Origin of the sequence: Allobosea sp. FBZP-16, assembly GCF_002831785.1 — a bacterium.
In the GTDB taxonomy this organism is placed as follows: domain Bacteria; phylum Pseudomonadota; class Alphaproteobacteria; order Rhizobiales; family Beijerinckiaceae; genus Allobosea; species Allobosea lupini.
The window spans coordinates 1-56621 of the sequence record NZ_LNCQ01000050.1 but is presented as its reverse complement, the minus strand read 5'-3'; the positions used below and the strand labels follow the sequence as shown (position 1 = coordinate 56621).

Genomic DNA, 56621 nt, shown 5'->3' with positions numbered 1-56621 from the left:
ACGACATCCGCCGTGTTGGCGATCACGCCGACTGGCGCGTAGGTCCAGTCGGCCTCGGGGATCGAGAACGGCTTGTTGACGAGTGCCCCGATCATCGTCGCCATCAGATGCACGAGATCGCCGGTCGCGGACATCGCCGCCTGGTTGACGTTGGCGGCGCGCGCGCCGATCCCGACCGGGTTGCCCGCGACAGCGTCCTGCGCCACGCCGCCGGTGACGGTGACGGCCGAGACGGCATTGGTGACGAGGACCGGGGCGGCATCCATCTGGTCGGCCCGTCCGAAGCCGCCGATGGATTCGGTGATGAGCCGCGTGAACTCCATGACGCGGATGAAGTGCACCCGGAAATCGGTACGCGGCAGGACCGCGCCGCCGCAGTTCGTCGTGGCGATATCGGCGCCTGTCGGTGCTGCTCCGATGGGTTCGAGAACGAGCGTGGTCGTTGCGACGTCGCGCACGCGCCACGGTCCGTCGAGCCCGAGATCGGCTCCGGACACGGCGTCGCGCACGCCATGCAGATTGACGTACTGGCCGATCTGCAGTCCGGACCAGGCGGCCGAACCGGTGACCGTCAGCACATTCGTGGTTCGGGCGACCGATTGCGCGACCTGGCCGATGGGGGCTCCGAACACACCGCCATTCACGCGGAAGACGACGCCGCCAATGGATGTCGCGGTCGCCGACGCGCCGATGGGAATCGTGATCGTCGTGGCGTTGGGCACGCTGGCGACGGCGGTCGGGGTCGCCAGATTGGCGAAGTTCACCTGATCGCGGATGCCGTGGACCGTCACGAGATCGGCGACCGTCAGTCCGTGCGGCTGGTCGAAGGTGATGGTCACCGTCGCCGAACCCGCCTTGGCCGCCGAGACGATCCTGCCGACGGGGCGAGACAGAGACCGGTGGTTTTTCGCGCGCAGGCGCAACTTGTAGTCCCGCGCAGGATTGGGAACGACCTGCGAGCGTTTGAACATTGCCGAGATTGCGCCTGCACTGTCGATTGGCGAGCCGCTGAAGGTGACCTTTTCAAGCTGAGGCAGGATCTCGAACAAGGCCGCAGGTGCGAACGCATAAGCGCCTGCTGCCGCGACCAGCTGGGTGGCAGCCGTCGACACCGAAAAGGCGGCCGCGTGATTGCCTGCGATCGTGCCGGAAGGCAGAGCATCGCCTCCCTCGGAGCGAACATAATAGCTCTCGCTCGTCGCTGTCGTCCCCTCGAAGACGAGACTCGATCCATTGCGGGCATAGCCCAATGGATCGGCCTTGATGATCGAGCCGCTGGTGAACGGCCCGACCGTCACCGAGGGGATCGTCCCCTGTGGCCCGGCCGTGGCAGTGAAGCTCGTGGGTGTTGGCGTGGTAGCCACCGTCAGGCAGGAATAGTTCAGGCGACTGTCGGGGACGCCGAAGATCGAGACGCGCTCGCCGATCCTGAGCCCATGCGGCGCGGCGGTCGTGACGTTGAGCGTCGTGGTCGCTTGGGAGATTGAAGCGATGACGACAGGGCTCGCGGGCGTAAGAGGCACTGCGCCCTGCCAATCATCGGTCGAGACGAGTTCGAAGGCGAACTCCTGGCCGTTGATCCGCTGCGATAGTGAAATACCTGCTGCGACGCGTACCGGCATGGTGAAGCGATCGAGCGTTTCGATGATGGTTTCGCTTGCCTCGGAGAGTGGATCCTTGGAGATCACCAGGTAGCTCGCGCCCGCGACATTGCCGTCGACCTGCACGATGTCTCCGGGCGCGATCTGGACGGCGTTCCAGCGCGTGGTCGTGTCGAAGGCCTCGAAGGCGTCGCGAAACTTCGTGGGCGCGCCGAGAATGCTGACCATCGGTGCGACGCGGCCATCCTGGTCCTGCAGGGCAGCGCCGCGCACAAATCCAGCCGTTCCGCCGGGCACGTCAGCGACGCCGCCTGGCGCACTCGGCCAGAGCAGTTCCTTCTTCATGGAAATCTCCTGGATGTTGGGCTTCAGATCACGCGGTCGGCGCGGTGAAGGCGAGCGCGTAGAGGACGATGCGCACGCGGCCTGCAGTGAAGTTGCCGCCGGCCGCCGTCACCCGGATCGGCGTGTTGGCGTAGAAGGCGGTCGGGCCGATCACGCCGATGTTGTTCGAACCGAGCGCGATGCCGAGTGAGCCGCCGAACTGGCTGGTGTTGCCAGCCACACCGACGCCGTAGGAGGTCGCGCCGGTGATGGCCAAGGTCGTGCACGAGGCGACCGCCAGCACGATCATGCGGTCGGCGATCACCGCGGTTGTCGTGTCGACGAAGGCGCCGGTCAGAACGAGTTCTTGCTCAAGCGCCACGAGCCGGATCGCGCCGCCATTGGGCGTGCCGACGATGCGATCGCGCCAGTCACCATCTGCCCAGACGACCGTGAGCCGCTCGTCCTCGACGTGATAGCGCCAGCCAGTCAGCGGCACGTAGAACGCCCAGGCATTGACGTTCCAGTGGGCGATCCGGCCCGTCTGCCCAGCCCATGCGCCGGTCGCGCCGGAAGGCACGATCCAGCGCTCGCCGTTGACGGGCGAGCCGGGCGGGGTTGCCAGGGTCCGGCTGCGCACGCTGCCGTGCACGAGCGCATCGAGCCGGATCAGCGCTTCGTTGTGGGTGACCTCCTTCTGCGCCTGCCCCTGCAGGATGAAGGGAAGCCCAAGGTTCGGTGTGGTCATGACGGCTCCTTCAAGGCGTCGCGGTCAGAGCGCCTTGGTCAGTTTTCGGGATCGGATTGACGGTGTCAGATGATCGGGGTCAGATCGTCGCCAGGGCCGGCGTGCCGCGCCCGATCGCGGTCGAGAGCTGGACGACGCGGACGGTGACGCTCGCCTGCGCCGACCCGAAATCCGCGACCTGCTGGGCGCCGGTGTAGATCGCGGCAGGCGCGGAAGCGGCAAGCGTGCGCAGGACCGTCGCGCCGTTCATCACGTCGACCTCGTAGCGCTCGGTCTCTTCGTTGAGGGGAATGTCCGTGAGGTCGCGCCACCACCCGCCGTAGCGGGTGCGGCGGACCCAGCTGATCGTGAGATCGCCCGCGCCATTGCGCGCGCCCCGCACATGCGCAGGTGACCATGGCTTCAGGGCCTCGCCTCCATTTGCGAAGCTGATCTGTCCGGACTGGTCCCCGGTCGGCCCCTGCGGGACGGGTGCAAACCGCCAGGCGATGGCGAGGCCAATGCTGGAAGCCGAGAAGGTCGGGCGTTCAAGCCGGCCGGGATCGAGCAGCACGAAGCGCGAGCCGATCGGATGTGTCGCGATCCTGTGCTCCGTCCCGAGCCGCCCCCGCAGAAGCCGCGAGAGCCTGTAGCGTCCCGGCCCGATCAGCACCGCGTTGGCGAACTGGATGATCTCGCCATTGATCAGCGCGCCGTTGGCGCCATCGAGGATCCGCGTATCGGGCAGGCTTTCGAGCGAGCCGAAGGCGAGTTGCACCTCGACCGTGTTGCCATTGTCCCAGACATGCGCCGGTCCCGGCGCCAGCGCGGTCACGGTGTCGCCGATCACCGAGGCGACGTCGGCGGCCCCGGAGACCGTGTAGTCGAGCCCGTCCGCCGTGGGCCGGAACAGCGAGACGCCGCGGAACGGCGCGCCGCCGAGCGAGCATGCCGCCATATAGAACGAGGTCGCTTCGCCTGCCTCGGCTTCTGTCAGCAACGGCAGGTCCATGAGTTCGACCCGCGTCGGCGAGGCGGTGTCCGGCACGTTCGGTTGCAGGTCGCCCGATCCGGTCGGGACGGTGACGAACTGCGGCAGGTCGCCATCGGTCGCGACGCCGCGCACCAGCACGAGCCCCGGCTTGCCATAGGTCACGGACGTCACCCGGAAGCGGCGGATCGCGCCATCGACCGGCACTTCGATCACATCGGTCGGATCGATGCGAATGGCCCGGGTCGGCAGCTTGGCCTCGAGCGTGACGCGACCCTGCCAGATCTCCCGGAGCGCGCGCTGGGCGATGGTCTGGGCTTCCTCGACCGAGAGGATCAGCGGCAGCGAGAAGGTGGTCACGCTGCGCGAGGTGCCGAGCTGGCGCCGGCCCGTGACGGTCGAGCTCTGGTAATCGCGCGCCTCGTCGAGATGCACCACGTCGATCGAAATCGGCAGCTCGACATCCTGCGCGCGCTCGATGCGGATGCGCGCCCGGTCGCCGTCGCCTTCCGCCGCGCCGAGATCATTGGCGTCGATGGCGACGATGGTTCCGCCGCCGCGCTTGACGAAGCGCAGCACCCCGCCGCTCTCCACCGCGTCGAAGAAGAACGCGGTCTGCAGGACGGAGATCATCTCGCGCAGCGACTTGCGCTCCGAGACGACATAGCCCGAGACCTCGTCGGTGAGGCTCGTCACATCGATGTCGGCATTGGAAAGCCCGGCGCGAATGCACAGATCGCGCACGATCTCGGAGAGCTGCATGTTGCCGATCTTTCCCTGAACCCAATGGCCGAGGCGGTAATTGTCGCCGTCCTGCCAGACCCGTTTCAGCGACGGGAAGAACGGGTAAGGCCGCGCGTCCCAGCACCAGAGGAAGCGCGGCCCGACCATCCGCCGCCCCTGGCCGTCGAGCGGATTGTTCGCCGGATCGCGCCACCAATCCTCGGTGCCCTTGATCGCGACGCGCTGGACCACGCGGTCAACCGAGCGGTTCGAGTACCAGGGGTAGAAGCTCTCGGCGGATTTCGGATCGACGAAGACGTTCGGGCGGTTCGGCGCGCAATGCACCGACGGGAAGCCGTACTCCGTGAGCCAGATCGGCTTCATGCGCGGCGTCCAGGGGCTCGCCGGTCCCGTCGGCGCCCCTGCGATACGCGGCGTGTGGGCGTTGTCCCACCACCAGCGCAGGTCCTTGAGCGCCCAGAACGGTTCGGTGATCGGCGACTGGACGCGGTTGGCGCCGCGCCCGGGCAGATCCCGATCGGCCTCGCTCGCATAGAAGTAGCTGGTCAGTTCGCCCGAGCCCCAGCCTGCTCCAATCACGGCAGGATCGGTCAGCGAGCGGTCGGTGTCGGTGACGGGGAAGTAGGCGTCGATCCCGACCGCATCGATGTTGCTGTCGGCCCAGAGCGCGTCGAGCGGGAAGTCGACGTTGGCGCCGCCGCGATCATGGTAGCGGTATTCCGACCAATCGGCGGCGTAGGTGACAGAACAGTTTGTGCCAAGTCGGGTCTTGGCTTCCGCCGCGATCTGCCGCCAGAACGGCACGGCCGGATAGGCTCCGCTTCCGTCCCGGATGCGGTTGAGGCCAACCATCTCCGAGCCGACGGCGAAGGCGTCGACGCCGCCGGCCTGCTCGCAGAGCGTCATGCAGTGGCGGATGAAGCGCAGATACCCCGCCGGTCGCGTGAAGAACCCGGCAACATCGGCCGCAGCGCCGGTGATCCTGCCGCGCCAGGGGAATGGCGCCGGATCGGGCGGCGGAATGTCCATCATGATGAAGGGATAGAAGAGGACCTTGTAGCCGCGCGCCTTCAGCTCCTGAACAGCCCGGATCACGGAACCGTCGCTGATCGTACCACCATAGGACAGGGCCGATTGTCCGTTGGGGAGCGTGTAGGAGGTGACGACCGGCCAGACTGATCTTCCGCCGCCCGCGACCGACCAGAGATGCGGCGCGGTCTCGGCCCCGAATGCGCCGGATTGGCCTTGCGCGTACTCGCATCTGGGCACGAGATCGCATGTCGCAACGTCGATCGACGTGCCGAACCAGGCGTAGACGAAGTTGATCCATTCGACGTTCGGCAGTTCGCGCTTCAGATTGTCGACCGAGACGAGGAAGTCCGAGCGCTTCGTGCCGGTGTTGGCGTTGATCGCCGCCTGCGACGTCGCGGAGCCGTGACCGACCTTGCGCACGATGTCCGTGTCGGTGACGAACTCGCCCGAGGCCGGGATCAGGCAGACGCCCTCGACGAGGTGGCGCGCATTGCCGGGATCGTCCGAGCCCCGGTAGATCTCGACCTCGAAGTTCGGAAAACGGTTCCCGAACGGCGTGAGCTTGAAGTCCTCCAGCATGACCGTGACGAGTCCGCGATGGGCGGGCGTCCGGCCAGCGCCTTCCACCGCCGCCACCAGCGGATCAGCCGGCTGGCTCTCCTCGCCATAGCCGACCCGGATCGCGCCGACATGCTCGGGATCGAGCATCGTGTTGTTGACCCAGATCCGGTAGACCGCCGTGACCGGGCCTTCGCAGACGCCGAGCAGGATGTCGGCCGAGTATTCGTAGCGCGTGCGCACCGTGGTTTGGCGGCGACCGCCACGGCTCGCGCCACCCTTGCCGCCACCGCCCGTGGTCTCGGTTTCGGTGATCGCGGTCTCCTTGATGCCGCGCACCCAGATGATGTTGGCTGCGATCCGTCCGCGTCCCCAGACCCTCGGGATCGGCTGGCCATAGGCGGAACCCGAGACCTGCAGATCGGTGACGCGCGCGCCCTCGCTCCTGTTGACGGCCGCGGGGCCGGGGCCGAACAGGTCCTGCTCGATCGCCGCGCCGAGATAGGACCCCAGCATAGCGCCCGCCGCCTGGCCAAGCCCGCCGCCGATGGCGTTGCCCGCCCATGCGCCGGCAACGGTCAGGACGAGTTGCGCCACTATGCAGGCTCCCGAAAAGTGGCCCTTACCGGTTTTCGGATAAGAGCCTGCATCAACTAGGGAATCCAGGCAGCATTCGTTGGCGAAGCCACGAATGTCTGCCTGGATCGGACCTTCAGGCGGTGAGTTCGAACGAGAAGTTCGGCAGGCGGTTGCCGAAGGGCGTGATGGCGAAGCGTTCCAGCACCACATAGGCAAGGCCACGATAGGCGGGCGCGAGGCCCTCGGTCGCCGCGATCAGCGGGTCCGCCGATTGGGTGGCGTCGCCGAGATAGACACGCCGCGCGGCATAGTGCTCGGAGCCGATGGCGTTGCCGTCGGCGAACATCTTGGCCGTACCGGTGATCGGCCCTTCACACAGCGCCACCGCGACATCGCAGAAATAGACGTAGGTGACCGTCGTGGTGGTCTGCCGGCCCCCGCCACCGCCGCCCTTGCCGCCGCCGCCGACCGTCTGAGTCTGGGTCCGCGTCTCCTCGTCGAAGCCGCGCATCCAGATCACGTTGCCGGAGAGCCTGGCCTTGCCATAGACGCGCGGGATCACCGAGCCGTAGCCGGATGACTGCACGCGCAGATCCTGCAGGCGCGGGCCGGTGACGACATTGTTGCGTGCGCCATCGCCGAACAGCTGGCTGTCAACCATGCCGCCAACATAGGCGCCGATCGCCCCGCCAATGGCAGCGCCTAGGCCGGGCAGCAGCAGATTGCCGATCACATTGCCCGCGACGGTCAGGACGATGCGCGCCATCAGGCGATGCCCGGCAGGCGGAAGGCGGCGCGGGTCTTCTCGATCCAGAACCCGGTCAGGTCCTGTTCGACGACCGCGCCGGCCTCGCGGTAGCAATGCAGCAGGCGGTTCTCCTCACTGAGGAACCCGCAGTGATGCGCCGGGCCCTTGCCGACGCCGAACAGCAGGATGTCGCCGGGCAAGGCATCGGCGATGTCGATCTCGGCGGCATGGGCCGCCATCTCGTCGCGCAACCGTTCCTCGGCCCGGTAGAGCGGCCAGGTCGCGGCATAGTTCATCGGCTGGGAGATGGCCCCGATGAACGGCTCGGCCGCGCCGCGCACGAAGCCGATGCAATCGCAGCCCGCGCCCTTCACCGCCGCCTGGTGATGCCAGGGCGTGCCGATCCATGTGCGCGCCTCGGCGATGAGGGCGGCACGCGTGAAGGCGGTCATGCGCGCACCGGATAGGAGAACACCTTGTCGTTCCCCGGAATATGCGGCTCGCCCCTGAAGTTCAGGATGTTGGCGAACTTGGCGTTGCAGGTCTCAGGCGTCTTGTCGCAACCGGCGACGAGCACAATCTGGTCGCCGACCACGATGGGTCGCGGCATCTGCACGAACAGCCGGATGGTCTGGCCGTCATGCAGGAGCACCTCGTTGACCGCGCCCGCATTGGCGCCGGTCGTGAAGGTCGCCTTGCCGAAGGTGAAGAAGCCCGTGGCGCGCGCGGTGACGATCCGCACCGTGTCAGCGGCGATCACCTGTGTCACGGCATAGGTGTCGGTGCGCGGGCCGAGCGCCACGCCGCATTCGCTCGATCCGAGGTCGACGCGGCACAGGCGCGAGTAGAGCTTGCCGGCAGTCTGTGCGAGCTGGTTCGACAAGCCCCGGATCTCGGCGGAGAAGCGCTGATCGGCGCGCTTGATCTCGCCGAGAAACCCCTTGCGCAGCAGGAGCCGCCCCTGGCCAAGGTCTGCCCAGTTGACGATGAAGACCTCGATCCGCGCGCCGTCGAACAGCCCGGCAATCAGGTCCTCGGCCCTGAGCGCCGCATCGTCGAGAAAGCCGTCGACATCGAGATTGTCGACGGAGAGATCGGAGGCAGTCTTGATCGCGGACGGCAGGAAGCCCGTGGACGCCACATAGGTCAGCCCATCGACGACAAGCTCGCGGTCATGGTCGGTGAAGCCGCGAACCCAGCCATCGGCCCGTTCGAGCCGCCAGCAGGTCGCAAGCGTGGTCACCTCTCCGGCGAGATGCGCGGCGAGCGCGGGGGTGGTGGGTTTCATGGGTCAAGCCCTGATCTCGACAATTGGGATCGACTGGACGTTTTGCAGATTGTAGGCGCGGCTGATCACCTGAAGGTGGTCGGTGTCGAAGCGCACGGGCACGTCGAAGCGGAAGGTTGCGACGGGCGTCGCCGCCGGAGCCGCGCCGAAGGTGAGCCGCCCGGTCGCGTGATCGATTGTCGGCGTGACGATGTTGCCGTTGACGCGCACCACCACCGAGCCGACGACGGGCCGGGTGATGGTGCGGATCTCGACGACGGGGCCGGATGGATAACGCTTCACCAGCTGGAACACGGTCGCGCTCACCGCCTGGCATTGCTGGTCTGTGGCTTCGAAGTCGCCCCAATCCCTAAACCGGAAGCCGAAGGCGCGACCCTTGCGGGCGCGGAAGAAGGCGATCACCTCCGCCATCTGCTCGCGGGTGCGGATGCCGGTCGAGATGTCGTAGCGGGCGCGCGAGGCCGACCAGTTCTGGTTGCGCTGCTCGAAGCCCGACGCGACCATCACCACGTCGGTCGAGTATTCTGGGCCACCGGTCGCGCCGCGCGCGATGGCGTCCGGGAAGGACACGTCATGAAAGCTCAAAGGTTGCGCCTCGCTCGTTCAAGCGCCGAGGCCATCTCGGCGGTGATCTGGCCCTGCGCCCGGCGGAACGAGCCCGCATCCGGCGTCGTGATGTTGAACGTCACCATCATCGGCATGGCCTGCTCGCCGCGCTGGTCGTAGGCGGCGGTTTCCTTGCGATTCAGCACGCGCTCGCCGGTCTGCAGGATGGCCGGAACCTCGCCGGGCCGGACGTAGCCGCCGCCATGAAGGCGCGGCGCGCCCGCAAACAGAAGCGCCGGAACGTTGCGCCCCGGCCCACCCGCGCCGACAAGCCCGCCCTCATGGAACAGACCGGCGAAGATCTTGCCGAGTTCACCGAAGATGCCGCCGCCGGTCGCCAGCGTCGGCGCGTTGCCGCCGAACAGGAAGTTCTTGAGCGGGTTCATCACCGCGAGCTTGATCAGCTCGTTCATGATGTCGTTGATCGCCGCCTGCCCGGCATCCGCCCACGATTTCCAGTCGGTCTTGCCCTGCGCCAGCAGCGTTCCGAAGCGGTCGAGCGCGTTGCCGATCGCGCCCTGCAAGGCCCGCTGGGTCGCTTCCTGCCGCTGAAGTTCCGTCGTCAGCTGCTGCACCCGGACTGCGTTCGCGACGATGGCCCGGCCTTCCTCGCTTGCGAGATCGATGCCGCGCCGCCGCAGATCCTGTTCGGCGCGAATGGTCGCCATCACTGTCTCGCGCTGCTGGGCAGACGCGCCGATCAGGCCGATCTGGGTTTCGATCAGGGCGATCTCGGCGCGCTGATCCTGCAACGCGACTTGCGCCTCTGCCTGACGCTCAAGCGCGAACTGGCGGCGGGCGGCGGCAAGCGCGGCCTGTCCCTCGGTTCCCGCCGGATCGATCCCCTGGCGGCGCAACTGCTGCTCGGCGCGGATCATGGCGATCGCTTCCGAGCGGGCCGAGGCTCCCTGCTTCAGGAGCTCGACCTCGCGGGCGAGGCCGGTGTTCTGCTGCTCATAGTCGAAGGCCGCCTCGCGACCCGCCGTCTGCCGCCCCAACTGGTTGAGCCGCCTGATCTGCTCTCGCGAATAACCGGCCTCGGGATCGTTCGGGTCGATGCCGAGCCGCCTGAGCTCCTGCTCGAAACGCAGCTGATCGACGCCCTCGCGGCGCGCGGCCGGGCCGCGCCTGACCAGCGACAGTTCCCGCTCACGCAGCGCGATCTCGTCGCGACGGCGCTCGATGCCCTGAAGCAGGTCCGTCCGGTTCTGCTCACGGTGAAGTTGCTCGTAGGCTTCGCGCGTGCGGTCGATGATGCGGCCGAGCTTCTCCTTGGCTTCGCCCTCGGCCAGCGTCTGCGCCGTGATCAACGGGCGCAGCGCCTGCTCGACCTGCATGATCTGCTGGGCGCGCTGGGACGAGAGCGCGCCCGAGGAAATCGCCTCGTTCAGACGACGCTGGCCATCGATCTGCCGGCCGAGTTCCGACACCTGCCGGGCGGCCTCGACCGCCTGTTCGGCGATCCGTTCCCGCAAGGCCTGCCGGGCGCGGGTTTCCGCGTTGACGCCCTCACGGGCCTGATCGACAAGCCCTTGCCGGCGTGCTTCCGCGCGTGCGGCGGCCTCGGCGCTTTCAAGGTACGCTTCTGCCAGCGAAAGCGTCGCGCGGATCGAGATGTCCGTGGCGGAGGTCTGTTCCACCACCGCCCGCGTCGCCGCATCCACCGAGGGTTGGTAGCGGGCGAGTTCCGTGATGACGCGCCGGTAGGCAGCTTCGACCTCCGCCACATCGGCCAGTTTCGACCGGACCAGCGGATCGGCGAGCGCGGCGCGCAACGCGCCTTCCTGCGTCCGCAGCCGCTCGATTTCGCGTGCGCCGGGATTGGTGTCGCGGGCGATCTCGCCGGCGCGGACCGATTGCTCGTTGGCGCGGGCCTCCACAGCGATCCGCCGGGCGCGTTCCTGCTGGTCGTTGAGCTGCCGTTCGATCTCGGCGATGCGCCGCTCGACCTGAGGCAGCATGAGCGGCACGACATTGCCGCGCACATTCGCCCGCAGGCGCTCCTGCTGCCAGCGCAGCAGATCCAGCTCCTCCGTGGGTGTGCGGCCATCCACCGCCCGATCGACGGCCTTGCCCAGCGCGTCGAAGGCATTTGACGCCGAGCGACCGACGAACTGCCAGGCGCGCCCGAGCGCGTTGACCGCCTGTTCGGCGTCGGCCAGCGAGGGCGCGACCGCGTTCAGGATGACGCGCTGCGCCTCCGCCCGGTTGTTCTGGTCGACCAGCGTGCGGACATAGGCGCGGGTGCGGTCGTCCAGGAAGCGGATGCGGTCGTTGAGTTCGTCCGCGCCGCGCAACGGATCGGCCAGCGCCCGGGCCAGCTCCTCCGCGCCCTGCTTCGTGTCGACGCCGAGCGTGACGCCAAGGTTGCGCGAGACCGCGATGGCGCGGCCCATTTCTTCCGCGCCGATCTTGCCTGTCGCTAAGAACGCGACCTGCATGTCGCGCGCCGACGACACCGAGACCTTGCCGGCATCTGCAGAGGATTGCGCGACCAGTTCAAGCTGGGCGGCGGTTGCGCCGGACGCGCGGCCGACGCCTGCCAGCGCGGTGGCGACCGCTCGCGTCGAGGCGTCATTGGCGAACCACGCCGCCGTGAGCACGCCAACGGAGACGGCGACGCCCGCGATGACGCCGCCGACAACGCCGATGGCGGAGCCGAGCGTCATGATCGTGCCGCGCAAGCCGCCGAAGGCTTGCGTCACCTGTCCGCCCTGCTGCATCAGGATCGTCATCGGCGACATGCCGGTGGACATCGACGCGATCACGTCGTTCACCGTGTACTGAAGCGTCATGACCTGCTGGGTCGTGAGCTTCGAGTTGGCGCCGACGCCCTTAATCGCCTGCGCGGTCTGATCGAACCGCGACTTCGCCAGCGCATTCGCCGCCGCCTGTTCGGCGGTGGTGATCGCGCCACGGCTGGCGAGCACGGCATGCTCGGCGAATTCGGCATTGAGCCGGTCTTGCGCGGCGGCGAGCGGATCAAGTGTAGCCCGCAGCGCCCGGGCGCGGGCCTCGTAGCGTTCGGCTTCCCTCGCGGCCTGTTCGAAGACCTCGGCTGACGCGCGCGCCGAACCCGCCGCCTGTCGGTCGACGCCCAGAACCTGATTGAACCGCCCCTGCGCGGCATCGGCTTGCGCCGCCATGCGGGCCGCTTCCGCCAGACGCTTGAACCGGGCAGTTTCCCGATCGGTCGCGGCTCCCGTCCTCTCAAGCGCCCGATCGACCTGCCCGAAAGCCTGCGTTCCCGCCTGACCGACCTCCTCGAAGGCGCGCTTGACCTCCGCCTTGCCTTCGACGCCGAGGCGGATCGAGACATTGGTGGTGGACATGGGCGGCGTTGCTCAATCGCGATTGGAACGGCTGGCGTCGCGGCCATAGGCGGCAACGATGATCGGCTCGATCTCTGGAAGAATGTCGGCCAGCAGCGGCGAGGACGCGTCCATGGCCTGAGCCAAAGCGAGCACCGCGCCGAAGTCGATGGCGTAGACGCCGCCCATCACGGCGCGAACCTGTCCTGCGCAGCGGCGGATGACCTCCCATGCGAGAAGTCCCTCGGCCGTCACGGGCGCGTGCTCGACATAGGCGCATGCCCCGCACCGCGATGGGCAGGCGGCGCAGTAGCCCTCGCCGCCCTCGAAGTGCCAGCGCGCGAGGGCGATCAGACGTTTTTTTCCTCAAACCTCGTCAGGGCCGGGCCGACATAGAGCCGATCGATGGCGTCGAAGGCGGGCCAGACCTCGAGCAGCTGATTGATGGCGACCGGGTTCGGATCGATCGGCTTGCCGCTGGCATCGCCAATGCCCTCCCACGCCACGATGCCGCTCAGCGTGAGCGAACGCGTGAAGGCTGCGCCGGCCGCGACCGTGGTGCTCCGGTCAAGCGGCGCATCGCCCTCGACCTTCGTGCCGAGCGACTCGGCGGCGGCGGCGCGGGCGACGAGCATGTCGGCGACGGAGATCGGCCGGAACTGGATGCGCACGCCCGGCAGGATGTCGAGCCAGAACGGCTCGCGGGATGGTGTCGAGAGCTTGAGCAAGGGAGCCTCCTGTCGGAACGGGTCAGTAGGACGCGACGTCGTTGGTGAGCACGCAGGTCGCGGCGCGGTTCAGCACCGGATCGATCGCGGCCTGGAATGCGAACGGGGCCTGCACGCCGCCCGGTCCCTGGATCTGGCGGTCGCCTCGCGGCAGGAAGACCCGGTGCGCGGTCCAGATCAGCGATGCGGACGCACCAGCCGCCCAGCGGAACTGAAGCTCGCACGGCAGGCGGTTGGTGGCCTGATCCAGAAGGACGCGGTCCTCGAAGCGGGTGGTGATGTTGCCGGTGAGCGCGATGATGCCCGGATCGGCATCGGCGATGCGCCCATCGCCGCGGATCACCTCGACCGCTTCGAGGTTGTTCGAATAGGTGAGCTCCGCCGAGATGACGTTGCCGAGCGCCACGTTGTTGCGCCGGACCTCGCCCTGGAACTGGCCGAAGCGCTCCAGCACGAACTCCGACAGCGTGCCGGACTGCGCGGTGGCGGCGATGGTCTCGCCTTGCGCCATGATGTTGAGCGAGGCGGTGAGCAGCCCGGACCGCTGCGCCTGGACCTGAAAGCTGTTGATGCGGGCGCCGTAGTTCATCCCGAAGAAGGGCACGTCGGGAAGCTGGACCTCGATCGACATCGAGGGGAGAGCCTGCGCGCCGGAGAACCATGTGTGGCTGTTGGCGCCGCCCGACAGCGTTGCACCCGACAAGGTGGCGCGCGTCGGCGCGTTCGTCGCCAGCGTCCGTGCATTGCCGCCCGGTCCCAGCGCCTTGGCGGTCAGGTTGACGACCGCGCCAACCGCCGCGGCCGCGACGTTCGCGCTCGGATTGATGATCGCGGCAAGCGCGGTGGCGGTCAGCGCCGCCGTGCCGCCGAGATTGAACTGCTGGCCCGTCGCGCCGGAAGCGACGGCGGTATAGACCGTGCCATCGACCGTCACGGTGTCGTTGACCAGAAGGTTCGCGGTCAGCGTGATCGTGGCTGTGGCGGCGTTGGCCGCGACGGTCGTCGGCGCGCCCATCAAGCCGCGCAACCAGACGCCGATGTTGCGGGTATCCACGGGAACGACGAGATCGCCCGTGTTGGTGATCACGTCATAAACCGGCGCCAGCGGCTCGCGGCCGAAGCCGAGAAGCTCGCTTGCGATCAGCCCCTGTTCCTCGCCGATGTTGACCGAGGCGAAGGGCATGCGGCGAAAGCCGGTGCCGGGCGGGGTGCCGTAGGTGCTTTCGAACACGGCGGCGAGAGCCGCGTTCACGCCGCGTGCGCGAGGCATGGGTCGTTCTCCATGTGGTGTGGTGTTGGGGCCTGAGCGGGGCCGGACCGGCGCTGTTCAGTTCCGAAGGTCCGAGCGCAGTCGAAGGGCCGTCGTTCAGTTGAGCGAATCGGCGGTGGCGTAGGTCGCCACGATCACGAAATCGGCGAAGCGGCCGGCCTGACTGCCCGTGGTCTCGATGTCCTCGGAGGTCGGGGCTTCCGCCTCGACCCAGTCGACCAGCCCGCCGAGCCTGCGATTGGCGATGATCGCCGCACCGATCGCGGCAAGCATCTCGTCGAGCACCTGCTCACGCGTGAGCGTGGCGCTCTCGAAAGCGGCGATCTCGACGGTAATGCGATGGGTGTAGAGGTAGGACACCGGCGAGAGCGTGACGTCGGGCTCACCCGGATCGCCATCGCGGATCACGACCAGCCCGCCCGGAGGAATACGCTCTGGCTTGGCGAGATTGCGCTTCACCTCCGCGCCCGGCAGGGCATCGGCGACGAGCGCCTTCACGGCGCCGAGGACGGTTTCGCGTTTCGAGGGCATGAACAAAGAGCTTTCAGGAACGCGGCCAGTGCCGCGCGATCAGGGTTGGCACGCGCGCGGCTTGCCGCTTCGCGATCGCATCGATGTTGAGCCGCTTCCGGAGCGTGACCTGGGGCACGAGCAGGAACACGATTACCGTTGAATGGCCGGTCTTGCGTTTATTCGCTGCCGCCAATCCTCGCGTGTTGAGGCGAGCTGTATCGGCGACCAGCAGCGAAGGGCCGCGCTTGCGATAGACGAAGCGCAGCCGCATGCCGGTGCGCCGCTCCCAGCCGCCGGGGGTGATGCGTGACGCACGCCCGTTCGGTCCTCGCCCGCGCGCCCCGGCGGCGGGTGTCGGGATCGCCAGCCAGAACCCTCGCGCCGAGCGAATGGTGACGCCACGATCGAAGGCGTCGATGAGTTTCGGGGCCTTCGACCAGACGAAGGCTGCGGCCTCGACGCTTTCGCCGACCTCGGGGAACACCTTGCCTCGCCATGTCCGCGAGAGGCGTTCGCCAAGTCCGGAGGCGACAACGTCATCGCGCAAATCCTGCTTAAGGCCGTCGGCGGCATCGCGCATCCCCGACGTAACCGCGCGCTCGATATCCTGCTGCGTGCCCGCCAGCGCCTTGCGCATGTCGGGACGTTCGAGGTTGAAGCGCATGGGATCAGACCTTGACGGCCTCGCAGGTGAGGACGAGCCCCATGGGATCGGATGTGGGCGAGCCGATGATCTTGAAGGTCTCCGTCCCGATCACGACGAGATCGCCCTCATCGATTGCCACAGCTTCGGTCCTGCGCAGGTCGATGAGAACGGTCGCCATCAAGGCGCGGGACGCCCCGAACTCGACCACGGCGTCCGGGCGGCGGCGGACGACGCGGACGGGGACACCCGGGCCGACGCCGCCTGCTTGCCAGAGCGCGGTCTCGCCAACGTTCGGATCGGCGAACAGGATGTCGGTGGCTACGGCGAACGCGTTCACGTCAGAAGCTGCCGTTCAGCCGCACACGGCCAATCGTATCGTTGGCGCCGCCTGCCACCGGTTCGGTCGCAGCGCCGATCAGGGTGTTCGATGCGACCACGGTCGTCGCGAGGCGGGCGGCGTTGTCCCAGTAGATGCGCGCGCCGACGGCCCATGCCTGGGACGGGGCCTTGCGCAGTTCGACGACGCCCTCGGTGAGGGTTTCGACCTCGGCGTTGAGGGCCGCCGATCCGGTCGCGATGCCGAAGATCGCGCCGACCAGCAGTCCATCGCCGGAGGCGACGGCATAGGGGGCGGGAAGCGTGATGGTGTTGCCGGGCTGGATGTAGCCACGCATGGGACTTCTCCGAGAATATCAGGTGTTGAGGAAGAGTTCCGGCGGCGATCAAGCGCCGGGATTGCGGTAGAGGCCGCGCCAGTCGATCGCCTTCGCGCCGAAGTCGAGGCGGCACTTGATCTCGACACCATCAACGTCGAAGCCGTTGCGCGTCTCGATGTAGGCGCCTTGCTGGCCTTCGAGATAGGCGTACTCGATGGTGTCGATCTGGGCGGGGTTCGCGGCGAGATACCAGGCTGTGAGGCTCGCGGCGTCGAGACGAGGCTCGGAGATCGGCGTCAGAGTGCGGATCGAGGACGGGACCACGCTGCCGGTCTGGGCCGGCACCAAGTTCTGCGCCACGAGCTGCTCGGCCGCGAGTTCGAGCGATGCCGGCACGATGAGGTAGGCGGGCCGGACATTGAGGATCGTCTTCTTGTCGAGCCCGGTCTGCCGGGCCATGGCCGCGCGCGCCGCGCCGATCGCGGTGACGCTGAGCGCGGTGGCCGGGTTCGCCAGATTGCCGTGGTTCTGGTGGAACAGCGCGATGGAGTCGCTCATGGCGGCGTTGGCCAGGATGATGCCCCAGACCACATCGCTCTCCAGCGTGGCGATCGCCGTGCCGTACATCGCCGGGATGCGGGTGAAGGCGTCGAGATCGTCGTTGATGAGGACCTGCCGGGTGACCGCGACGACGCGCCCATAGGTCTCGACCCGGTAGCTCTCGCGCCCTTCGGCCAGCGTGCCGCGCTTGAACTCGCCGCCCTCGTTGACCTTCACGAGCTGCGGCGCTTCGCCGAGCTGGACACGGTGCATCGCCTTGAAGTCGGTCGCGAGCACCTGCCGGCAGAAGGGGACATAGGTGCGCGGATAGGCATCATAGGCCTGCCGGAGCGTCTTGCCCGTCACGGCGGCGAGAACCTCGGGAAAATCCGAGGTGGAATGGAGAGCGCGCGTGGCGATCTCGTCGCGCGACATGCCCCGGACATTGACGCCCGAGCTTGAGAGGAACTCACGGGCGTGCTCGACGAGCGTCATGCCGCGATATTCCCGCGCCGGTTCGCTCAAGGGGAAGAGCGTCGGCGAGTAGCGGTGCAGAAGAGCGTTCGACACGGCGTCACGACGGGTGACGCGCTCATCGCGCCCACCGAGCGGGATGCTGACCTGAGGCGAAACCCGCGTCTTCTCGGCGTCGGTCGCAACCTTGTCGAGGATCTCGCTGCGCGCCGCATCGAGCGTGACGCCGCGCTTGACGAGGTCGTCGGCGAAGCTGCGCTCGAGGTGCAGGCGGCCGGCGAGATCGTAGATGGTTCCGACACGCTCGCGCTCCGTGTCGCGCGCACGGGCGGCGATCGCCTCCGCATCGATCACGGGCGTGGTCGGCACGCGATCCTGTGGTTCAGTCGCGGCCTGGCGCGTCTGCGTTTCGGTGTTGTCGGTCACAGCGTCGTCCATGGCTGCTTTCTCCTTGGATGGAGCGTCGGCGCGGTGGACGACGCAGGGGTGAAGAGGTTCGTCGGCACGGAAACCCGCAGCCGGATCAGCGCCGATCGGCACTGCGGAAATCTCGAAGGGCGTCCAATCGACAGCGCGCCACAGCTCGGGCGCGCCCGCCTGCCTGGACACCTCGAAGCGATGGACCTGGTAGCCGATCGAGACCGCCCGGATGTGCCCAGCCTCGACGTCCTTCCAGAGCGGCTCGACCTCGGCCCGGTCGGAGAAGCGGACACGGGCGATGCCGCGTCCGTTCTCGATACGGGCGCTCCCCGGCACGACCGAGCCGATGACGCTGTCGAGCGCGGAGGCGTCGTGCACCTTCAGGAGCGGCGCGCCCGCGTTCAGGCGATCGAGACGGACGGCGCGCGGATCCATCGCCAGTTCTTCGTCGAAGGGATCGCCAAAGAACGGAGTGCGGCGCACGCGGGCACCTGTGGACCAGACGACGTCGATGGTGCGCTCGGCCGCATCGATCGAGGCAGGCAACAGGTCCGCCGCCCGCGTCAGCGGTGGCAGGTCGATGTTTCGGGTCATGGGGCAAAAGCTCAGGTGTCGGGATTGTCGGGTTGGCCGGTGGTGTCAGCCTGCATCACGCCGGTTTTCGTCACGCGCCGCGGATCGCTGTCGAGAATGAGCCCGAGGGCATCGATCTTGGCGTTCATGGCGGCGATCTCGGTGAGCACGGCGTCGGGGTTGTGGCCTTGACGGGCGATGGCCTGCGCCAGCGACATGGTGCCCGAGCGCAACGCCAGGAGATCGGCCATTGCGTCCTTCAGCGGGTCCACGGCTTCGAAACGCGGCGGGGACCATTCGACCGCAATATCCGGCCGAGGCAACTTCCCGGCTGCCCATGCGGCCTGACAGAACCAGACCCACATGGGCTGGCAGAGAACCGGGATGACGATCTGCCATTGGACAGCGTCGATCAGGCGGCGAAACTCCACGAGCCCCGCCCGGATCGATGAATAATTGACCTGACTGAGATCGCCGGTCAGCAACTCGTAGGGCATGCGGAATCCCGCCGCCACGATGTGAAGCTGCGCGCGCAGCCACTCGCCGACACCCGCCGTCGTGGCGGGCTGATTGAAGCGGATGTCCTTGCCGCCGCGTGCATAGGCGATCAGCCCGGGCTCGAACTGCTCGACGCGGTTGCCGTCAGCGTCGACCACGGACGCTGCTATGCCCTGATCCGCCTCGTCGGCGCCAAGCACGATGCCGACGACACAGGCTTCCGTTTTCTTCCGGACGAGCTCGGCCTGCGTCCAGTCATCGAGATCGCGCAGCGCCCGCATCACCGGCGTGCCCCACGGGACGCCTCGGACCTGCGTGCGCTGCTTCTCGTAGAGATGCAGGACCTCGCTCGCCGGGATGGCGAGACTTTCGAGGCGTCGGCGCATGGTGACGACCGCGTCGCCCGGGTGCTGGGCGTGAAGCCAATAGGCGCGGCGTCGGCCCAAGGGGTCGAACTCGATGCCCTGCAGCAGCCGCCCGCCATCGGCGAGGTCGCCGTTGCGGGTGTTGTCCAGCAGATCGGCTTCGATGATCTGGACCTGAAGCGGGACGGCCAGACCATCGCTAAGACGTCGCGGACGGCGGCGGATCAGCACCTCGCCAGCTTCGATCATTTCCCTTACCGCCAGGGTCTGCAGCCCGAAGATGTCGAGTTGCCCGTCGGCGTCGCAGGCGGCGGTCCACTCGGTCCAAAGCCGGTCCACCGTCTCGTCGAGCCTGGCGTCGCCCGTCGCAGCGCGCGGAATGATGCCGCTGCCGACGATGTTGTTGACCAGCACCGAGACAGCCTTCGCCGCATGCGGATTGTTGCGGGTGAGATCGCGCATGCGATCCCGCAACAGGCCGCTGGCGGCGGCGATCTCGGCATCAGCCGATGTTCCCGCCGTTTTCCATCCGTCCGTGCGCCGTCCCTTGGCTGCGCCGTCATAGCCACGGGCATGGCCAGGGATCTTGGCGCTCAGCGCCTCGAAGCTGCGCCGCGCGAGCGCCCGCCTCACGCCTGCCTCGGGTGCGGCCCACGCCACCATCCGGTCGAGGAAGGTGATCTGGCTCACCGGTCGCCTCGTCCGAACCCGGCATAGCCCGCGATGGCGCGCGGCACGCCGGAGGATGCGGTGATCTCGGCCTCGATGGTGCGGATCCGCTTCAGCAGGTCATCCGCCGAGCCATACTCGACTGTCTTGCCGTCATAGCTGACCCGGAGCGTACCGCTGGCATAGGCGCGCTTCAGCGCATCGAGTTCGTCGGTCGTCCAGGCCATGACATATCCTCAGAACCACTTCCCGCGCGGGCCGAGCCAGTCGCTCTGCCGCTTGGTGGATGGCGGGTTTGGACGGGCGAGACGCCCGGCTTCGATGTTCGATTGCGTTTCGTCAGTGTCCGCAGGCTGCGGGCCGACCTGATCTTCGAGGTCTCGCCACTTCTCGTCGGACCAGCGATCGGCTCCGGCGATCCAGACGGCGGCGCGGGCATAGACCCGGCAGTCCAGCGCCTCGTTGCGTTCGCGCACCTTCTGCCATTCGAGCTTCTGGAAGCCGCGCTTGGTGGTGACGGTCACAAGATGCTCGGCCACGAGTTGCTTCACCCATTCGGCGTCAAGGCCCTGGGGCAAGTGCACAAGCCCGGCCGGACCCTGCGCTCCGTCCGCCGCATCCTCGTCGGTCGGCTTCGACAACCGCAGAAAGCGATAGGTCTCGGCCTTGAATGTTGCGACGGCGATCGTCCAGAGCCGCGCGCCGCGGCGGATCTTGCGGCCGCCTTCCGTCGCATCGACAAAGGACGGGCCTGTCACCGGCGCCGTGCGATTGAAGCCTTCGACGCCCTTGATGGGAATGACCTGCGCAAATCCCTGCTGGCGCGCCCATGCATAGACGGCGGGCGCTTCGAACCCTGTGTCGATCGCGAGTTTCGACAGGCTCAGCCGAACGCCATGGGCGTGCGGCCATGTCTGGCCAAGGAGAACCGTCAGAGCCGCCCAAGCCTCGGCGCTGTCCGGGCCGCCGGGGATGACGATGTGGTCCACGAGCCAGCTCGCGAGCCGGCGACCCCAGGCCCAGATCGAGACTTCGATGCGGTCTTTCTGGATGTCTGCGCCCGCCGTGAGGAACAGGCCGCCGCTCGGCACCGTGCCGATGCGCCATGGCTCGCGCCGCTCGTAGAGCCGCTGCCAGTCCGGTGCTTCGCCGGTCTCGATCCAGGTCTCGCCGAGGACGCCGTTCTTGAAGCTGCGCTTGGCTTCGTCGCTGGTCTGCGCAGCGTCCCACATTCGGGCGATGTCAGCCCATGAGAGCCAGCCCACCGGCGAATAGAGCCCCGAGAGATGGTATCCGACCGTTCCCGAATGCGCATTATCGCGCGTCGGTCGCCATTCGCCGGACATCATCAGGGCCGTCTTGTGATGTTCCTCGATCCGGCCCTCACAGGCTTCGCAAGAGTAGTGTGCCGTATGCGGTTGACCCTTCTCCCAGCGCAGACGCTCGAAGCGGAGCCACTGGCGGTGATCGCAATGCGGGCACGCCACGAAGTAGCGTCGCTGGTCGCTCGCCTCGAACTCGCGCTCGATCCGCGACACGCCATGGATCGTCGGCGTCGAGGTGAGAAAGACCTTCGAGCGCCAGGAGAACGTGCGCGTCCGGGCCTCGGCCAAGGCGACAGGATCGCCTTCCTCGTCGGCGGAAGGGGGATAGGCATCGACCTCGTCGAGAAACAGGTAGCGCGCCGGCATCGAGCGCAGGCCGACCGCGCTGTTGGCGCCGGTGATGACCAGAAGCCCCGCCGGGAACTCCTTCGACAGAACCGTGTTGCCGGCGTCGCGCGAGCGCTGCGGCTTGACGCGCTCGCGCAGCACCGGGCTTTCCGCAATGAGCGGATCGATGCGTTGGCGCGAGAAGCGCTTCGCCAGTTCCACCGTCGGCTGGACCGCGAGCATGGGTCCCGGCGCATGGTGGATGACGTAGCCGATCCAGTTGTTGCCGGCCTCGGTCGCGCCGACCTGCGCCGCCTTCATGAAGACGATGCGGCGCGCGGCGTTGCCGGGCGACAGCGCATCCATGATGGCGCGCATGTAGGGTGTGCGATCGGTGCGATACCGCCCGGGCTCGGCCGAAGCGCGGGGGCTCAGGAACCGATGCCGATCCGCCCATTCCGCCACGGTAAGCGTAGGATCGGGCGTGAGCCCATCGCGCCAGGCTTGGACGAGCGCATCGACGCCTTCGAAGGCGAAAAGCTCCTCTGACCGACGGTCCGCGTCAGCGAAAATCTGTGGCGACCTCGGCGAGATCGGCGAGGTGCGCTCGGACATGGGTCTCCAGAACCTTTTGCATCGCGTGCGCTTCGAGGCCGAGTTCCGCTGCCATCAGTGCCGCGATCCGTGCCGGCCAGTTCGCCCATGCATCGCGCTCCTCGCGCGCCAGTCGGAAAACAAGCGCCGTCGCCCGCGCTCGGTCGATGACCTCGCCCTTCATGCGCTGCAGACGCAGACGCCGTTCCTGAGCCTTCAGCACCTCGTTGGCGGTCTTGGCCTGGAGAAACGTGGTCCCGCCGCCAGCCGGCGATGGCGCGATCCCGCTTTCGCGCAGCGTGTCGCCGACTGCGGACAAGGCCGCATCGGGGACGGGCTTCAGCTTGGCCTCGGCTCCATCACGACGCTGCTTCGAGGGGTCGGTCATCGACGCGCGGCGCGCATCGCTGGCCCGCGCATCGATCGAACCATCGGCATGCAGGACGAGCCGTCCCGACATCCTCGCCTTCTGGATCGCGCCCCGCGACAGGCCGACATGGGACGCGTACTGGCGCTCGCTCATGCCCTGCATGTCAGCTCCAAAAACATAATGATTTGATGCACTTATTGCCTTGATAAGCGTCCGGGACAGAGCCTGTATGGGGTCACGAACCAAGGAGACCCCGGATGACCAGCCGCACCAAGAACGCCCAGGCCCTCGACGCTTTCATCGCCCGCAAGGTCGAGATCGACGCCATGCTGGCGCGACTTGTCGCCCTGAGCGACGACCATTTCGACGTTCATCCGGACGAGGTGCATTGGGGCCATGTCGGGACGCTTGCCCACTACGCCGAACTGCTCAAGCGCATCACCGACAGCGCCTTCCGCGAAGGCGAACACGCCGAATGATCCAGTCGACCGTCGCGCCAGCCCCGCGCTTGCGGGGCTTGGCCTCGTAGAAGCCCCGCGATGGTCGCGGCGCTCTCGAACTGGAGGTTCCGATGACACAGCTTTCCGACACCCAAGCCATAATCCTGAGCGCCGCCGCACAGCGGCCCGAGCGCATTGCCCTGCCGCTGCCCGACAGCCTGCGGGGAGGAGCAGCCGCCAAGGTCGTCGGCGCGATGATCGCGAAGGGGCTGATCGAAGAGGTCGAAGCAAACTCACGCCGGGGCGAACCGCTCTGGCGCGAAACCGGTGACGGCCACGGAACGACGCTGGTCGCGACCGATGCTGGCCTTGCCGCTATCGGGATCGAGCCGGATGATGCCGAAACCGCGCCCACGATCACGACCGAAGCGCCGAAGGCGGATCCCACGCCGGACGCTGCTTCCGAAGCCGCGCAATCGACGCGCACGCCACGCGCCGGGACCAAGCAGTCCGCGCTGATCGCCATGCTGCGCGCGCCGGAAGGCGCAACCATCGAGGAAATTACAGCCGCTACCGGCTGGCAGGCCCACACGGTGCGCGGCGCGATTGCCGGAGCACTCAAGAAGAAGTTCGGGCTCGATGTCACATCGGAAAAGGTTGAAGCGCGCGGACGGGTGTACCGGATCGTCTGACTCGAACATTCCAAAGCCGTCGAGGTCAGGCCTCGGCGGCTTCCTTGATCTCCCGGCATACGCGCAGTCCCTCGAATATTCTTCGAAGGCAATAGGATCGGCCGATCGACACTGCGGTGAAGATCGCGCCGATCGTCATATTCTCGGCAAGTGTCGTGTGCAGCCCGAACAGGGGAAAGACGAGCAGCTGTGTGACGACGGCAAGCCCATAGCCTACCGCGACGTTGACGAGAGACTCGGCCAGCGACATGGCGCGCGATTGCTTCATGCGGCCGGGTCCTGAAGATGCGCGGTCTCGCCGAGCCGCTCGGTCCTCACCTGCGAGAAGGTCCGTCCGTCGCCGTCGAGGATCGCCTCGCGTCCGGTGTCGGCCTGCCAGCGCTCGATGGCGACATCGACATAAGCCGGGCTGATCTCCATCGCGAAGACACGGCGGCCATTGGCTTCGCCCGCCATGATCTGCGAACCTGAACCGGAAAACGGCTCGTAGCAAAGCCCGCCCCGCGCCACATGCTGACGCATCGGGATACCGAAGGCATCGAGCGGTTTCGGCGTCGGGTGATCTGGTCGATCGTCCTTGGCGAAACTCGGTAGCGCCCATGTCGAGGGCAGCGTTTCCTCGGCCACCTTCGGCGGGCGCTTGCCCTTGATCCAGCCCATGAAGCAGGGCTCGTGCTTCCAGAGGTAGTGCGACCGGGTCAGAACTCCGCGGTCCTTCACCCAGATGATCTGCTGATGGACGAACGCGCCCGCCTTCTCCCAGCAGGCTTCCAGCATCGCCTGGCGGCGCGAGGCGTGCCAGCAATACCAGGCGGCGTCTTCCGCGATCGCCTCGGCAACGGCCGCCGCGATGAAGCCGTCATATAGCTCCGCGCCCTGGCTGCTGTCATCCCAGGTGACGCCGTAGGATGGCGACCAGTCCTTGTTGCGGGTCGGATGGTTCGAGCCGTCGTAGTCGACGAGATAAGGCGGGTCGGTGGCGAACAGGATCGCCCGCTGGCCATTCATCAGGCGGCGGACATCGGCGGCACTCGTGCTGTCGCCGCAGAGCAGCCGGTGATCGCCCAGCGTCCACAGATCGCCGAGGCGAGATGCCGGATTGCGCGGCGGTTCCGGGATAACGACGGGGGCGACGCCCGTAGCGTCGGATGTCTCGGCGCCCGGTTCCAGCGCGAGCAGCCGGTCGAGCTCGCCATCGGAGAAGCCGATCAGCGAGAGGTCGAATTCATCGGCGACGAGTTCCTGCAGTTCGCCGGAAAGAAGCGCTTCGTCCCAAGCCCCGAGTTCGGTCAGCTTGTTGTCGGCGATGCGATAGGCGCGACGCTGCGCTTCGGTCAGATGGTCGAGCACGATGACCGGCGCTTCGGTGAGGCCGAGCTGCTCAGCCGCCATGATCCGGCCATGGCCAGCAATGACCTCGCCATCGCTCGACACCAGCACCGGGACGGTCCAGCCGAACTCCGCCATGCTGGCGGCGATCTTGGCGACCTGGTCCGAGCCATGGGTCTTGGCGTTGCGCGCATAGGGGCGCAGGCGGTCGAGCGGCCAGGTCTCGATCGCTTCGGGGGCGAAGCTGAGGGTCATGATGTCCGGTGATGGCTGGGCGTGTCGTCGTCGATTGGCCGCTGGATGCCGGATGCCGAGCCGGACTCCGCGAAGGGTCCAGGCATGGCAGGCGTCATAAGGCAAAAATGCTTGTGTTCGTCGGGACTTCCGAGCGGCCATGAAAGGCGCTGGACTCCGGGTGGCTTCCCAAAAAATCCGGCCTGGCGCTAGCGACGTTTCGCGCCGCGCCCCCCCGCATACGATAGGGGCTGGGAAGGAACCAAACTTGCTGGGCAGGTCGGGATAGCGAAGCTCATTGAGCGCGTCTGTCCTGAGGATAGCCCGAAATCTACCCTGAACCGGCATTTCTGTCCGCGCGAAAACTGTCCGGCGGACACTTTGCTCGCCGCTACTCACCGCTGCGCCGCGCCAGCCAGTTCGATCACCTTGCGCTTCGAGTAGCTACGGTTGAGCCGCCGTCCATTAAGCCGGAAAGCGATGACGCACAGCGCGTAGAGCCAATGCTGGTGGGCGGCAGAGCGCTGCAAGCCGACAGTCCAGCAGATCGTCTTCCAGCGCTCGCCGTAGGCACGCATCCAGATGATCTTGCCCTCGACCGGATCCAGCCCGACGGTCCAGCTCAGCGTCTCCTCCATCCTGCTGATGGCCGCAGGCGACGGAAGCACACGCATCGGCTTCGGCTCTTGTGCGACCTTGTCGGCAAAGCCGTGGATGATCTCGGGCCATGTGCTGAAGTATCCCTGCCGCCGGGGTTCAGGCAGGCGCTTGAGCACGAAGGCCGCTTCGGCGAGACGTGCTTCGACAAGGCTTGGCGCCCAGTTGGTCATCGACGCGCCTCCTTGGGCTGATTGCGATCGCCATAGAGCTTCTCGCCGAGTTGCCGGATCAGTTCACGTTCGGGCCAGGTCAGGCGGGCATCGTCGATCGACACCGCAAGGACGCGCTGCTCGCGCCAGCCATCGCGCTTGACGTCTTCAGGGCTGCGGCGTTGGCCGCCATATCCTCGTGGTGACCACCTCACAGCACACCTCCCCGGGTCTCCATCGCCCAGAGCAGGATGGCGATCGCGTCGGCCTCGTTGTCGTCGGTAGGCCGGAAGCCGCGCGCTGTGACGGCGGCGAGCACCGCGTGCTTGTCGGCGTTGCCCTTGCCGGTCGCAAAGCGCTTGATGGTGCCGACCGGAACGCCCTGATAGGCGACCTGCTCACGCTCGCACCACGCGGTCAGTGTTGCCAGGAAACCGCCGTAGAGATGGGCGGCATCCGTGCCAACATGCCGACGGACTTCCTCGAAGTAGATCGCGGCCAGGCCGTCATTGTGGTGGACGAGCGTATCGAGCCAGCGCTGGAAGCGCAGATAGCGCATGCCGCCGCCATCATAGCGGCTGGGTCGGAAGGAGACCGTGCCGCTCTGGACGATGCCGCCAACGAGGCTTGCCCAGCCCGTGGTGGTGCCAAGATCGAGGGCGAGGATGCTGCTGCCCGCAGATGCAGAGCCGATGGATGCAGGTTGGCAGTCGGCGACAAGGACGGGTGATGGATGCATGCTCATGCTGGTTGATCCTGTTCGAGTGTTGTCGGGGATGAGAGATTTGCCGCACGCCACGCACGCGCAGCACCTTGGGGTGGGTTTGGGAGACCCCGCCTGCGGCGGTCTCCCCCACCCCTGAAGGGGGTGGCTTTGCCCCCCTGAACTTGCTGGCCACGCCAAGTCATTGACGTGGAAGAGGAAATTCCAGTTTCGGGAGTTTCGGCCAGCACTCGCTGTCCAATCTGATTGCAGCGCAGCAGATCTGGCTCGCGCGCAGTTGCGAGGGAGCAGTTTGGGCATCGCGCCCAATCTGGTCTCGACGGGGTGGAGCGCAGTTCGGCGCGGGGATGACGGAGCAGTTTCGGAACCGCACCCCATCTGGTTCAATCTGGCCGGAGCGCAGGCCTGCGCGAGGTGCGACGCGAGCGCGATCATGACGGTTCGCCCTCCGGATAGACCCAGAGATGCGGGTTCTCGACCTCGAGCAACGCGCCGGTCTGGGGCGATTTGTAATGGGTCGGCAGGACCGCGATGGTCGCCTGCGAGACCTCGCCGGTTTCGGGATCGACCGCTTCGCCGTCCGTCGGAATGGCCATCGCTTCGACGCACAGAAACCCGAAACGGGACCGGGACGGGCCAAAGCCATAGGGCGCGCCGTCGCGGACGAATTTCACGAAGCCCTTGGTGGCAAGCACGTTCAGGCGATCCCGGATCGTGTCCTTGCCGCCAAGCCCGCCGCGGTTCTCGAACGCCTCCGCGAACTGGTTGATGGTGTAGAGTCGACCGGCCAACGCTTCGTCGAGAAGAATGCCGAGGATGACATCGTGCTTGCGCACTCGCTCGGCATCGAGCCGTTCGCCCAGCGATTTGCGCACCAGCCGCTCGCCCGAACGGTCGACTTCCATCCAGCGTCCGTCGGTCTTGTCGATGATCTTCGGCTCGATGCCCGGGCCGTTGCGCAGCTCGAAATGCAGCATCCGCTCCGGACGTTCTTCGTCCGGCCGGTGCATGATGATGCCGGAGGTATAGAAGCTGCGCAGGCTTCCAGCGCCCGAGAGCGCCATGAACGGATCCTCGGCCAGCTGCTTCTTGGTGATCTTGCGGGTGTGGTGGCAGAGGATCAGACCGGCGTCCGGCGCCACCGAATCCCTGAACACCTCGACACGTTCCTGCAGGAAGAACAGCATCGCCGTGTTGTCGTTCTCGCCGCCGCCGTCTGGACCGCCATCGAAGAGGTTGCGGATCGGGTCGATGCAGAGGATGTCGGGCGCGCCATGGCCGTAATGCGCTCGGGCGGCGGCCACGGCGCGCGAAACACCGCCCGCATCGAGCAGCATTCGGACCTTCGGTGTCGCGACCAGATTGTCGCGGGCGGCGGCGAGCAGCGCCGGGTCGAGCCGGATACCCTGAAGCCGCTCGCGCAGATAGTGGTACTGGATCTCAGCCTGCAGATAGAAGATCCGCAACGGGCGGCACGGCGCGAAGCCGAGGAACGGAATGCCGGCCGCCATGTGCACCAGCAGGCTGATCAAGAAGTCGCTCTTGCCGACTTTGGGCGCGCCGCCAAGGACCAGCATTCCACCTGGCGTCAGCACGCGCGGGCCGATGATGTCGTCCGGCATCGGGCTCCTGTCGTCGAGGAGCGCACCGAGCGTGAAGGTTGGCAATGGCGACATCGGCGAAACCGCCAGCCGCTCCAGTGGCGGACCGTGCCTTTCTTCGTGCAAGCGCCAGAGGCGCTGCGCCTCCGTCGCGAGCCTCTCCAGCGGCCAGCTCGGGCGCAGCATTGCGGCGTTGTACTGGCAGATCGCCTCCCAGGCCTCGTCGCGACCCATGCGCCCCTCATGGGCCAGCCGGATGAAATGGCCGATGGCAGCGCTTGCACCCTGAAAACGCGTCCATGCGTCCTCGCTGCCTTCCCGAACCGGCGTTGTCAGAACATCGGCAATGGACGGCTTCGCTGCGGTTGGTCCCGGTTCTGATCCGACACCGACAAGAGGCGGCATGGCGTCGACCCGTTCCGCGAAATCGCGCAGGTCCACCTCGACATGCGGGTTGTGGCGACGGATGGTGACGAGCCGCTTGAAGCCGCCCTTGTGATAGATGGATCCCGCCAGACGGATCGGCTGGTGCGCCGATCGAAAATGCGTGTCGCCACCAACCTTGACCGCGATGTCGCCGCGCAACCGGCACAGCAGCGCGATATCCTCGGCTTCCGCAGGCTCGGTCAGGCGCCACCAGACATGCAGCTTGTCGAGACCGTCCGGCGTGCGGCCTCCGCTTTCGACGATCAGCGTCGGCTCGCCCAGATGCCGGATCAGGTGGTCGAGTTTGGTCGCGATATCACCGGCGTCGAGATCGACCAGCACCGTTTGCATCTGGCGCACGTCGGCGGACTTGGCCTTGCCGCTCTCGGCCACCGTTCCCGGCACCACATAGAAGGCAGCACCTTCGCGCGCCGCCCAACCTGCGAAAGCGATCGCCTTCTTGAGCAGGTTTGCGTCGGCTTCGATCCAGGCATTGTGCGGGCGACCGTCGATCCCCTGGCCCTTGTCGATGAAGCCCCGCAGCGGCACCCAGCCGTCGCAATAGCCGAAGACGACATCGAGAAAGATGGCGATCTGCTCGGCGTCCGGCTCGACGTCGAACGGATCAACCTGCGGCGTCGCATCGTTGAAGTCGCGCCAGGCATCGAGGGAAACGACGTTGTGATCGCTCATGCCGGCAGCCCCCAGCAGCGCTGGCCCCACGGGCACATCCGGCATTCGTGAAAATCGCGCGTGGTCGCGATCCGGGGCAGCAGTTCGCCCGCGTCCGTCGCCTGCAGGATCCGGACGGCGCGATCACTCATCCGTTGGGCAAGACCGGCATCGAAGGCCACAAGCTCGTGGTGCAGTTCGGCCGTGTCCTTGTTGATGGCAGTGAACAGAGCCGGATTGGAACAGATGCCGGGGACGCTTCCTTCCATGTAGGCCTGGTAGAGGGCGATCTGCGCCGCATAGACCGGCTTGGCGATGACGACGCCTTTGGCGACGGTCTCGCGCCAGTTCCTCGCGTTCATGGTCTTGCATTCCCAGAGCGCGGGAACGGCAAGGCCCAGTTGGCCGGGGGCTGCCGCGATGATCCCGTCGACATGACCGCGAACACGGCCACCGGCGATCGAGAAGCCGAACTGCGCCCCGTCGGGTCGATTGCCCTTGCGGGTGTAGAGATCGAAGCCCGCACCACGGAGCCAGCGGACGGCCAGATCTTCAAGCGCATGCCCGATTTCGAAGATCCGCAGCGTCTGGCCGTCGAAGTCGGAGCCTCCGTCCTTCGGCGCACCGGCGAATTCGAACTGCAACGCGCGCTCGCAAGGCTGCCCGAGCCGCGATCCACCCAGATAGGTCCGGGGCGGCGTCACGGCGCGTGCGGCATCGAGGCTGTCGTCGATCAGCCCGTTGATGCGTTCGGCGATCAGGGAGCGGTGATTGAAGTCGAGCATCAGAATGGGATCTCCGCATCCCCGCGCGTTTCGGCAGAGCCTTGGGCGATGGCGCGCATGGCATCCTGAAATCCGCCGACGGCGACTTCGATCAGGGTTCGAACCTGAGCTTCCGAGAGATCGGCGAGCCGGGTTTGCCAGCCGATCTCCTCCATGATCTCGGCAATCGGCTTCATGCTGGCGCGGATGGCCGCCTTTTCCTGTTCGGTGAGGTCAACCATGGCCCAGCGCTCCCGCGCCAAGCGCGTCCAGAAGCCTTGGCAGGCGATCGAGCAGAACCAGACCGAGGGGCGCGGCTGCCTCGATCGCACCGGGTCGAACCAGCCAAAGCCACGGTTCGGACAGCGGCAAACGGCGCAGAGCGTCCCACGCGGATGCCAGAGGCGCAGACGATCCGAGGATGTCATGTTCATGGGGGCGCTCCATCATGCAGCCCTCCCGATCAGGTCAGCGGGAGCGGCGTCCGCTGCGCCGAAGACGAGCGAGCGAATGGCGTCGCGGTTGAAGCGGAACGCGAGGAGCGCCGATGCCTGGTAGCGCGTGAGCCCGAAATCCTGCCGGTACTCGGGCGGCAGGAACGAGAGCTGCTTGTCAGTCGGCGGCTGGTTCAGCCACCGCCTGGTCTTGTGGGCGCTCTCGTCGCTTTCGTGTTCGTTCAGCCAGTCATCGGCTGCCGCGAGGCAGACCGTGCGCTCGCCTGCCGCCAGCAGATGCGGCCGCTGCTTTTGCACTCCGCCGATGCCGTACCAGCGGCCATTGAGAAAGAAGACTCCGCCCCAGGCATTGAAGCCGCTGGCGATGAGCGCGGCATCGTCGCCGAAAAGATCGCACCACCGGAAACTCGACCGCTTCAGGAGGTCGATCTCCGACATCACGAACTCGCCGAGCGGCGTAGCCTCGCCGGTATATTCCCGTTCCCAATGGTGGCCGCAAAGCGGACACTCGGTTGTGGCGAGCGGCACGACGGCGCCGCATTCGGGGCAGTCCTTCGTCGGCGCCTCGCCAGTGGGCTCGCGACCGTTCAGGTCAACGTCCTGTTCGAGCGATCCGTGAAGCAGCGTCGATGTGCCGAAATCGAGGACGATGCAGTCGGTCTTCAGAACACCGGGATGTTCATCCAGCGAGACCGTGCGCAGTCCGCGGCCGATCATCTGGATCATCGTCGACTTGTAGGAACTCGGCCTCAGGAGGACGACGCAGCTCGTGGGGGGATGATCCCAGCCTTCGGTCAGAACCGCGACGTTGACCACCACGCGAAGATCGCCTGCCGCATAGGCCGCGAGCACGGATTTGCGCTCGGCATCCGGCATTTCGCCATGGATGAGCTCGGCAGGAATTCCCGCGCCATTGAATGCCCGGGCGACATTGCGGGCATGGTCGACGGTGGAGCAGAAAACGACCGTCTGCCGATTTCCGGCCTTTTCCTGCCATTGCCGAATGACGGCATCGGTCACCGGAGTCCGGTTCATGATCGCATCGACTTCGCTCATGTCGAAGTCATCGGCGGTGCGCCGCACCTTGGTGAGCTCATCCTGGACACCGACGTCGATGACGAAGGTGCGCGGCGGCACGAGATGGCCGGAGGCAATCAGTTCGCCGATGCGGATCTGGTCCGCGACATTCGAAAAGACGCCACGAAGGCCGCGCTTGTCGCCCCGGTTGGGCGTTGCAGTGACCCCATAGATCCGGCAGGCGGGATTGCTCTGCAGCGCCTGGTCAATGATCCGGCGATAGCTATCGGCCGCGGCATGATGCGCCTCGTCGATCACCAGAAGATCGAGTGCCGGCATCGCCTCGAGATTGCAGGAGCGCGCCAGCGTCGGAACCATTGCGAAAGTCACTTGTCCTTTCCAGGACTTCTCCCGGGCATCGACGACGGACGTGGAGAGACCGGGAACGACACGGCGGAACTTGTCGCAGTTCTGGTCGGTAAGTTCGTCGCGATGGGCGAGGACACAGGCCTTGGCATCGGGATCGGCGATCATGCGCCCTGCGACAGCCGAGAGCATGATCGTCTTGCCAGCCCCGGTCGGGGCCACGGCGAGCGTGTTTCCGTGTTGCGACAGCGCACTGACGCTTCGCTCGACGAACAGTTTCTGGCGGGGTCGCAGCAACATGGGTAGCGGCCCTCACTGCGCCCAGGAGGGACGGATGCCCGGCTGCGGCATCGAAGCCTGCGCGGATTGCGGCTGCGGAGCCGTCGCCCTTGCCGCTGCGCCCGCCAGCGGCGCGTATTCCTTGTGGTCCGGCGTGACGGCGGCGCGGATCTCGTTCTTCTCCTCGCCGTTGGTGTCGGTCCCGACATCGATGCGGGCCACGAACTCCAGCCCGTCGAGATCGGCGAAGCCGCTGATGCGTCGGGCGGACTGGGCCTGAGGCGAAGAATCCTTGTCGGAAATGCCACGGGCGGAATTCAGCATGCCGCGGATCAGGCTGCGGCCCATATTGGCCCAGTCGGGACCCTTCGGGCTGTAGAGCCCGATCAGCGTGAAGATCTTGCGCCTCGCATAGGGCCCTTCGAGCACGGTGAACTCGCCGGACAGATAGACCGAACCGGTCGTGCCACGCGTCGCGTAGCCTCCGGTCCAGCCCTGAGTCGGGTCGTCGAAGCCGCCCGGGCGGATGGTGAGGCGCACCTTGGCCAGCGTGCCCTTCGGGATGATGTTGCTGTTCTGCTTGGCGTCGTTGAAGTCGTTCCAGGATCCAGACATGGCTGGTTGCTCCTCTTCAGGCGTTTTCGGGATGGGTGATGTCAGTCGTGGGGTTCGCGGCGTCCGGCCGGCTGAACGCCAGGCGCTCGGCGGCGGGCTTCACGGGGCCGCGGATCTTCGTCATCAGCCGACCGAGATGCGGCTCTTCGACGGGCGACAGACGCCCTGACCGGTCCTTGGCGGGAAAGCCCCACGGATTGATCGTGTGGCAGACGAAGGCGCGATAGGGCGTGCCCGCGTCGTCCTTGATCTCCGCCATCGTCAGCACTTCATCGACGATGCCGGGCAGTTCGAGGCCGGTCTTCGAACCATCGATCTGCGGCTGGAAGATGCGCCGGTTGAAGTCGTCCAGCTTCTCGTCAAGGATGCCGACGAACCAGACGTTCTTCGCCCGAGTGTGCTGGAGGTGCGTGAGCCACGCGATCATCTCGCGGCCATGCAGGCCGTAGGCGCCGCGAATGTCGGGCTTGCCGGTCTTTTCGGAGAAGGCGTCGGGCTGGCCCTTGCACCACTGGAAGCACAGACGGCCGGCAACCGTGATCGAGTCGATGAAGACCGTCCGGTAACGATCCATGACGCCGGGATCGCCGAAACGCTCGCTGACCGCCGCGAAATGCGCGGGGCTGTATGCCTGGTCGTCGCGCAGCGCCGGGTTCGGCCCGCCGATGAACACGGCGAAGTCGCGGCATTCGGGCCAGGTGCGCGGACGCACCGTGTCGCCGGGCCATCCTTCGATGGCAAGGTCACCCGCCTCGAGGTCCATGAACAAGGTGGTCTCTGCATCGAGCGTCCAGAGAAGCGAGGTCTTGCCGATGCCGGACTTGCCGAAGATCGTGCCTTTGATGCCGCGAGGTTCCGTGAGCCGCTGGTCGGCGGTGATGATGGGGAGCGCCATGATCAGCGCTCCGTCCTGGCGCGGGCCGCAGCCTCGACGGCATGGTGCGCGCCAAGAGCGCCAGCATCACGCGCGATGTGGCTGAGCTTGCGCAGGGCGTACATCTGATCGATGAGCGCGCTGGACGCTGCCTCCAACCCGCGCAGCGCGAAGGCGATGTCGTCGACCGTCGCCTCGGTGATCGGCTTGGCGTCGGTCTCGCCGCGCTCCGGCGTTGCCGGGATCCGGATCGTCTCAGGCAACGAGGCGAGGCTGTAATGCGCCTTCTTCAGCGCTTCGAGCGCGGAAAGAGGGGCTTCGGGCTTGGATTTGCCGAACGGGAACATGGGTGATCCTTTCAGTCGCGGAGAAGGCGGAAGGTCTGCTTGCCGGTCTTCAGCGTGCGGGCCGGGGTGAAGGCGCGGCGGATCGACTCCGGCCATGCGCCGTAGGCGCGCTCAGAGACGCCGAACGTGATCTCGACATAGTCGGTGGGGTTCTCGCCCTCGGCGCGGATGGTCTCGACGAGCGCGGTGAGCTTCGCCTGATCCCACTCGACCTTCTTGGGCAGATCGGCGACGACCGTCACCGCGCCGTCGGCAAAGCGGACCGTTCCGGTATCCTTCGCCATGGCGATCCGCGCCTGTGACGCGCGCTCGCCGTAGCGGAGCCCGATGGCGCCATCGAGCCAGTCCTTGAGGGTCTTGGCTGCCTTCAGCGCGGCGTCGGCCTCTTCATGGAGGAGCGCCAGCTGCTCGGCGGGCAAGGCCACGATGTCGCCGATCGGCATCTCCCGGAGCGCGTCGAGGGTGATGTGGTTGGGGATCATGCTCAGCGCGCCCCCGCCGCCATCGTGGGGACCGGCTTGATGGCCGTGCTCGCGCGGAGTTGTTCCTTCTCGTAATCCTCGACGTCTTCGAGCCGGTAGACGACCCGCCCGCCAATCTTGATGTAGCGGGGGCCTTCCCCCGACCACCGCCAGCGCTCAAGCGTGCGGTGGCTAATGTTCCAGCGAGCGGCGAGCTCGATCTGGTTCAAGTGCCTGACGGTCATTCTCGTCTCCTGAGGTTCGTGTCGAAAACCTGCGGAGAGGATGGCGGTCAGGCGGGAAGGAGCCGGGGAGGAGAAAGGGAGGAGCCAGCGGAGGAATCGCAATTCCGGGCGCTGAAATGAAAAACCGCCCGAAGGCGGTTCAGCGATCGCTCAGATGGGCATCAGACGTCGATCCAGCATCGACCGCGCTCTTCCTTGATGAATTCGCGCCAGTCGGAGCGCCCCTTGAAGGCTTTGCCAAGTGTCCGGACCTGGTCGCCAGAATTGGCGGCTTCCAATACGGCAGCTGTCAGGCATTCGCGTTCGCCCCGCAGCCATGCCTCGAAGAGGTGACGAATGATGGCGCGCTGCTTCGTGCCGGTGAACGCGTAACTCTTGCCCCTGACCGTGATCGAAGCTCCATCCGCAGCCATCGATACGGGCTGGCCGTCGTCGCGCCCATGCGCCAGGCGCGCGGCGAGAATCTGCGGATCGATCCGGAAGCCATCACTTGCATCGACGACGGATCGAACCGCGATAATTTCGTGCCCGCTGACATAGGTCTTTGGGAGCTTCGCCTCGGCTGTCAGCGATAGCACGATGCGCAATCCCGAAGATGGACGCTGCTGGACCTGCTGAAGAAACAAGGCCCATGTCGCCGGGTCTGAAAGGCGGCGACCGAACCAGACAGGCACACGGGCCGAGCGCCCCGGCAAACGGGCGCCTCCGACTTCCCAGAGCAAACCGGGCAGCAGCTCCAACGGCCGCGAGACCAGCGGGCAGTCGAGTCCATCGAGGAGCTTTGGCAGAAGAGTCTCAAAACTCAGCGCATAGACCGCTTGAGCGTCGGGCGATGCCGTCACCCATCCCGCCTGCGGGCTGAAATAGCCGAAGGAACGACCGTCAGGTGAGCGCGCAAGGGCGACCGGCGTATCCTCATGGTCGGCCAAGGACGTCGCCGCCGCCTCATCGCCCACACGGGTCAGCACGCCGCTCGCCTGAAGCTGCGCGCCGGCTACCGGGTGGTGGTTCGACAAGGCCGCGGAGGTGATGCGCGCATCACGGGTCTGAGCAATCGCGCAGATCAGGGCCAGCGCGTCGTGATCAGAACTTCGGAGAGAGCGCGTCATCGGCGAGGATTCCCCAGCGGCGGAGATACTTCTCGCCGATCAACTGCTCTTCCTCGGTCTGGTCCCTGAGATTGCAGCCATGCGGCATGGTGATTGTCAGCGGAAGCGTCCTGCCGCGCTTTGCGTCACCCTTGGGGTGGAACTTGATGGCCAGCTTGGCCTGCGTGGCAACCCATCCGCCGTCGATCGGATTGCCCGGCCCGAGCCGCTCCTCCGCCATGCTCCAGATGGTGCGGCCCGCCTTGGCCATGCACTCAAGCGTCACGCGCTCGCCGACGGTGTCGAGCGGCATCAGCCGCAGCAGGCGGACATCGACCCGCTCGATGCCGTCTTCGAGGTCGGTCGGAAAATCGAAGGGCGACAGCAGAACTTCAAGATCATAGCGGCGAACCGGCACCTTCTCGTTCTGGAAGTCGACGCCGAGGAGATCACGGGCCAGGAACAGGGCCATCTCGGCGCGGCTCTCCCGGTCGCTTGCCACGACCTCGACCACTCCCGTCGCGGGTTCATAGGTCATTGCGGCTTCGAACACCGGGCGATAGGCACGCCGCACGAGGGAACCGCCGTCATCGAATGCCAGAAGATCGTCCGGTAGGCCTTCCCGGTATACGGTGATCTGAACCAGATCGCAGTCCTCACCCTCGAAGGTCGCGCGCACACGCTCGAAAACATCGACGTGGACGTTCGCCGAGGCAAAGCGGGCACGGAGCGACGCCTTGAATGCGTCGATGGCGATCTGATCGCGGCTGACCGTGCAACCGGCTGCGATGACGAAGCCATCCCAACTGCGACCACGCCGCTTTTCATCCGTGAACCGGACTTCCTCGGCATGACGGAACAGGATCGGCCGGTTCAAAAACATCCAGAGCGATCTGGCGTGACCGTTCGCGATAACGTCGAGAAGGGCACGGTCATCGACCACGCTGTAGAGCGCGGTCTGGCCGGCATCGTCGGCGAGCCCGCTAACCCGCTCTGCGTCGTTCAGGACGCGAGCTTTCGCTTCCTCGTCCATCTCATCGACGGCGCGAAGCGTGACCCGGATGACCTCCGGCTCGGGCGCTGTCCAGTCGACCGCAGTCGGCAACTCGATGCCGATGTGGTTGAAATAGGCCTGCAGCGACGAGGCAGGCATGTTGCGGATGAAACTCGTCACTGATGCCATGTTCGGACCTCCTCAGCCCTTGATGTTGCGCGGGTCGTTCCCGTGCGAATCGGACTGCCCGATGCGGCCGTCCTGGTTGTGGATCTTCAGTTCGGTGCGGGCATTGCTGCTGATTTCCCGCGCCCGCTCGACGGCGTCGGACTTGCGGTCGAAGTGGGCGCTGGCGCGATCTGCACCGCCGCGACGAACGTCCCAGCCGCCACCTGCATTCGGAACAACGTGATGGGTCCCGGACCCTTTACCCTTGGCCATGTCAGCCTCCTGTATTTCGTGGTCACGCGAAATAAAGTTCGTTACTACGAACCTGAGCGCGAGATATAGGAGTTGCGGGTATGGCGTGTCAAGGACTAGGAGTATGGCGAAAACGAACCATGCACAGCGAGGAGGACGATCAGTGCCAACACCCCTAGGGGAACGAGTCCGAGAGCAGCGACGCAAACACGGCCTCACTCTCGAAGCGCTGGCCGAAAAAGTAGGGTCCAGCAAAAGTTACATGTGGGAGATTGAGAACAAGGACGTCGCGCGCCCGTCTGCTGAGAAACTCGCGCAGATAGCCGCCGCACTCGAAACAACGGCCGATTACCTGTTGGAGGGCGACGGCGCCAAAGAAGAAGATGAAGCTACAGATCTTGCTTTCTATCGCAAGTACAAGAAACTGGATGCTCCCGTGAAGGAGCGGTTGCGCAAAATGCTCGATATCTTGGACGACGACTGATGGCCGAGGGGGCGGCGAAGTCACCGAGGAAGGAGGCGATCCGGCTCTCCAAGCTGTTGGAGCTCAGCCTTGGATCCGACCGCTTTCCGGTCGATGTCGCCGCTCTTGCGAAAGAGGTTTCGCGCAACTGTGGGGATCCCATCGACAAGATCATCGGTGATGAGCTGCCAGGATTCGAGGGCATGCTTCGGCCGCACAAAAAACGCCCGGCCTGGCACATCGTCTATTCGACCAGTCCTCAGTATCGTGGGCGAGAGCGCTTCACGGTCGCCCACGAGTTCGGGCATTACATGCTTCATCGCCCGGAACTGTCGCCGGCGGACTATCCGGACGGCGTGCTGAACAGGGCTTGCGGCTTCGAATGCCTGCCCTTGCAATCGAACGAATGGAAGCAGGCGGAGCGGGAGCGCGAGGAGGAAGCTGACACATTCGCTTCCTACCTGCTGATGCCGATCGACGACTATCGCTTGCAGGTCGGCCAAAACGAGATTTCGCGTGAGCTTCTCGCCCATATCACGCGCAGATATGGCGTCTCTTTGCTCGCCGCCGTTCGTAAATGGATCGAGTTCACCGACATGCGCGCCGCGATGGTGGTCGCCTGTGACGGCTACGCGCGGTGGGGGCGAGCGAGCGATGCTGCGCTCAAGACCGGGATCTTCATCCCGTCGGGCATGCCGATCCCCGAGGGCTCCATCGCCGGAATGGGCCCGAGCGGATTGAGCGAACAGGATCGGGCGGCCCAGCTTCCTGAAGGCATCTGGACATTTCGTCGTGGATCCGAGCCGGTGCGTGAACTGACGATCTTCTCTGAGCGTCTCGGTCTGTCAGTGACGCTGCTGATGTTCGAGCGTGCACCACCGAAGCACTGGCCTATCGATGAGCTTGTGCCAGACGCCTACGATCAATTTCTCCGAAGCGGACAGCCGTGAGCGTCCCGCAGACAAACAGTGATTCGGCCCCGCGACCTGGCTTGGCGCACTCACTTGCTTCGATGAGTTCCCGAGTAGATTTCGCGTGCCTTTGAATGTTTGCGCAGAACCATGATAACATATTGAATATGCTTGTTTTATTCTGATTCTTGCCTAGCGTTTCACTCATGCGAAACGCTTTCGATCCCCACTGCGCGGAGACTGGCCCCAACGCCCTGCGCCCCGAACTGATGAGCGATGCCGAGCGGCTCGATGAAGTCGCCGAGATCCTCGCTCGCGGCGTCGTCCGGCTTCGGCAGCGGCGGAAGGGACGACCCACACCTTTATCTCGCGAGTGCGGAGACAGTTCGGTGGACTTCACCGCCGACCGACGCCGTCATGCGGACACGCAACTCGGCGGAGACCGCCCATGAATGATCCCGTGCTGGCGCGCGTCGCCGCCATCAAGACCATGTCCACGCCCGCTTTGAAAGCGATGTGGCGCGATCTGCATGGCACCGAAGCGCCGCCCTACAATCGGCGCTTCCTCGAAAGCCGTCTGGCCTATCGCATCCAGGAGTTGGCCTATGGCGGGCTCAAGCCCGAGACGGTGAAGCGGCTGGATGCGCTCGCGCGCGGCGTCGAGGACACTAATCCCAAGACGCGGAGGATTCGCACCGACCGCAAGCCCATCGCGGGCACGCGCCTCCTGCGCGAGTTCCAGGGCGTCGAGCACATCGTGACGGTCACCATCGAAGGCTACGAGTACCGGGGCCGCCCCTACAAGTCGCTGTCAGCCATCGCGCGGGCCATCACCGGCGTGAAGTGGAATGGCTGGGTGTTCTTCGGCCTGAAGAGCGCGGGGAGCGGCACATGAGGCGAGCGGCTTCCGGCCATCATACGACGACGAAAATCACGCCGAAGGTGCGGTGCGCGATCTACACGCGCAAATCGTCCGAGGAAGGGCTCGACATGGAGTTCAACAGCCTCGACGCCCAGCGCGAGGCCTGCGCCGCCTATATCCTGAGCCAGAAGCCGGAGGGCTGGGTTGCCGTCGCCGACCGCTATGACGACGGCGGGATCTCGGGCGGCACTCTGGAGCGTCCGGCGCTGAAGCGGCTCATCGCCGATATCGAGTTCGGCAAGGTCGATGTGGTCGTCGTCTACAAGATCGACCGGCTGTCCCGCTCGCTGATGGATTTCGCCAAGCTGGTCGAGGTGTTCGAGCGGCGCGGCGTCACTTTCGTCAGCGTCACGCAGTCCTTCAACACGACGACGTCGATGGGGCGGCTGACGCTCAACATCCTCTTGTCCTTCGCCCAGTTCGAGCGGGAGGTCATCGGCGAGCGCATCCGCGACAAGGTCGCGGCCTCGCGCCGGAAGGGCATGTGGATGGGCGGCTACGTGCCGCTCGGCTACCGCGTCGAGAACCGCAAGCTGCTCGTCAACGAGGAAGAAGCGGTTTCCGTCCGCCTGATCTTCGAGCGGTTCGTGAAGCTCGGATCGATCAAACTGCTGATGCGCGAACTGCAAGCGGCCGGAATCCGCAGCAGGCGCGGCTACATGCTCGACAAGGGCGCGCTCTACAAGCTGCTCAACAACCGGGTCTACATTGGCGAGGCCGTCCACAAGGGCGAGGCCTATCCCGGCGAACACGAGGCCATCATCAGCGCCGATCTCTGGCAGCGCGCTCACGCCATCATGGGTGAAAGCCCGCGCACGCGCGCGAACAAGACCCGGCTGTCGGGACCATCCTTGCTGCGCGGCCTGATCTTCTCGCCGAACGGCGACGCGATGTCGCCGAGCCACACGCGCAAGGGCGATCGGCTCTACCGCTACTACGTCACGCAGTCGGTCCTCAAACGCGGACCAGGAACCTGTCCGGTGGGCCGGGTTCCCGCCGCCGAGATCGAGACGGCGGTGATCGAGCAGCTTCGCGGCTTCCTGCGCGCACCGGAATTGATCGTGCGAACATGGATGACCGCGACCCGGCACGACGATCGCATCACCGAGGCCGAGGTGCGCGACGCCTTCGAGCGTCTCGATCCCATGTGGGACGAGCTGTTCCCCGCCGAGCAGGCGCGCATCGTCCAGCTTCTGGTCGAGCGGGTCGACGTCAAGGTCGATGGCATCGCGATCCGCCTCCGCACTGGCGGGCTGACCAAGCTGCTGGGCGAACTCCAGACCTTCACTGACCGAAAGGACGCGGCCTGATGGCGAAGGGCGCTCTCTTCCACGATGCGGGCGCTCTCACCGTCACCGTGCCGATGACCTTCCGGAAGCGCGGCGGGCGCAAGCTCGTCATCGCGCCGAACGGGGCCGATGCGTGGGCGCTGCCCCGCGCCCGCATCGACAACACAATGGTCAAGGCGCTGGCCCGCGCCCACCGCTGGAAAAAGCAGATCGACTCAGGGCGCTTCCAGACCGTCCAGGACCTCGCCGAGGCTGAGCGGATCAACCCGTCCTACATCGCGCGCGTCCTGCGCCTCACGCTGCTCGCCCCGGATATCGTCGAAGCCATTCTCGACGGACGGCAACCAGCCGGATTGCAACTGGACGACCTGCTGGCGCCGTTCCCCATCGAGTGGGCGCGGCAGAGAGAGGCGCTCGTGGACGGCATCGGGGCCGAGCACCAGAGCAGGAAGGAAAGGGAGCCTGCCGATTGATGATTGAACCGGCCTTCTTTGCGTCTATTCTGCGGATCGCTCCTGCCCACAAGAATCGCGATCCGCTCCATGCCGTCACCGCAAGATATTGCCGAAATACTTTACTCCATTCTCCCGGAGGATGGATCAGCCATCGGCAATGCTTCCGCGTTGACGCAAGTGCGTGCGCAAGTGCCAGACCTTTCGGAGGAAGATTACGCGGCGGCGCGGGATGCGCTCGTCGCGTCCGGGCGCGGCGTGAAGGGGCGCGGGCGCGGTGGAGCGATTGCACGGGCCGTCGATGATGACCTCGAAGACGAGGATTCGACGGACGGCGACGAGGACGCCGAGGATGAGGACGAAGACGAATTCGCGCTGGAGGTCGAGGACGAGCCAGCCTCACGGCCGCGCAAGGCGGCCAAGGCCAAGGGCAAGCGCAAGTCGTCCCGCTCGAACGGGCCGGTGCAGGTCGTGAGCTATCGCCACCTCGACAAGCGTACCAACAACCCGGAAGTCGGGATGGTCCATCCCGAGAATGATCCCGATCAGCCCAAGACGACCTACGCCTATGATCCGCACATCGATCCGGCGCTGATGTTCGACACCGCGCGGGCGCGGATCGAGAAGGTGATCGACGACGCGCTTGCCTCGGGCGATGCAGACACGATGAAGGAGGCGCTGCTCGAACTGAAGCGCATGCAGGCACCCTATCTCAATTGGGCAGGCAAGGCCGAACGGACCTCGTTCGAGATCGACACCGTGTCGCTGCATGTGCACGAGCGCGTGGATCCGGCGACCATTCTGGCCAATGCGCGCAAGCGGCTGAAGGGCGAAAAGGCCGGAGAGGTCTGGCGGCAAGCGGATCTGTTCGCTGCGCCGTTCGAGAACCTGCCGCTTCGCCAGGCGGTGGATTTCTACCGGCATGAAAAGGGCTGGTCGAACCGGCTGATCGCTGGCGACAGCCTGCTGGTCATGAACTCACTGCTGCAGAAGGAGTCGATGGCTGGCAAAGTCCAGATGATCTACATCGACCCGCCCTACGGAGTTCGATATGGGTCGAATTTTCAGCCCTTTGTAGGCAAGCGCAAGTTAGCTGATGGGGACAAAGATGAGGATTTGAACCAAGAGCCCGAAATGATCAAAGCATTTCGGGATACTTGGGAACTTGGAATACATTCATATCTCACGTATTTGCGTGACAGGATGATACTCGCGCGCGAGTTGTTGAATGAGAGTGGATCGATCTTTATTCAGATTTCGGATGAAAATGTTCATCTTGTTAGGGGTGTTCTAGACGAAATATTCGGGTCTAAGAATTTTGTTTCACAGATTTCATTTTCAAAGACGGGGAGCGTTTCGGGCAACTATCTCGGAAAAGTGTGCGATCTGATTCTATTTTATGCCAAGGATCAGTCGAAACTGAAATACCGAGTCCTGTATGACAAGAAGGAAACCGATGACGAATACTCTGAGGATCCGTTGAAGTCCGATGGGTATCGTTCCACCACAACTTTCGATCACAATTTCATGGGACGGAAGTGGCCTTGTGGACAAAACGAACATTGGAAGGTCACCGAGGCTGGGCTGCGTCGCGTTGAGAAGGCCAATCGGATCATTGCAAAAAAGACCTCATTGCGCCTCCGAAAGGAAAGTTCGGATTTTGAGTACAAGGTCTTTCATTCGGTTTGGCTAGGTTTCGGTGGCGCGTCGAATATGCGTTACGTCGTTGAAACCAACACAAAAATTCTTGAGCGCTGTATCTTGATGGCCACCGATCCAGGCGATCTGGTGCTCGACCCGACATGTGGCTCGGGTACAAGCGCCTTCGTTGCCGAAAGATGGGGCCGTCGGTGGATCACGTGTGACACGTCTCGCGTTGCTACAACGTTGGCCAAGCAGAGGCTGATGACAGCGAGTTTTGACTATTTTCGTTTGCGCTATCCGCACGAGGGACTGAAGGGCGGTTTCGTCTATCAGACAGTGCCGCACATCATGCTGCAGTCGATCGCCAACAATCCCGACATCGACACGATCTACGAAACGAAACATCCCGCCATCGCCTCGGCGTTGGCGACGCTCAACACCGCTCTGAAGGGACAGAAGCTGCGCCATCGCTCGCCCCAGGGCGGGCGCAAAGGCGAGTGGATCGATTTCTCGGCGTCCGGCAAGAGACACAAGCTGGCCAATGGCGAGGCTTCGCCTGCCGATGCGCTGCTCGAGTGGGAAGTGCCGTTCGATTTGCCGGAAGATTGGCCCCCAGCCGCTGCCGAGCCCTTCAAGGCCTTCCACAGCGCGCGACATGCGATGCAATCGGCGATGGATGCGTCCATCGAGGCCCATGCCGAGCCGGAGACGCTCTACGACAAGCCGGAGAAGGACGAAACGCGCCTGCGCATCACCGGGCCTTTCTCGGTGGAAGCCGTGCCCGCGCCGACCGTGCTCAGCCTCGATGACTCGACGCCGCCGGTTGAGGCTGATGCGTCGGTCGCACGGTCCGGAGAAACCTCGCGGCAGGCGCTCTGGCGCGGCGAGCTTCTGAAGACAGGCATCCGCGGCAAGGGCGGCGCCATGCTCAAGTTCACGGAGCTTGAGGCGATCCCCGGCTGCAAGCATCTCCACGCGTCCGGCTCGCTGGAAACCGGCGAGCGCGCCGTCGTCAGCTTCGGCCCGGAACACGCGGCGCTCGAACAGAAGCAGGTGGAACGCGCCATCGAAGAAGCGCAGACGCTGGTTCCGCGCCCGAAGATCGTCGTGTTCTGCGCCTTCACCTTCGATCCGGAGGCCGCCAAGGACATCGACGAGATGAACTGGCCCGGCGTCATGCTGCTCAAGGCCCAGATGAACACCGACCTCCTCACCGAGGACCTCAAGAAGGCGCGGTCATCGAACCAGAGCTTCTGGCTCATGGGCCAGCCGGATGTCGACCTGCGGCGTGAGGGAGATGAATGGCGCGTCGAGGTCAACGGGTTCGACTATTTCGATCCCCGCTCGGGCGAGCTTGTCTCGGGTGGCAAGTCCAAGATCGCCATGTGGTCGCTCGACACCGACTACGACGGGCGCAGCCTGATGCCGCATCAGGTGTTCTTCCCCATGGCGGGAGCCAAGGATGGCTGGAACCGCCTGCGCAAGACCATCCGGGCCGAACTGGACGAGGACCTGCTGGAGCAGTTCCACGGCACCGTGTCGCTGCCGTTCAAGGCGGGCGAGAACCGGCGCGTCGCCGTCAAGATCGTCGATGACCGAGGGATCGAAAGCCTGAAGATCATGGGCTTGGAGTGAGGGGGATGGAGAAGCCGAAGTCCCTCATCATCAACTCGCCCTTTGTCGCCCCGCATCAGCACTGGATCGAGGGCAAGGGCGGCGTGCTCGAGGTGAAGCCCGAACGCAGGCCGGCGAGCTACGAGGTGTTCGACGCCCGCAACAACACGCGGCGCGTCGAGATGCTCGATAACGTGAACACGATCCGCTCGCGCGTCGATGCGTGGCGCGATGCCGGCTGGCCGGGAGTCACCATCGTGACGCGACGCCTTCTTGAGCATTGGCATGACGAGACGGTGCGCGAATATCCCTTCTATTTCTGTCAGCTCGAAGCGATCGAGACGCTGATCTGGTGGGTCGAAGGCGCTCCGGAGTTCAAGCAGGGCATCGTGGTTCCGGGCGACGGCGGCCCGTGGGAGCGGCTCTGCAACAAGATGGCGACCGGAGCGGGCAAGACCACGGTGATGGCGATGATCATCACGTGGCAGGCCCTGAACGCGCTGACCTATCCGAAACGCAGCAAGGACTTCAGCCGGGCTGTCTTCATCGTCGCGCCGGGCCTGACCGTGAAGGGGCGGCTCCAGGTTCTGATCCCGAGCGAGGGAAGCTACTACGACCAGTTCAATCTCTGCCCGTCCGAGGCCTTTCGCCAGAAACTGAACCAGGCGGAGGTTCTGATCGAGAACTGGCACACGCTGATGCCGGCAGCGCAGCCGAAGCGCTCGGTCGTCAAGAAGGGCGCCGAGTCCGACGAGGCGTTCACCCGCCGTGTTCTCGGGAAGCTGGCGAACCATCGCGATATCATCGTCATCAATGACGAAGCGCACCACGCCTATCGCAAGCCTGCCGAATTGAAGATCAGCAAGAAGGCCGCCGCTGACCAAGGCATCGATCTCGACGAGGCGACGCGGTGGATCGAGGGGCTGGATCGGCTGCACAAGACCCGTCGCATCCAGCGCTGTTTCGATCTCTCGGCGACGCCATTCGCGCCGACCGGCAAGGCCAGCACGGACACGGCGCTGTTCGACTGGATCATTTCCGACTTCGGATTGAACGACGCGATCGAAAGCGGCCTTGTGAAGACACCCCGCGTGGTCGTTCGCGATGACGCGCTGCCCGACGCCAGGACGCTGAGACCCAAGCTCTATCACATCTATCGCGATCGTTCGGTCTCCGAGGATCTGAACCGCAAGGCCGAGCCGCACGAACCGCTGCCGAAGCTGGTGCAGGATGCCTATACGCTGCTCGGCGCGGATTGGCGGAAAGCGCTGGCGGATTGGGCCGGTCACCATTCGCCGCCTGTGATGCTGACGGTTTGCAACCGTACGGAAACCGCCGCCCGCATCGAGCGCTACTTCAATGCTGGCGATGCCCACTGGCCGGAGCTGCGCGCTCCCGAGCGGACGTTGCGGGTGGATTCGAAGGTTCTGGAGAAGGCGGAGATCGGCGAACAGGCTGCATCCGACAAGGGATATGAGGAGCGTCTGAAGGCGATCGTGGATGCGGCCAACATCCCGGCCACGCGAAAAGAGCGTCTGAAGGAGTTGAAGAAGGAAGAGCTGCTCCGCGAGATCGTCGACAATGTCGGCAGGCGGGGCGGCGCTGGCCAGGATCTGCAGAACGTCATCTCCGTCGCGATGCTGTCGGAAGGCTGGGACGCCAAGAACGTCACCCACATCATGGGTCTGCGGGCCTTCACGTCCCAGCTCTTGTGCGAGCAGGTGATCGGCCGCGGCCTGCGCCGTGTCACTTATGACAAGGACGAGAACGGGCTGTTCCGGCCTGAATACGTGAACGTCTTCGGCGTGCCGCTTTCGATCTACGAACCTGGAGAAGGTGGCGAAGCTCCACCTCCGCCGAAGCCTTCGACGCAGATCGATGTCGTGCCGGAACGCGCTGCCCTCGAGCTGCGATGGCCGAACATCCTGCGGATCGAGCAGGTCGTGAAGCCCGTTCTCGTCGTCGACTGGTCCAAGGTGGAGACGCTAACGCTCGATCCTGCGGCGACAGCCATCACGGCGGAGCTGGCCCCGGCACTCGGCGGCGCGACCGACATGAGCAAGGTCACGCAGATCGACCTTGCTGCTCTGCCCGAGGGCTTTCGCCTGCAGCGGCTCATCTTCGTCGCGGCGCGTAAGGCCTTCTCCGCCCTCCACGGCAGTTTCCAGGGAACCGAAGAGTACCTGCTGGCCCAACTCGTACGGCTGGTCGAGGAGTTCCTGGCCTCGAACAAGATCGACATTCCATCTCTGTTCCACAGCGATCCCTTGCGACGCCGGATCCTGATCGCCCTCAACATTGATGGGGTGGTCACGCACCTTCTGCGCTTCGTGACCGAGCAGAACACGACGAAACTCGAACCGGTCTTTGATGAAGAACGCCCCATTAGTTCGACCGCGGACATGAGGGTTTGGTACACTACCAAGCCGAACATCCTGACGCAGAGATCCCACATCAGCCATGTCGTCGGGGACTCGTCGTGGGAAGGTCATGCGGCAAACGTCTTCGAGACGCGCCCCGAGGTGGTTGCCTACGCCAAGAACGACCATCTCGGCTTCCACATCAGCTATTTGTGGCAGGGCTCTCGCCGTCGGTACCTGCCAGACTTCATCGTTCGACTGCACAACGGCCTGAGCCTGGCGTTGGAAATCAAAGGCGAAGACACGGCTCAGAACCGGGCGAAGCGTGCGGCGCTGTCAGAATGGACGGAAGCCGTGAATGGGCATGGAGGATTTGGATTGTGGGCTTGCGATGTAGCGTTCAAGCCTGCCGAGATCATCGACATCGTGCTGAAGCATGCGAACAGGCCGGTTCCGAGCCACACTGCGCCTTGAATGATGAATTGCTGACCGCTTGGTCGAAGGCTACCGACGAGCGGGCTGCTTCTTTGGTGGCGTGATCCGGTCACCCTTTGCGAGAATGTAGTCGGCAATTTTTTGGCCGAGGGGATGTGGCCCCGCCCAGAGCATGTAGTAGATCGGAACTCCTCGCGTATTCCTGACGACGCTCGGCGTCGCGGCGTGGCCAAATAAAGTCTTCAAGCGGCCAACGTAATGGTCCAGGAGCCGCTTCGCGGCATCATCTACCTTGTGGCGCGTCGTGTCGCCAAAGAGGTCGGTCCGCTCTGCATAAACGAGGCTTTCCCAGTCGGTGCCGCCGAAGCAACCGTTCAGCCCAGTGCGCCAGTTCTCTGGAATATCGCCTGAGCGCGTGATCAGTCGGTTGATGGCCATACCGAGCGGAAAATTGATAATGACCTCGAACTTCTTGGTTGCCCCAAGGGCTTCGACGGTTCGCCAATTCAGGTGGGGTCCGTACGGATCGAGGAATGCGACACCTTTCGTGTTCCGCCCCGCTATCCGTGGCACCAGCTTCTGGATCAATTCGTTCGCGTCCCCAACCTGAACACTGATTTTTCGATCCGGATAGTCGGCCTTTAGGCCACCAAGAAGCGCTGCGCGCCCGGCGTCCGCATCAAAGAAGTGGTATTGGGTGAAGGGGTGTTCGAGAGCGAGGGCTCGGTGCGGGGAGCCTTCGATGAACTGCTCTTCGGATCGAATGAACTCGTCGTCCAGAAGACGAAGGTCCTCGTCATCAGCGCCAGCCCAAGCATCGCGGATTCTTGAGCGTCCTGCGCCGGCGAACGCATCAATATAGACCAGTTCGAAGGGCTGCTTCTTCAGCGCGACGGTGTATGCGTGCAAATATGCTTCGAGGCCATCGAGCTTCTGTCGGGCCCAAGGGCCAACTGTGTTCTCAACGTGCGACTTCTTCAATGCTGACGGCACTCCATGCGAAGTGGCTCACGCTGAAATCTGATCGAGGATTGGCTTAGGGACGATCTGCCAGGGAAAGCCGTTCCATTCTTCGCCATCAAGCAGACGCCCGCCCGACTTGGGCCGGGGACCGCCCCATTGCTTGAAGAAGAAGGCTACCTCGTCACGGTCACAGATGTCCCGGATCTGTCTGACCCAGCTCTCGTCCATCGGGCGAGCCCGCGGCCCGCTCTCGCCGCCGACGATGGCCCATGCGATGCCGCCTAGATCGACGTTGCCGATAGGACCGAGCAGGGGCTCGAACGATATGAAGCGCGCATCCGAGTTGATCTGCTTCAGATGCTCGATCCGGCTCGTATGCGCTGCGTCCTCAACCGACACTCCGAGCCAGATATGGCGCGGGACCGATCCGCCGTCATACCGCTTCCGGACATAATTGCGCATCAGTGAGCTGCGCTTGGTCAGCACCTGATAGACATGCCAGTTCGCCTGCTCCATGGCATCGAACACTTTGTCGATGAACGTGCGGTCGATGTCCTTGTGGAACAGGTCGCTCATCGAGTTCACGAAGATCATCCGCGGCTTTTTCCACTGCGCGGGTTGCATCAGCCTTGATGGCCAGAGCGTCAGGTCGAAGCCTTGTTCGTAGGGGTGCCCAGCAACCCCACGCCAACGTTCCGCAAAGCGTTCAGCGTAGCAGTTGTCGCAGCCCGGACCGATCTTGGTGCAGCCCGTCACCGGGTTCCAAGTTGCGTCAGTCCATTCGATTTCCGACGTTTGCGCCACGGGGCTGCCTCGTTATTGGACCTCATCCTATCCGAGGTTCGCCTCAGAACAAAGAACGAACCTGCGGCCTTCGAATAAGAAATTGCTGTTTCGATTCAACAGCCTATTTGGGAGCGATTGAGGTTTCGTTAACCAAAGAAAACTCGAACTCGCGCCCCGACCTGATCGTCTAACCGTATGAAGAAGCGAGGGTTTCTATCCGTATGGTGGTGGCTTTAGTCCACAGGTCGGGAGAGAAACGGGCCATTCGGAGAATGTCGCACGGAGTTCGCGGGCAGCGCAGTGCAGAGGTCGAACCGGCAAAGCCTTTGGAACGTTGCGCATTCTTCTGCCGCACCGTGCGCTGGGAGACGCTTCATTTGAAGGTAATGGCGGAGACGGAGGGATTCGAACCCTCGATACCCTTGTGGGGTATGCTCATTTAGCAAACGAGTGCCTTCAGCCTCTCGGCCACGTCTCCGTTGGAAGGCTCTATGCCCGATCGCGACCCGCTTTGACAAGCCGTCAGGATACGCGATCGACAGTCATGCCGCAGATTGCCGCGATCCGGGCCATTTCAATGCCCACGGGCGCGGTCGATGCCCTCGATCCAGGCCATAGCCTCGTCGAGCGTCGGGAACACGGGCCCCGGCATCCGGGCATCCTCGGCCTCGCTCAGGCCGAAGCGGATGCCGTAGCCGTCGGCCTCGCGCCGAATCGCGATCAGCGACGGCCTGGCGAGAGGCTGCATGGCGGCAATGGTGTCGGCGGCTGTCATGGGCAATTCCCGTTCGGTCGCCGGAGAAAACGGCCCAGCGCCTGAACGGTTCCCGAACGGCGCGTTCAGGGACGCACAGCGCTTCGCTCACTTCCAAATGAAAAGAGGCCCGCGGCACGCCGCAGGCCCCTTCCCTCGCCTCTTGGAGGCGCGTTCGTCAGTCGGCCGCGACGATCTTGCCGGCTTCCCACTTGTACATGGCGAAGCTCGGCGAGCTCAGGTCGCCGGTCTTGCCATAGGTCAGCGTACCGATCGCGGTCTTGACCTCGAGGCCAGCCTTCAGGGCCTTGGCCACCGCATCGGCCTTGGCGTCCTTGCCGGCTTTCTCGATGCCGGCCTTCAGCACCTCGACGGCGGCATAGGCGTTGAGCGTGAAGGCCTCCGGCGGGATGCCCTTTTCCTTCAGCACCGCCACGGCCTCGGCCGAGGCCGGGTTCTTCAGCGCGTCGGTCGCGTTGGTGAAGAGCGTGCCGGCCGCGGTGTCGCCGCCGATCGCCCAGAGCTCGGTGTTGGAGAGCCCCTCACCGCCGATGATCGTTGCCTTGACGCCGGCATCATGCAGCTGGCGGGCGAGCAGGCCGCCCTCGGGATGGTAGCCGCCGAAATAGATCAATTCGGCACCGCCCGACTTCAGCCGGGTGATCACCGCCGCGAGGTCCTTGTCGCCCGGGTTCAGGGTGAGATAGGCGACCTCGGTGATGCCGCCGGCATTGATGCCCTTCTTGAAGGAATCGGCGAGGCCTTTGCCATAGGTGCCCTTGTCGTGAACGATGGCGACCTTCTTGCCCTTCAGGTTCTTCAGCACGTAGGCGGCCGCGACTTCGGCCTGCTGGTCGTCGCGGCCGCAGGTCCGGAAGACGTTGGAAAGGCCGCGATTGGTCAGGGCCGGCGAGGTCGCGGTCGGCGTCACCATCAGCACGCCGCTCTCGGCGAAGACATCCGAGGCGGCCATGGCGACGCCGGAGGTCACCGGGCCGACGACGAAGCGGACCTTGTCGCCGACCAGAAGGTTGGCGGCAGAGACGCCCTGCTTCGGATCGCCGGCATCGTCGGCGAGCTTCAGGACGACCTTCTCGCCGCCGATGCCGCCCTTCTTGTTGATCGCGTCGACGGCAGCCTGGGCACCATTCTTGACCTGATCGCCATAGGCCGCGACCGCACCGGTCAGCGGCGCGAGCAGGCCGATGGTGATGTCGGCGCGCGCCGGGGCGCCAGCGAAAACCGCGGCGGCGAAGGCCGCCCCGATCAGGAACTGGGCTTTGAGCGTCATGTGCGTCTCCTCGTGAATCGTACAATCTTTGCGTGCGACCCGACCCATGGATCGCCTGCCACCTGTATAGGCCAGCGAAAGGCATCGCGGCACTGCGTGGCGCGTTTCTGAGCAGATGCAAAAATGCATGGCAGAGATGGCGAGGCCGCTCAGAGCAGCCAGAGCGCCCGCGCGAGCTGGACAGCGCCCGCTCCGAGCATCAGGCCGCAGGTCGCGCGAGCGACGCGCCCGCCGGCCGGCGCGAGCCGCTCGGCGGTGATCGCAAGCGCGAGAATGGCCATGGCGCGCAGATCCATAACGCCACCGACGAGGAGCAGCGTGGTCAACCCGGCGCAGGAGGCGCAGCAGCTCAGGCCGAGCCGCAGACCCCGCCTTATCGCGGCCGCCGCGCCGGCGCCTTGCCCGGCGACATGCGAGCAATGCGCGAGCATGGCCAGCTTCCAGTGCGACATCTGGAAGAGACCGGCGGCGATCACGACAACCCCCGCAGCCAACGGCACGGCACGAGCCAGAAGCGGCCAGCGCAGCACGGCCTCCAGCAGGAGCGCGCCGCCGGCGAAGATCGCCAGGCCGAGCGCGCTCCAGACGAGGAGATAAGCGCAACCAGTGAGCGCGGCGAACAGATCCGGGCGAGTTGCGCCAACTCGGGCTGCGCTCGCCCGCAACCGCCAGAGCACCGGCGTGAGCGAAGGCAGCATCATCGCCATCGTCATCAGCGCCCACATGCCGAGGAAGGCTGCGGCCGCAGCAAACCAGGAGCCGCCGCAGAGCGGCGTCCAGGCCGTCGACATCGACCAGCCGCCGGCCATCGGCACCTCGCCCATCTGCGCCATGGTGAGACAGATCGTGACTGTCGCGATCGTGCTGGCGATGAACAGGAGGATGCAGATGGCGAGGAAGCTGCGGCCTGCATCGATGACGGAGCCGCCGGACGAGATGTCCGGCGCTCCGCGATCACTCTGCGCCAGAGCGGGATGCGAAAAGGTGGGAACCGGTTTTTCGCTGTGATCCCGCTCTGAACTCTTGGAATCGATCACGTTCACGATTTTGGGTCGGGTCGATCCAAAATCGTCGTGATCTATGGCGCTCAGGCGCAGCATGATTGAGCCGTCGCGGCCGACGAGGCGGCATAGGCGTCGCGATGGCGCCACCAGATACCGCCGGCCTCGTTGCGTCCCTTCGGCGCGCGGTCGAGCCAAGGATACATGCTCCAGATCGCGTCCATGCCGCGGGCATAGCTGGAATAGGTGTGATAGATCGTGCCGCCTTCGCAAATGAAAGCACTCACACCTGGCCGCTCGCGCATGTAAGCGCCGGTATCGGTGCCGGATATCCGGGCGAGCAAAGCTTCGGCCCCTTCCGCACCGGGCTCGCCCTCACGCCAGTCCCGCTCCGGCTCCTTCTGGAAGTTGTAGGTAATCTCGCCCTGACGCTGCTGGTCCTCCGTGAAGGAGGCGCTGAAGTCGAAGTTGAAATCGCCCGTCGCCGAGGAGGCCCAGGGGAAGCTCCAGCCCATGCGCCGCTTGAAGGCGACGAGCTTGTCGAGCGAGGCCAGCGACACGGCGGTCAGCGTCACGTCATGGTTGGCGAGGTGGACGTGAATGCCGTTGAAGCCATCGGCGATCAGCGAGCAGGACGGGCAGCCGGCGGAAAAATCCGGCCCGAACATGAAGTGGTAGATCAGGAGCTGGGAGCGCCCGGCGAAGAGATCGGCGAGGCCGACCTGCCCCGCCTCCGTGGTAAAGCGATAGTCCTTGTCGACCCTGACCCAGGGCAGAGCCTGGCGCTGCAGCGCCACGGCATCGCTCTGCCGCGTCAGCGCCTTCTCGGCTGCGAGCAGGTCGAGTCTCGCCTTGAGCCAGTCCTCGCGGGTTCCGGTGAGATGAGCCGTCATGATGCTTGCTCCTGCCTTCGGTTGACATTCGCCGCCCGCCGTTTCGCGATGCGGCGTCGGAAGCAGGGGTAGGCTCGGGCCGACAGGGAGCGGGAGTGACAAGTTTGGCGGGATTCGAAAGCTGGGCATGGACTCGCTGATCACCGCGGCCGGGCGGGCCCTGGCGGCGGGCGATCCGTTCAGGGCGCTCAACCATGTCGCCCTGCGCGACGATGCGCCGGCGCTGGCGCTGCGCGGCATCGCCATGGCGCAGCTCGGCGACCTCGCCAGGGCGAAGGCATTGCTGAAGCGCGCCGGCCAGGGCTTTGGCGCGAAGGAGCCGGTGGCGCGGGCTCGCTGCATCCTGGCAGAAGCCGAGATCGCCCTGGTCTCGCGCGATCTCGGCTGGCCGGCCAAGGCGCTCGATGCGGCGCGCGCGGTGCTCGAAGCCCATGGCGACCGGCTCAACGCCGCCCATGCCCGCACGATCGAGGTGCGCCGGCTGCTGCTGATCGGCCGGCTCGGCGAGGCCGAGCGCCTGCTTGGCGGCTTCGACGAGAGCCCGCTGCCGCCGGCGCTGGATGCGGCGCGCGCGCTCGCCATCGGCGGCATCGCGCTCAGACGGCTGCAGGCGGAGGCAGCCCGCGCCGCGTTCGCACAGGCGGCAGAGGCAGCCGAACGCGCCCGCATCCCGGCACTGATGGCCGAAGTCGAGGCCGCCGCCCGCGTACTGGCAGCCCCGGCGGCGCGATTGATCCTGCGCGGCACGGAGCGCCCGCTGCTGCTGGGCGAGGTCGCGGCGCTGCTCGCCTCGGGCAGCTTCGTCGTCGATGCCTGCCGCAACGTCGTACGCGAGGCGGGTACGGCCGTGCCGCTGGCCACTCGCCCCGTGCTGTTCGCGCTCGCTCGCGCCCTCGCCGAGGCCTGGCCGGCGGATGTCTCGCGCGAAGATCTGCTGAAACGGGCCTTCCGGGCGAAGGAGGCGGACGAATCGCATCGTGCCCGCCTGCGGGTCGAGATCGGGCGGCTGCGCGCCGAACTGCACGGGATCGCCGAGATCAGCGCGACCCAGCGCGGCTTTGCCCTGAAGCCGCGCCGGGCGGGCGAGGTCGCGGTGCTGGCGCAGCCGCTGGAAGAGGCGCACGCCGACGTGCTCGCCCTTCTCGCCGATGGCGAGGCCTGGTCGAGCTCGGCGCTGGCGCTGGCGCTCGGCACGAGCCAGCGCAACATGCAGCGCGCGCTCGAGACGCTGGCTGGGGCCGGCAAGATCCAGTCCTTCGGCAAGGCGCGGGCGCGGCGCTGGCTGACCCCGCCGGTGCCGGGTTTCCCGACAGCCTTGTTACTCCCTGCCCCGCTGCCAGATCGCTAGACCTCGTCCCGGTCCAACCGAACAGAGGAGATATTCCCATGACCAGGACAGCCAGGATCGTCCGCGAATACGGCCCCTTCCCCGGCATCGAGGCCGTGCACGGCGTCAGCTATGACGGCAGCCAAGTCTGGTTCGCCTCGGGCGACAAGCTCAATGCGCTCGATCCCGACAGCGGCGAGACGACCCGCAGCCTCGACGTCCCCGCCCATGCCGGCACCGCCTTCGACGGCAAGCACCTCTACCAGATCGCCGAGGACCGCATTCAGAAGATCGACCCGGAGAGCGGGCGTGTGCTCTCGACCATTCCGGCACCCGCCGGTGGCGGCGATTCCGGCCTCGCCTGGGCGGAGGGCACGCTCTGGGTCGGGCACTACCGCGAGCGCCAGATCCACCAGATCGATCCGGAAACCGGCAAGGTGCTGCGCACGCTGCAATCCAACCGCTTCGTCACCGGCGTGACCTGGAGCGACGGCGAGCTCTGGCATGCGACCTGGGAGAACGAGGAAAGCGAGATCCGGCGGGTCGACCCCGAGAGCGGCGCGGTGCTCGACGCCATGCGCATGCCGGAGGGCACCTTCGTCGCCGGCATGGAAGCGGGCGGCGACCGCTTCTATTGCGGCGGCGGGAAGAACGGCGTGGTCAGGGCGGTAGCCCGGCGCTGAGTCAGGTCAGCGGACGACGCGCCCGCGCTGTCGCGTTCCGTTCGGCAGGCGGCAAGAGCAGGCCGCGCCGGCCCGAAGTCGACTTGACGCCGCGCAGGCTCGGCGCGACGTCCTGCAATAGGCCGTGACCACACTGCGCAGCGCGGGATCACTCGCCGACCCGTAGCGCGGCATGGTGATCGGATTCTGCGAGCGCGGTGCGCCCCGCGGCGTGCCGCCATAGTCGACCGGCGGGCCGGCGCCGGGGATGCCGCCGGCACCTGGCGCGTGCAGCCTGATGCCGGGTGTGCTGTCGAAGATCGAGGGCGGACCCAAGCCCTGGCGCGGGCCGTCCGGCGTCAGCGGCGCATTGCCCGGCGTGCCGATCTGGGCGTGTGCTGGATGGAAGAGCAGCAATGCCGCCAGCGCCGGCACCAACCATTTCCAATACGTCATCATCTCTCGCCTTCCTTCCGGCAGCTCGCCCGACAGTAATCCCTTCGGATTAGTTCGAGCGACCTAAAGCTTTCACTCGAATAGAATAAAATCAAGTCAATACCACATGCTATTGCTCAACATGCCGGCTTGGCCGTGTTCGAGCGTCTAGAACAAGCCATCCCGAATACATCTCTTTTTTGCACTGGACAGCCATTGGGCTGCCCGGGCGGGAGGCACGTCATGCGGTACCTGCCGAGCAAGATCTTTATTGCGGGACTTCTCGCGACCACGTCGACCTTTGCTTATGCCCAAGGGACGAGCCCATGGCCTGAATACCACGAGGGCTTTGCCGTCAACGGCAACCCGACGCCGCAGCCCCATAGCGGCTGCGAACGCAAGCTCATCAGAGACAATTGGCTTTGGGAATGCGATCCGGCGGCGCGTGGCAACCCGTTCCGCCCGACCGCATCCGCATCCGGCCCAAGCGCGTCGGATGCCGGCGGAGTGCGATATTACAACGCCGTCTCACCAAACGGCCGCAGAACCCGGGCACCGAGCCGGGACTGCGTCGTCGTGCAGTCCGAACGCGACCTGCTGTGGGCCTGCCCGCCGCTTGCCACCGCGTCGATCGGCGCCACCGCCACAGCCCCCCAGGGCACCGCGGCCGGCAATGTCCAATACTACAATCTCCTCGCCGCCAACGGGAGGCGCACGCGCGCACCCGGTCCCGGCTGCACCGTGGTCCAGCAGGGCGGCAACCAATACTGGGCCTGCCCGCCGCTGACGACGGGAGCCTTGTCCTCGGGAGGGCCAAGCGGCTCTGGCGATGCGGGAGGCAACGGCCGTAACGGCAGCGACGGCTTTGGCGGCGGCGCTGGAGGCTCGTCCAATGACGGCTCGGGCGGCGGCTCCGCAAGCAATAATGGCGGCGGTGGCCAGGGTGGCGGCGGTCAAGGTGGCGGCGGCCAGGGCGGCGGTGGTCAAGGCGGCGGTGGTCAGGGTGGCGGCGGTCAGGGCGGCGGCGGCCAGGGTGGCGGCGGCCAGGGCGGCGGTGGTCAGGGTGGCGGCGGTCAGGGCGGCGGCGGCC

At 65.7% G+C, this 56621-nt stretch carries 55 protein-coding genes, 1 tRNA gene and 1 pseudogene (1 of these 57 running past the window's edge); 12 read left to right on the top strand and 45 right to left on the bottom strand.

Annotation, left to right across the window (positions count from 1 at the left end):
* The 20 genes from CXY91_RS25195 to CXY91_RS25105 form a co-directional block, all read right to left on the bottom strand.
* On the bottom strand, positions 1-1946 hold the 5' portion of the coding sequence (locus CXY91_RS25195) for a hypothetical protein (RefSeq protein WP_100964398.1). Its footprint begins 265 nt before the window's first position; only the first 1946 of its 2211 coding nucleotides appear in the window; it begins with the start codon at positions 1944-1946; the stop codon falls past the left edge of the window.
* Positions 1947-1974: 28 nt separating this feature from the next.
* Positions 1975-2673 carry a DUF2793 domain-containing protein gene (locus CXY91_RS25190; protein WP_100964396.1) on the bottom strand — a complete coding sequence of 233 codons (699 nt, stop codon included), beginning with the start codon at positions 2671-2673 and terminating at the stop codon, positions 1975-1977.
* Between the two features lie 79 nt (positions 2674-2752).
* Positions 2753-6574: a baseplate multidomain protein megatron gene (locus CXY91_RS25185; protein ID WP_100964394.1), complete on the bottom strand. Its 3822-nt coding sequence runs from the start codon at positions 6572-6574 to the stop codon at positions 2753-2755.
* Positions 6575-6689: 115 nt separating this feature from the next.
* Positions 6690-7322, bottom strand: coding sequence for a glycine zipper domain-containing protein (locus tag CXY91_RS25180; protein WP_100964393.1), 633 nt, complete (start codon positions 7320-7322; stop codon positions 6690-6692).
* A complete protein-coding gene (locus CXY91_RS25175) occupies positions 7322-7756 on the bottom strand; it encodes an NlpC/P60 family protein (protein WP_100964391.1) in 435 nt (144 codons plus the stop codon). The genes CXY91_RS25180 and CXY91_RS25175 overlap by 1 nt, the downstream gene beginning before the upstream one ends.
* Complete coding sequence (locus tag CXY91_RS25170) at positions 7753-8592, bottom strand: DUF2163 domain-containing protein (RefSeq protein ID WP_100964389.1); 840 nt, start codon at positions 8590-8592, stop codon at positions 7753-7755. The genes CXY91_RS25175 and CXY91_RS25170 overlap by 4 nt, the downstream gene beginning before the upstream one ends.
* Positions 8593-8595: 3 nt before the next feature.
* Complete coding sequence (locus CXY91_RS25165) at positions 8596-9177, bottom strand: DUF2460 domain-containing protein (RefSeq protein WP_100964387.1); 582 nt, start codon at positions 9175-9177, stop codon at positions 8596-8598.
* The gene (locus CXY91_RS25160) at positions 9174-12530 is read right to left on the bottom strand and encodes a phage tail length tape measure family protein (RefSeq protein WP_100964385.1); all 3357 of its coding nucleotides are present in this window, start codon (positions 12528-12530) and stop codon (positions 9174-9176) included. The genes CXY91_RS25165 and CXY91_RS25160 overlap by 4 nt, the downstream gene beginning before the upstream one ends.
* Positions 12531-12542: 12 nt before the next feature.
* Positions 12543-12764, bottom strand: coding sequence for a DUF7697 family protein (locus CXY91_RS30380; RefSeq protein WP_158673578.1), 222 nt, complete (start codon positions 12762-12764; stop codon positions 12543-12545).
* 95 nt (positions 12765-12859) lie between these two features.
* The gene (locus CXY91_RS25155; protein ID WP_100964383.1) at positions 12860-13237 is read right to left on the bottom strand and encodes a hypothetical protein; all 378 of its coding nucleotides are present in this window, start codon (positions 13235-13237) and stop codon (positions 12860-12862) included.
* 22 nt (positions 13238-13259) lie between these two features.
* Entirely contained in the window at positions 13260-14507 is a 1248-nt protein-coding gene (locus CXY91_RS25150) for a phage tail tube protein (protein ID WP_100964381.1), read from the bottom strand.
* 96 nt (positions 14508-14603) lie between these two features.
* The gene (locus tag CXY91_RS25145) at positions 14604-15038 is read right to left on the bottom strand and encodes a hypothetical protein (protein ID WP_100964420.1); all 435 of its coding nucleotides are present in this window, start codon (positions 15036-15038) and stop codon (positions 14604-14606) included.
* Between the two features lie 13 nt (positions 15039-15051).
* Positions 15052-15684, bottom strand: a complete 633-nt coding sequence (locus CXY91_RS25140) for a DUF6441 family protein (protein WP_100964379.1) — start codon at positions 15682-15684, stop codon at positions 15052-15054.
* A 4-nt stretch (positions 15685-15688) separates the two neighbouring features.
* Positions 15689-16003 carry a head-tail joining protein gene (locus CXY91_RS25135; RefSeq protein WP_100964377.1) on the bottom strand — a complete coding sequence of 105 codons (315 nt, stop codon included), beginning with the start codon at positions 16001-16003 and terminating at the stop codon, positions 15689-15691.
* A 1-nt stretch (position 16004) separates the two neighbouring features.
* Positions 16005-16340 (bottom strand): DUF2190 family protein, encoded by a 336-nt coding sequence (locus CXY91_RS25130; protein ID WP_100964375.1) that lies wholly within the window; start codon positions 16338-16340, stop codon positions 16005-16007.
* Positions 16341-16388: 48 nt separating this feature from the next.
* Positions 16389-18350: a prohead protease/major capsid protein fusion protein gene (locus tag CXY91_RS25125; RefSeq protein ID WP_100964373.1), complete on the bottom strand. Its 1962-nt coding sequence runs from the start codon at positions 18348-18350 to the stop codon at positions 16389-16391.
* A gap of 11 nt (positions 18351-18361) precedes the next feature.
* Positions 18362-19882 (bottom strand): phage portal protein, encoded by a 1521-nt coding sequence (locus tag CXY91_RS25120; RefSeq protein ID WP_248307633.1) that lies wholly within the window; start codon positions 19880-19882, stop codon positions 18362-18364.
* Positions 19879-20088, bottom strand: a complete 210-nt coding sequence (locus CXY91_RS25115) for a phage head-tail joining protein (protein WP_100964371.1) — start codon at positions 20086-20088, stop codon at positions 19879-19881. The genes CXY91_RS25120 and CXY91_RS25115 overlap by 4 nt, the downstream gene beginning before the upstream one ends.
* Before the next feature lie 9 nt (positions 20089-20097).
* Complete coding sequence (locus tag CXY91_RS25110; protein WP_100964369.1) at positions 20098-22128, bottom strand: phage terminase large subunit family protein; 2031 nt, start codon at positions 22126-22128, stop codon at positions 20098-20100.
* Positions 22076-22639, bottom strand: a complete 564-nt coding sequence (locus tag CXY91_RS25105; RefSeq protein ID WP_100964367.1) for a hypothetical protein — start codon at positions 22637-22639, stop codon at positions 22076-22078. Before CXY91_RS25105 ends, CXY91_RS25110 begins: the two co-directional genes overlap by 53 nt.
* Positions 22640-22734: 95 nt before the next feature.
* On the opposite strand from CXY91_RS25105, the gene CXY91_RS25100 reads away from it, so the two are divergent.
* Together CXY91_RS25100 and CXY91_RS25095 are read left to right on the top strand one after the other, a co-directional pair.
* The gene (locus tag CXY91_RS25100) at positions 22735-22956 is read left to right on the top strand and encodes a hypothetical protein (RefSeq protein WP_100964365.1); all 222 of its coding nucleotides are present in this window, start codon (positions 22735-22737) and stop codon (positions 22954-22956) included.
* A 92-nt stretch (positions 22957-23048) separates the two neighbouring features.
* Entirely contained in the window at positions 23049-23609 is a 561-nt protein-coding gene (locus CXY91_RS25095) for a DUF3489 domain-containing protein (protein ID WP_100964363.1), read from the top strand.
* Positions 23610-23634: 25 nt separating this feature from the next.
* Here the strand turns inward: CXY91_RS25095 and CXY91_RS25090 are convergent, their stop codons facing one another.
* From CXY91_RS25090 to CXY91_RS25010, 17 genes are all read right to left on the bottom strand, one after another.
* Positions 23635-23877 (bottom strand): DUF7220 family protein, encoded by a 243-nt coding sequence (locus tag CXY91_RS25090; RefSeq protein WP_100964361.1) that lies wholly within the window; start codon positions 23875-23877, stop codon positions 23635-23637.
* A complete protein-coding gene (locus CXY91_RS25085) occupies positions 23874-25193 on the bottom strand; it encodes a site-specific DNA-methyltransferase (protein WP_100964358.1) in 1320 nt (439 codons plus the stop codon). Before CXY91_RS25085 ends, CXY91_RS25090 begins: the two co-directional genes overlap by 4 nt.
* 374 nt (positions 25194-25567) lie before the next feature.
* A complete protein-coding gene (locus CXY91_RS25080) occupies positions 25568-26002 on the bottom strand; it encodes a DUF6362 family protein (protein ID WP_100964357.1) in 435 nt (144 codons plus the stop codon).
* Positions 25999-26196 (bottom strand): hypothetical protein, encoded by a 198-nt coding sequence (locus CXY91_RS25075; protein ID WP_100964355.1) that lies wholly within the window; start codon positions 26194-26196, stop codon positions 25999-26001. Before CXY91_RS25075 ends, CXY91_RS25080 begins: the two co-directional genes overlap by 4 nt.
* The gene (locus tag CXY91_RS25070) at positions 26193-26726 is read right to left on the bottom strand and encodes a crossover junction endodeoxyribonuclease RuvC (protein WP_248307632.1); all 534 of its coding nucleotides are present in this window, start codon (positions 26724-26726) and stop codon (positions 26193-26195) included. The genes CXY91_RS25075 and CXY91_RS25070 overlap by 4 nt, the downstream gene beginning before the upstream one ends.
* Positions 26727-27136: 410 nt before the next feature.
* A complete protein-coding gene (locus tag CXY91_RS25065; RefSeq protein WP_199777563.1) occupies positions 27137-29425 on the bottom strand; it encodes an AAA family ATPase in 2289 nt (762 codons plus the stop codon).
* Entirely contained in the window at positions 29422-30189 is a 768-nt protein-coding gene (locus tag CXY91_RS25060; RefSeq protein WP_100964351.1) for a hypothetical protein, read from the bottom strand. The genes CXY91_RS25065 and CXY91_RS25060 overlap by 4 nt, the downstream gene beginning before the upstream one ends.
* Complete coding sequence (locus tag CXY91_RS30640) at positions 30189-30602, bottom strand: DUF6511 domain-containing protein (protein WP_199777562.1); 414 nt, start codon at positions 30600-30602, stop codon at positions 30189-30191. The genes CXY91_RS25060 and CXY91_RS30640 overlap by 1 nt, the downstream gene beginning before the upstream one ends.
* Before the next feature lie 12 nt (positions 30603-30614).
* Positions 30615-32306 (bottom strand): DEAD/DEAH box helicase, encoded by a 1692-nt coding sequence (locus CXY91_RS25050; protein ID WP_100964349.1) that lies wholly within the window; start codon positions 32304-32306, stop codon positions 30615-30617.
* A 12-nt stretch (positions 32307-32318) separates the two neighbouring features.
* Complete coding sequence (locus tag CXY91_RS25045; RefSeq protein ID WP_100964347.1) at positions 32319-32900, bottom strand: hypothetical protein; 582 nt, start codon at positions 32898-32900, stop codon at positions 32319-32321.
* Between the two features lie 16 nt (positions 32901-32916).
* Positions 32917-33795: an ATP-binding protein gene (locus CXY91_RS25040; protein WP_100964345.1), complete on the bottom strand. Its 879-nt coding sequence runs from the start codon at positions 33793-33795 to the stop codon at positions 32917-32919.
* A gap of 2 nt (positions 33796-33797) precedes the next feature.
* Positions 33798-34121 carry a hypothetical protein gene (locus CXY91_RS25035; RefSeq protein ID WP_100964343.1) on the bottom strand — a complete coding sequence of 108 codons (324 nt, stop codon included), beginning with the start codon at positions 34119-34121 and terminating at the stop codon, positions 33798-33800.
* Between the two features lie 11 nt (positions 34122-34132).
* Complete coding sequence (locus tag CXY91_RS25030) at positions 34133-34564, bottom strand: hypothetical protein (protein ID WP_248307631.1); 432 nt, start codon at positions 34562-34564, stop codon at positions 34133-34135.
* A 41-nt stretch (positions 34565-34605) separates the two neighbouring features.
* Positions 34606-34827: a helix-turn-helix transcriptional regulator gene (locus CXY91_RS25025; RefSeq protein WP_100964339.1), complete on the bottom strand. Its 222-nt coding sequence runs from the start codon at positions 34825-34827 to the stop codon at positions 34606-34608.
* A 161-nt stretch (positions 34828-34988) separates the two neighbouring features.
* Complete coding sequence (locus tag CXY91_RS25020) at positions 34989-35936, bottom strand: hypothetical protein (RefSeq protein WP_100964337.1); 948 nt, start codon at positions 35934-35936, stop codon at positions 34989-34991.
* Entirely contained in the window at positions 35911-37020 is a 1110-nt protein-coding gene (locus CXY91_RS25015; RefSeq protein WP_248307630.1) for a hypothetical protein, read from the bottom strand. Before CXY91_RS25015 ends, CXY91_RS25020 begins: the two co-directional genes overlap by 26 nt.
* A gap of 90 nt (positions 37021-37110) precedes the next feature.
* Positions 37111-37350 (bottom strand): DUF2188 domain-containing protein, encoded by a 240-nt coding sequence (locus tag CXY91_RS25010; RefSeq protein WP_100964333.1) that lies wholly within the window; start codon positions 37348-37350, stop codon positions 37111-37113.
* Positions 37351-37453: 103 nt separating this feature from the next.
* Here CXY91_RS25010 and CXY91_RS25005 point away from each other — a divergent pair, with 103 nt between their 5' ends.
* From CXY91_RS25005 to CXY91_RS24970, 7 genes are all read left to right on the top strand, one after another.
* Positions 37454-37813 (top strand): helix-turn-helix domain-containing protein, encoded by a 360-nt coding sequence (locus CXY91_RS25005; protein WP_199777561.1) that lies wholly within the window; start codon positions 37454-37456, stop codon positions 37811-37813.
* On the top strand, positions 37813-38742 hold the full coding sequence (locus tag CXY91_RS25000; RefSeq protein WP_100964329.1) for an ImmA/IrrE family metallo-endopeptidase: 930 nt from the start codon (positions 37813-37815) through the stop codon (positions 38740-38742). Before CXY91_RS25005 ends, CXY91_RS25000 begins: the two co-directional genes overlap by 1 nt.
* 409 nt (positions 38743-39151) lie before the next feature.
* Positions 39152-39598, top strand: a complete 447-nt coding sequence (locus CXY91_RS24990) for a DUF2924 domain-containing protein (RefSeq protein WP_100964324.1) — start codon at positions 39152-39154, stop codon at positions 39596-39598.
* Positions 39595-40935, top strand: coding sequence for a recombinase family protein (locus tag CXY91_RS24985; RefSeq protein ID WP_100964322.1), 1341 nt, complete (start codon positions 39595-39597; stop codon positions 40933-40935). The genes CXY91_RS24990 and CXY91_RS24985 overlap by 4 nt, the downstream gene beginning before the upstream one ends.
* On the top strand, positions 40935-41387 hold the full coding sequence (locus CXY91_RS24980; RefSeq protein WP_100964320.1) for a hypothetical protein: 453 nt from the start codon (positions 40935-40937) through the stop codon (positions 41385-41387). The genes CXY91_RS24985 and CXY91_RS24980 overlap by 1 nt, the downstream gene beginning before the upstream one ends.
* A 69-nt stretch (positions 41388-41456) precedes the next feature.
* Entirely contained in the window at positions 41457-44645 is a 3189-nt protein-coding gene (locus CXY91_RS24975) for a site-specific DNA-methyltransferase (RefSeq protein ID WP_100964318.1), read from the top strand.
* Between the two features lie 5 nt (positions 44646-44650).
* A complete protein-coding gene (locus CXY91_RS24970) occupies positions 44651-47458 on the top strand; it encodes a BPTD_3080 family restriction endonuclease (RefSeq protein WP_100964316.1) in 2808 nt (935 codons plus the stop codon).
* A 30-nt stretch (positions 47459-47488) separates the two neighbouring features.
* Here the strand turns inward: CXY91_RS24970 and CXY91_RS24965 are convergent, their stop codons facing one another.
* From CXY91_RS24965 to CXY91_RS24935, 7 genes are all read right to left on the bottom strand, one after another.
* Entirely contained in the window at positions 47489-48400 is a 912-nt protein-coding gene (locus tag CXY91_RS24965) for a three-Cys-motif partner protein TcmP (RefSeq protein WP_158673577.1), read from the bottom strand.
* A 27-nt stretch (positions 48401-48427) separates the two neighbouring features.
* Positions 48428-49186, bottom strand: a complete 759-nt coding sequence (locus tag CXY91_RS24960) for a DUF5131 family protein (RefSeq protein ID WP_100964312.1) — start codon at positions 49184-49186, stop codon at positions 48428-48430.
* Between the two features lie 369 nt (positions 49187-49555).
* Positions 49556-49646 (bottom strand) — tRNA-Ser (locus tag CXY91_RS24955).
* 96 nt (positions 49647-49742) lie between these two features.
* Positions 49743-49943, bottom strand: a complete 201-nt coding sequence (locus tag CXY91_RS24950) for a hypothetical protein (protein ID WP_091830418.1) — start codon at positions 49941-49943, stop codon at positions 49743-49745.
* Between the two features lie 157 nt (positions 49944-50100).
* A complete protein-coding gene (locus tag CXY91_RS24945; protein WP_100964310.1) occupies positions 50101-51213 on the bottom strand; it encodes a branched-chain amino acid ABC transporter substrate-binding protein in 1113 nt (370 codons plus the stop codon).
* A 149-nt stretch (positions 51214-51362) separates the two neighbouring features.
* Entirely contained in the window at positions 51363-52256 is an 894-nt protein-coding gene (locus tag CXY91_RS24940; protein ID WP_158673576.1) for a DUF2182 domain-containing protein, read from the bottom strand.
* 44 nt (positions 52257-52300) lie between these two features.
* Positions 52301-53107: a DUF899 domain-containing protein gene (locus tag CXY91_RS24935; RefSeq protein WP_100964306.1), complete on the bottom strand. Its 807-nt coding sequence runs from the start codon at positions 53105-53107 to the stop codon at positions 52301-52303.
* Between the two features lie 127 nt (positions 53108-53234).
* Between CXY91_RS24935 and CXY91_RS24930 the strand changes: the two genes are divergently transcribed.
* Both CXY91_RS24930 and CXY91_RS24925 read left to right on the top strand, forming a co-directional pair.
* Positions 53235-54455: a helix-turn-helix domain-containing protein gene (locus CXY91_RS24930; protein WP_100964304.1), complete on the top strand. Its 1221-nt coding sequence runs from the start codon at positions 53235-53237 to the stop codon at positions 54453-54455.
* A gap of 38 nt (positions 54456-54493) precedes the next feature.
* Positions 54494-55117 (top strand): Vgb family protein, encoded by a 624-nt coding sequence (locus CXY91_RS24925; RefSeq protein ID WP_100964302.1) that lies wholly within the window; start codon positions 54494-54496, stop codon positions 55115-55117.
* Between the two features lie 6 nt (positions 55118-55123).
* Here the strand turns inward: CXY91_RS24925 and CXY91_RS24920 are convergent, their stop codons facing one another.
* On the bottom strand, positions 55124-55555 hold the full coding sequence (locus tag CXY91_RS24920) for a hypothetical protein (RefSeq protein ID WP_100964300.1): 432 nt from the start codon (positions 55553-55555) through the stop codon (positions 55124-55126).
* 219 nt (positions 55556-55774) lie between these two features.
* Here CXY91_RS24920 and CXY91_RS30375 point away from each other — a divergent pair.
* Positions 55775-56621 (top strand): annotated as a pseudogene (locus CXY91_RS30375) (hypothetical protein); the annotation flags it as partial.

Coding starts and splice junctions, on each gene's coding strand:
- CXY91_RS24985 (WP_100964322.1), top strand. CDS start 39,595: ATGAGGCGAGCGGCTTCCGGCCATCATACGACGACGAAAATCACGCCG.
- CXY91_RS25070 (WP_248307632.1), bottom strand. CDS start 26,726: ATGAGCATGCATCCATCACCCGTCCTTGTCGCCGACTGCCAACCTGCA.
- CXY91_RS25025 (WP_100964339.1), bottom strand. CDS start 34,827: ATGACCGTCAGGCACTTGAACCAGATCGAGCTCGCCGCTCGCTGGAAC.
- CXY91_RS25000 (WP_100964329.1), top strand. CDS start 37,813: ATGGCCGAGGGGGCGGCGAAGTCACCGAGGAAGGAGGCGATCCGGCTC.
- CXY91_RS25125 (WP_100964373.1), bottom strand. CDS start 18,350: ATGACCCGAAACATCGACCTGCCACCGCTGACGCGGGCGGCGGACCTG.
- CXY91_RS25170 (WP_100964389.1), bottom strand. CDS start 8,592: ATGAAACCCACCACCCCCGCGCTCGCCGCGCATCTCGCCGGAGAGGTG.
- CXY91_RS25105 (WP_100964367.1), bottom strand. CDS start 22,639: ATGCAGGGCATGAGCGAGCGCCAGTACGCGTCCCATGTCGGCCTGTCG.
- CXY91_RS24950 (WP_091830418.1), bottom strand. CDS start 49,943: ATGACAGCCGCCGACACCATTGCCGCCATGCAGCCTCTCGCCAGGCCG.
- CXY91_RS25100 (WP_100964365.1), top strand. CDS start 22,735: ATGACCAGCCGCACCAAGAACGCCCAGGCCCTCGACGCTTTCATCGCC.
- CXY91_RS25145 (WP_100964420.1), bottom strand. CDS start 15,038: ATGCCCTCGAAACGCGAAACCGTCCTCGGCGCCGTGAAGGCGCTCGTC.
- CXY91_RS25005 (WP_199777561.1), top strand. CDS start 37,454: ATGGCGAAAACGAACCATGCACAGCGAGGAGGACGATCAGTGCCAACA.
- CXY91_RS25090 (WP_100964361.1), bottom strand. CDS start 23,877: ATGAAGCAATCGCGCGCCATGTCGCTGGCCGAGTCTCTCGTCAACGTC.
- CXY91_RS24970 (WP_100964316.1), top strand. CDS start 44,651: ATGGAGAAGCCGAAGTCCCTCATCATCAACTCGCCCTTTGTCGCCCCG.
- CXY91_RS24930 (WP_100964304.1), top strand. CDS start 53,235: ATGGACTCGCTGATCACCGCGGCCGGGCGGGCCCTGGCGGCGGGCGAT.
- CXY91_RS24925 (WP_100964302.1), top strand. CDS start 54,494: ATGACCAGGACAGCCAGGATCGTCCGCGAATACGGCCCCTTCCCCGGC.
- CXY91_RS25060 (WP_100964351.1), bottom strand. CDS start 30,189: ATGCTCGACTTCAATCACCGCTCCCTGATCGCCGAACGCATCAACGGG.
- CXY91_RS24975 (WP_100964318.1), top strand. CDS start 41,457: ATGCCGTCACCGCAAGATATTGCCGAAATACTTTACTCCATTCTCCCG.
- CXY91_RS24990 (WP_100964324.1), top strand. CDS start 39,152: ATGAATGATCCCGTGCTGGCGCGCGTCGCCGCCATCAAGACCATGTCC.
- CXY91_RS25045 (WP_100964347.1), bottom strand. CDS start 32,900: ATGTCTGGATCCTGGAACGACTTCAACGACGCCAAGCAGAACAGCAAC.
- CXY91_RS25030 (WP_248307631.1), bottom strand. CDS start 34,564: ATGCCGATCGGCGACATCGTGGCCTTGCCCGCCGAGCAGCTGGCGCTC.
- CXY91_RS25035 (WP_100964343.1), bottom strand. CDS start 34,121: ATGTTCCCGTTCGGCAAATCCAAGCCCGAAGCCCCTCTTTCCGCGCTC.
- CXY91_RS24920 (WP_100964300.1), bottom strand. CDS start 55,555: ATGATGACGTATTGGAAATGGTTGGTGCCGGCGCTGGCGGCATTGCTG.
- CXY91_RS25010 (WP_100964333.1), bottom strand. CDS start 37,350: ATGGCCAAGGGTAAAGGGTCCGGGACCCATCACGTTGTTCCGAATGCA.
- CXY91_RS25160 (WP_100964385.1), bottom strand. CDS start 12,530: ATGTCCACCACCAATGTCTCGATCCGCCTCGGCGTCGAAGGCAAGGCG.
- CXY91_RS24980 (WP_100964320.1), top strand. CDS start 40,935: ATGGCGAAGGGCGCTCTCTTCCACGATGCGGGCGCTCTCACCGTCACC.
- CXY91_RS25140 (WP_100964379.1), bottom strand. CDS start 15,684: ATGCGCTTCAACCTCGAACGTCCCGACATGCGCAAGGCGCTGGCGGGC.
- CXY91_RS25110 (WP_100964369.1), bottom strand. CDS start 22,128: ATGTCCGAGCGCACCTCGCCGATCTCGCCGAGGTCGCCACAGATTTTC.
- CXY91_RS24945 (WP_100964310.1), bottom strand. CDS start 51,213: ATGACGCTCAAAGCCCAGTTCCTGATCGGGGCGGCCTTCGCCGCCGCG.
- CXY91_RS25115 (WP_100964371.1), bottom strand. CDS start 20,088: ATGGCCTGGACGACCGACGAACTCGATGCGCTGAAGCGCGCCTATGCC.
- CXY91_RS25065 (WP_199777563.1), bottom strand. CDS start 29,425: ATGAGCGATCACAACGTCGTTTCCCTCGATGCCTGGCGCGACTTCAAC.
- CXY91_RS25020 (WP_100964337.1), bottom strand. CDS start 35,936: ATGACGCGCTCTCTCCGAAGTTCTGATCACGACGCGCTGGCCCTGATC.
- CXY91_RS25130 (WP_100964375.1), bottom strand. CDS start 16,340: ATGCGTGGCTACATCCAGCCCGGCAACACCATCACGCTTCCCGCCCCC.
- CXY91_RS25150 (WP_100964381.1), bottom strand. CDS start 14,507: ATGCCTCGCGCACGCGGCGTGAACGCGGCTCTCGCCGCCGTGTTCGAA.
- CXY91_RS25085 (WP_100964358.1), bottom strand. CDS start 25,193: ATGACCCTCAGCTTCGCCCCCGAAGCGATCGAGACCTGGCCGCTCGAC.
- CXY91_RS24935 (WP_100964306.1), bottom strand. CDS start 53,107: ATGACGGCTCATCTCACCGGAACCCGCGAGGACTGGCTCAAGGCGAGA.
- CXY91_RS25190 (WP_100964396.1), bottom strand. CDS start 2,673: ATGACCACACCGAACCTTGGGCTTCCCTTCATCCTGCAGGGGCAGGCG.
- CXY91_RS25175 (WP_100964391.1), bottom strand. CDS start 7,756: ATGACCGCCTTCACGCGTGCCGCCCTCATCGCCGAGGCGCGCACATGG.
- CXY91_RS25040 (WP_100964345.1), bottom strand. CDS start 33,795: ATGGCGCTCCCCATCATCACCGCCGACCAGCGGCTCACGGAACCTCGC.
- CXY91_RS30640 (WP_199777562.1), bottom strand. CDS start 30,602: ATGAACATGACATCCTCGGATCGTCTGCGCCTCTGGCATCCGCGTGGG.
- CXY91_RS25080 (WP_100964357.1), bottom strand. CDS start 26,002: ATGACCAACTGGGCGCCAAGCCTTGTCGAAGCACGTCTCGCCGAAGCG.
- CXY91_RS25095 (WP_100964363.1), top strand. CDS start 23,049: ATGACACAGCTTTCCGACACCCAAGCCATAATCCTGAGCGCCGCCGCA.
- CXY91_RS25180 (WP_100964393.1), bottom strand. CDS start 7,322: ATGGCGCGCATCGTCCTGACCGTCGCGGGCAATGTGATCGGCAATCTG.
- CXY91_RS25050 (WP_100964349.1), bottom strand. CDS start 32,306: ATGTTGCTGCGACCCCGCCAGAAACTGTTCGTCGAGCGAAGCGTCAGT.